Below are 55,074 nucleotides of genomic sequence, written 5' to 3' on the forward strand. Positions count from 1 at the left end.
TGATTGAATTGAATAGGAGGCACATCCTCATGAGCAAGGAAAAAATCCAGGCTGAGCTTGAAAAATATCAGGCCAAAGTTGAAAAAGCTGTAGCACGTTTCCCGGAGCGTCCACATCTGCCGGAACAGCGTCTTTATACGCCGCTGGACATTAAAGGCGATGATTATGCAGAAGAAATCAGCTTCCCAGGCGTTTATCCCTTCACCCGTGGTGTACAGCCCACCATGTACCGTGGCCGTTTTTGGACCATGCGTATGTATGCCGGCTTCTCCACGGCCGAAGAGTCCAACAAGCGCTATCGTATGCTGATTGAAAACGGCGCTACGGGCCTTTCCTGCGCCTTTGACCTGCCGACGCAGATCGGTTACGACTCCACCGATCCGATTTCCGAAGGTGAAGTTGGTAAGGTTGGCGTGGCCATCGACTCCCTGGCTGATATGGAAACGCTGTTTGACCAGATTGACCTGGGCAAGGTTTCCACGTCCATGACCATCAATGCACCGGCTTCGGTCCTGCTGGCTATGTACATCGCTGTGGCTGAAAAGCAGGGTGTTCCTGCTGACCAGCTCCGTGGTACGATTCAGAACGATATCCTGAAAGAATACGCAGCCCGCGGCACGTATATCTTCCCTCCGCGCCCGTCCATGCGTCTGATTACGAATATCTTTGAATATTGCTCCCAGAATGTACCGAAATGGAACACGATTTCCATCTCCGGTTACCATATCCGTGAAGCAGGTTCCACGGCCGCTCAGGAAATCGCTTTCACGATTGCTGATGGTATCGCATACTGCGAAGCAGCAATCAAAGCTGGCCTGAAGATTGATGATTTCGCCGGCCGTCTGTCCTTCTTCTGGAATGCTCATAACAACGTTCTCGAAGAAGTGGCGAAATTCCGTGCCTCCCGCCGCATCTGGGCTAAGGTTATGAAGGAACGCTTCCATGCAGAAAAGGATAAATCCATGATGCTGCGTTTCCACACCCAGACTGCCGGCTCCATGCTGACGGCTCAGCAGCCCAACAACAACATCGTCCGCGTTGCTCTGCAGACGGCCGCTGCTGTTATGGGCGGCACCCAGTCCCTGCACACCAACTCCCGCGATGAAGCCCTGGCTCTGCCGACGCAGGAATCCGTTACGATTGCTCTGCGTACCCAGCAGATCGTAGCTTACGAAAGCGGTCTGGCTGATGTCATCGATCCGCTGGCTGGTTCCTACTATGTAGAAGCCATGACGGACAAGATCGAAGCAGAAGCTTGGGACTACATCAAGAAGATTGATGACATGGGCGGTGCTGTTGCAGCTATCGAAAAAGGCTATATCCAGAAGGAAATCCAGGATTCCGCTTACAAATGGCAGATGGATGTTGAATCCGGTGCCCGCACCATCGTTGGTGTCAACAAATTCCAGATGGAAAACGAAGAACCTCCAAAAGATCTGCTGAAGGTTGACGAAGCTGTTGGCGAACGCCAGAAGGCCAAAGTCAACGCCATGAAGGAAAAACGCGACAACGAGGCCGTTAAGGCTGCGCTGGCTGACCTCAAGAAAGCCTGCCAGGATGAGAACGAAAACCTTATGCCGCATATCCTTGCCGCTGTCAAGACCTACGCAACGCTCGGTGAAATCTGCAATGTGATGCGTGAAGTCTTCGGCGAATACGAAGCTCATGTGAGCCTGTAATACAGGTGATTCAGCGATTTTAGCGTTTAGCTTGGAGGAATACAAAATGGAAAAGAAAATCAGAGTTCTTGTTGCCAAACCGGGCCTTGATGGCCATGACCGCGGTGCAAAAGTAGTTGCCCGTGCCCTGCGTGATGCTGGTTTTGAAGTTATCTATACGGGCCTGCGCCAGACTCCGGAACAGATTGCCGAAGCTGCCCTGCAGGAAGACGTCAATGTGGTTGCGATGAGCATCCTGTCCGGTGCTCACGGCCATCTCTTCCCGAAAGTGGTAGATCTGGTCCGCGGCAACGGCATGACCGATACTTTGATTATCGGTGGCGGCGTTATCCCCGATGGTGATATCCCGGCACTCAAGGAAGCTGGTGTAGCGGAGGTATTCACGCCGGGGACCCCGACCAGCGATGTGGTTAATTTCATCAAGGAACATGTAAAACTCTGAGAAGGATAAGTTAGTGTTAGGCGGAGGAAGCTAGGCACCTGCTTGGTTTTCTCCCCTGGCACTTTTATTTTGCTACCGAGAGGTGGTGACAGAATGGATATTGCCAAAGAATTACTCAAGGGTAACCGTCTGGCGCTTTCCAGAGCCATAACGGCCATTGAAAACGAATATCCTGAAGCCACGGAAATCATGAAGGAAATCTATCCGCATACCGGCCATGCTTATGTGCTGGGGATTACCGGGCCACCAGGAGCAGGCAAGAGTACCCTGACGGATAAGATCACCCGGGCCTATCGCGCCCAGGGCAAGACTGTGGGCATAGTGGCGGTGGACCCCACCAGCCCCTTTACCGGCGGTGCCATCTTAGGTGACCGTATCCGCATGAATGACCTGACACTGGACGAGGGAGTCTTTATCCGCAGCATGGGCACCCGCGGCAGTCTGGGCGGTTTATCCCATAAGACTGCTGATGCCGTAAAGGCTATGGATGCTTTTGGAAAGGACATCATCATCGTCGAGACCGTCGGGGTAGGGCAGTCGGAGGTGGACATTGTCAAAGCCGCCGATACTACGATGGTTGTACTCATCCCGGGTATGGGGGATGATATCCAGGCCATCAAGGCTGGTATCCTCGAAATCGGTGATCTCTACTGCATCAATAAATCCGACCTTGACGGGGCGGACAAACTGGTGCGGGAAATCAATATGATGCTGGATCTGGACAGCTTCATGACCGACTGGCGTCCGCCGATCACCAAAGTGATTGCCAGCCAGAATGAAGGCATAGAAGAACTCATCGGCACAGTGGAAAAGCACAGGGCGTATATCGAAGGCAATGGGGAACTAACCCGCCGCCGCACGAAGCGCACCCGTGACGAGATGCTGGATATTTTAGGCAGCGGCATCAACAAGTATGTGAAACAGCAGATTGTGGATAGCGGCCGTCTGGATGGATATGTGGAAAGCATCCGCAAGCACGAGACCGATCCTTATACGGTCGTAGGCGGCTTGTTGGATGAGATGCTCAAAAAGTAAGTGTTTTAGGAGGAATGCAAGATGTTTAAAGTATTAGGTGTAGACCATATCGGTATCGCTGTTGGTGACCTCAAAGAAGTCGGCTCCTTCTGGGGCGATATGCTCGGCCTGCCGAACAACGGTGAGGAAACCGTTGAAGAGCAGAAAGTGACCACGGGCTTCTTCCCGACGCCGAATGGCAGCGAGATTGAACTTCTGGCAGCTACGGCTGATGATTCCCCGATTGCCAAGTTCATCGAAAAGAACGGCGGCCGCGGCGGCATCCAGCATATCGCCCTGCGCGTGGATGACCTCGAAGCAGCTTTGGCTGACCTTAAGGAAAAAGGCGTGCGCCTGATTGATGAAAAGCCCCGCAAAGGTGCTGGCGGCGCTAAGATCGCTTTCGTTCATCCGAAAGCTTCCCATGGCGTCCTGCTCGAACTCTGCCAGCGTGACTAATCATTAAATAGGCAAACAGGCTTTGACATCTTGAAAATGTCAAGGCCTGTTTTTTTATTTAATATTAGTATGATTTAATATAAGATAAATATAAATAATCATTAAATAATTTTATAATAAATAGTATTTACTTATATATAGTCATTGTAGTATAATTAGCAAGGACTTAGCAGAATTAGGGTTTATTGAAACTATTTAGAAAAGTTATGAAATTTTTTTTATGGTTGCAGGAAATTGAATGGCTTTGACGAATAGGAACAACAAGGGGAGATATCTGCTAACAAAAATTTTATAAGGAAAGGGAGATTACAATTATGGAAATGTTAGTTGGTCTCATAGTACTGCTGGCCTGCTTGATCGTTGGCGTCCGTCATGGCGGCATTGGTCTCGCTGTTATCAGTGGTATTGGTCTCATTATCTTCACTTTTGTCTTCGGTTATAAACCGGGGAATCCGCCTATCGATGTTATGCTTACGATCTTGGCGGTAGTTACCTGCGCTGGTTTCCTGCAGACCTCCGGCGGCCTTACGGTTATGCTGAAATATGCAGAGATTTTCCTGCGCAGCAATCCGAAACATGTTACAATCTTTGCTCCGCTCACTACCTGGTTCCTGACGGTGCTCTGCGGTACGGGTCATGTGGTTTACACCATGTTCCCGATTATCTATGATATCGCTATCAAGCAGAATATCCGTCCGGAACGTCCGATGGCTGTAGCTTCGGTGGCATCTCAGATGGCTATCTGTGCTTCCCCTGTATCGGTAGCTGTTGTATCCATCGTCAGCTTCTTTGCTACGGCAGATTTCCATTATTCTGTTCTGCAGATCTTGGCAGTATCTATCCCTGCGACCGGTTTTGGTGTGTTCTGTGCTGCGCTGTGGTCTTACCGCCGCGGCAAGGAACTGGCTGATGATGAACGCTTCCAGGAATTCATCAAGGATCCGGAAAACCGTGACTATGTATACGGCGATACGGAATCCCTGATGGACAAGGAACTGCCCGCAACTTATTATCGGGCCATGTACATCTTCTTTGCCGGCATCATCGTGATTGCCGTTCTGGGCAACTTCCCGGATCTGCTGCCGCATTTCAAGAATGCCAAGGGCGTGATGAAGCCGATCTCCATGACGATTGTCATCCAGATGGTTATGCTCTTTGTGGCTGCTATGATCCTGCTGAGCTGCAAGATCAAGGCTAAGGACGTGGGCAACAGCCAGGTATTCCGCTCCGGTATCGTAGCGCTCGTATCCGTATACGGCGTTGCTTGGATGGCCAGCACTTACTTCGGCGCACATATGACTTTCCTCAAGGAAAGCCTGGGCGCAGCAGTGACGACATATCCCTGGGCATATGCCATCATCGCGTTTCTGACTTCCAAGCTGGTTAACTCGCAGGCAGCTGCTATTGCCATCGTAGTGCCGCTGGCTCTGTCTGTAGGCATGGATCCGGTGATGATCATGTCCTTTATCTCCGCTTGCTATGGTTACTTCTTCCTGCCGACTTATCCCTCCGACCTGGCCTGCATTGGTTTCGACCGTTCGGGTACGACTCGTATCGGTAAGTACATCCTGAATCACAGCTTTATGATTCCGGGCCTTATCGGTGTAGCAACTGGTTGCTGCATGGGCTTTGTCATGGCACATATCGTAATGTAAGGGAAATTTTTCCAAACAAAAATCGGCGGTTCATTTGAACCGTCGATTTTTAGTTTGCGATTTATTGCTCGTTGTTAGCTTTTCGTTCCTTCAGCAGGTCTTTGCAGAAATCGATAAAGGATTGGGCGGCTTTGGAGATATAGCGGTCTTTCTTCCAGGCCAGGCCAACATCCACGAAGAGGGGATCGGAGAGAGGGATAGCCTTGACACCAGGCGTATCTTCGACTACCATGTTAAGCAGGAAAGCGATGCCTACGCCACTGGCGACGAGGCCTTTCAGCGTGACTACCTGATTGGACTCCAATACGATATTGGGCGTGACATTTTCCTCTTTCATCTTGGAAAGGATGGTCTGACGCAGGAAAGAACCTTCCTTGAGCATGATGATATTCTCTTCAGCGATATCCTGCAGGGAAATGCTCTTCTTTTCCGCCAGCGGACTGTCTTCCGGCACGCAGCAGACAATCTGATCCGTAGTCATGGGCAGCAGCTGCAGGTGATTGGAAGCACCGGAGATGATGATGATGCCGAAATCCAATTCATCCCGTTCCAGCTGTTCACGGATGGACATGGAACCTTCCTCATGCATGAAGATTTCCAAGTGGGAATAACGGCGTTGGAAACTGGAGAAGATCTTGGGGAAGAGGTAGGCACCCATCATCGGTGGGATACCAATCTTGATGGTGCCCTTTTGCAGTTGTTTGTAATCGTTGACTTCCAGCACGGCGTCCTGGATATTGCGGAGCGCCAGTTCTACGCGATTGAGAAAGACGGCACCTTCCGGCGTCAGGGACAGCTGCTTCTGACTGCGGTCAAAGAGCTGGATGCCCAGTTCGGCCTCTAGTTTCTTAATCGCTACGGTGATGTTGGGCTGGGACACGCGCAGGCGTTCTGCGGCCCGGGTGATATTTCGCAGACGGCTGGCCATCTGGAAATATTCAAGTTGTCTAAGTTCCATCGTATCGCTTCTTTCTCTATAAACTAGTTTTATTCACATCTATTATACCATATTTTTGATGAATGTATGATATAATAATAAAAATTTATTATAAAAAATAGAAAAATTTTTCTGACGCTATAGTAGGATTTTCGTGCTGTGTATGGAATTATACAAATTAGATACATGTGTATTTCGACTTAGATGATGTTCCTTCAATAGCAAAGGAAGGTTAGGGGGGCTTTTATCTTGGAAATTTCAACAGTCATAGGCGCAGTCGGTGGTCTTATCTCAGTATTCGTGGGTATGATCATCAAAGGTGCACCTCTCAGCTCGCTGAATAACCCGGCTGCATTCCTGATCATTATCTGCGGTACCTTCTCCTGTTTGTTCACGGCTTTTAATATGAACCAGATGAAAAATCTGCCCAAGCTGGTCAAGATGGTTTTTTTCAAGCCGGCACTTCATGAAAAGGCAGAACTGTTGGGGCTTTTTATCGAGCTTTCCCAGATTGCCCGCCGCGAAGGTATCCTGGCATTGGAGGGAAAGGTACAGGAGATTGAAGATCCATTTTTCCGTACCGGCTTAGGCATGGTAATCGATGGTATGGATCCGGAATTCGTTGGCGATGTACTGGATGCAGAATTGGCGGTCATGCAGGAACGTCATGCCGAAGGGCGTGCCATGCTCGAGCAGGCTGGCCTTTACGCTCCTACCCTTGGTGTGTTGGGTGCCGTTATCGGTCTTATCGCAGCACTTGGTAACCTGAACGATATCAACAAATTAGGTCATGCCATCGCGGCTGCATTCGTTGCTACGATCCTCGGTATTTTCACCGCATACGTTGTATATCTGCCGATGGCCAACAAGCTGAAGCTCCTGTCCAAGGCAGAGGTCAGTGAGAAGCGCATGATCATTGAGGGAATCCTTTCCCTGCAGGCCGGTGATTCACCTACGGCCATTGAGGCAAAACTGATGGTATTCATTCCTCAGTCCGAACGTGAAGGGTTGAAGAAGGAGTGATTTGATGGCTAGAAAGAAACCGCATCCGCCTCATGAAGAACATGAAGGCGAGCCTTGGCTCCTGCCGTATTCTGACTTGATGACGCTTCTGCTGGCACTGTTCATTGCACTCTTTGCTATTTCCCAGACGGACCAGAAGAAGATGGCAGAACTGGCACAGGCTTTCACGGCAGCCTTCAATATGGGCGGTCCGTCCTTCTTTGACAAGGCTGGTCCGAATGTCGGACGCCGGGCAGAGACCCCTTCGGATGAAGATCTGGGTAATTCTGCTTACTTTGCTGAGAACCGGCAGCTGGAGGAAATCCAGAAGAAGATGCAGGAATATATCGAGGAAAACCATCTGGAAGACCAGCTCAGCACGCAGATGGCCGAGGAAGGGTTGATGATTCGCATCAAGGAACGGGCGCTGTTCCCGTCAGGTTCGGCTCAGCTGGTCGGACAGGCACAGTCCATTATCCCTGTGGTGGCTGGCATGTTGGCCTCACTGCCCGAACGGGTGGTCATTTCCGGTCATACGGATAATGTTCCCATCAATACGGCACAGTATCCGTCCAACTGGGAGCTCAGTTCGTCCCGTGCCATGAATCTGATGAAAGCTGTACTGGCTGCGGAGAAGTCTTTGAATCCTGCTAGGTTCAGTGCAATCGGTTATAGCGAATACCGCCCGATTGCCGATAATAAGACTGACGCCGGCAGGCAGCAGAACCGTCGTGTGGAGATCTTCATCGCGCGGAATTATCGATTTAATCCCAATGAGCCGGTAGGCGGCAAAACTGCCCAGTCCGATACGGGGGCTGATGGCATGCCGGCTAACAATAGCGGTCCGGCTACTCCGTCCACGGATGGAGCGGCCAGCAGCAAAATGGCAACAACATCAATGTAAACAAGGCAGGATAAAGCCGGCTGGAAAGCCGGCTTGTTCTTTGCTTAAAAGACAAATAAATGGTAAAATTATAGGGGGATATTTTGATTACTGGAATTGGTATGGATATAGTAGAGGTAAACCGGGTGGAAAAAGCGATTGCCAATGAACATTTCGTTACAAGGGTGTTCACTCCGGCGGAAGTGGATTATTGCCGCAGTCATGGCAAGCAGGCTGCACAGAGTTTTGCTGCGCGCTTTGCGGCCAAGGAGGCAATCATGAAAGCTTTCGGGACAGGACTTCGCGGCGGGAAACTCACGGATATGGAGATCCTGCCGGATGAATTGGGCTGTCCCCAGGCACGGTTGACGGGATACTTTGCAGATTTGGCCCGAACGAAGGGTGTAAAGAATATTTGGCTGTCGCTTACGCATACCAAGGAGTATGGGGCGGCACAATGTGTGATGGAGGCATAAGGATGAAGATAGCAGTAAGTGAAGAAATGCGTAATATCGATCGACTGGCTGCCGAGGAATATGGCTTGCCGGAACTCCTGCTGATGGAAAGCGCAGGTCATCGTGTGGCGCAGGCCATGGAACATTTACTGGGCGAAGTGGCAGGCAAGACAATCTGCGTGTTGGCAGGCAGCGGCAACAATGGCGGCGACGCTTTTGTGGCGGCCCGTTATCTGACGAATATGGGGGCAAAGATCAAGATCTTCCTGACCTGTGAACCTGCTCATCTGAAGACGGCTTCATCCCGCATGAAAAAAGCCAGCGACAAGATGGGGATTGAGGTCCATGGCCTGGAAGAAGACCGGGATTGGAACCGGCTGCATGTGGCATTGAAATTTGCGGATGGCATTGTGGATGGCATCCTGGGCACGGGCTTTAATGGTGAATTGAAGAAAAAAGTCCTGCGGCTGATCGAGGAGGTCAATGAGGCGGGGAAAAAGGTGCTGGCCATTGATATTCCCAGCGGTGTAGAGGCCGATACAGGCAAGGTCTCTACGGTAGCGATCATGGCGGATATGACGCTGACTTTGGGCCTGCCTAAAGTGGGCCACCTGCTGAGTCCCGGTGCTGATATGACCGGTCAGCTGATTGTTGATGATATCGGCATCCCCCAGAATCTGTTACAGAGCAAGCTGATCCAGCAGTCCTTGCTGGATGATAAGCTGGCGGTTACCTTGCTGCCGTTGCGCGGGAAAGCGGTACATAAGGGTGACTGTGGCCGAATCCTCGTGGTGGCAGGTTCACTGGGCATGACTGGGGCGGCGGCATTGGCGGCAACGGCAGCTTTGCGGGCCGGAGCAGGAATCGTTACACTGGCTGTGCCGGAATCCCTGCAGCCGGTGTTGGCCGGTCAACTGCAGGAAGTCATGGTACAGCCTGTGGACGAAAAGACCAAGGGGGCAATGGGCGGCGAAGAGGCCTTGAAACGCTTGTTGGAACTGGCACAGAGCCATGATGCCGTACTCATCGGTCCGGGAATGGGACGCAGTATGGAAACACAGGAATTGATCCGCATGTTTGTGCAGCGCGTCAACAAGCCGCTGATCATGGATGCAGATGCCCTGTTTGCCTTCAATAGCCAGCCGGATGATTTGAGCAAATTGCCACAGGTACCGGTTTTGACGCCGCATTTGGGCGAAATGGCCGCTCTTTTAGGTGTATCCGTGCCGGAATTGCGTGAATCGCTGCTGCCGATTGTCCGCGAGGCGGCGGCAGAATATCAGTGCATCCTGGTGGTCAAGAGCGAATGCACGCTGGTGGCTTACCCTGACGGGATGATCTTCTTATCCACGCAGGGGAATCCTGGGATGGCAACGGCTGGCAGCGGAGATGTGCTGGCCGGCACGATTGCAGGTCTGATGAAGCAGACGGAGAGCGGCCTGGCGCCATTGGCTGGTGTTTACCTCCATGGCCGGGCGGGGGATATTGCCTATGGAGAGAAGGGCGAATCCCTGCTGGCTGGCGATATCCGGGAAAATCTGGCGCAGGCGCTGAAGGAATTACGAAAAAAACAATTGACTGGTCAGTAATCATTGCGGGCCAGTTTTTAGAGGAGCTTTAAATTTAATGGAACAAGATTCATTTAAGGTTTTAGAATACAGTAAGATAACCGCCAAACTGGCAGAATATGCTGGTTCGGCATTGGGCAAGGAAAAGGCCCAGGAGTTGCTGCCCAGCTCGGATTTTGCCGAGGTGATGGAATGGCAGGAGCAGACAACGGAAGCTGTCAAGGTGCTTTCTCTGTCGGCACCGCCTTTAGGCGGTATCCGGGATATCCGTCTGCTCTTGAAGAAGGCGGGCAAGGGTGCTATTTTGGAACTGGAAGAACTGCAGAACATCATGAGTACCATGTATGCCATGCGCACCATCAAGTATTTCTTCCGGGATTTGGAAATAGAGTCACCCATCCTGCAGGAATGGGCGCGTTCTTTGGAAATCCTAGGGCAGCTGGAGCGCAATCTTAACAATGTCATTGATGAACATGGCAATATGCGGGAAGATGCCAGCGTGGAACTGCGGCGTATCCGCCGGGAGTTAAAATCCTCCCAAACCCGTATCAAGGACAAGATCAACAACATCCTGCACGATGGCGCGTATCAGAAGATGTTCCAGGATGCCATTGTCACGGTTCGTGATGAGCGTTATGTTATCCCCATCAAGGCTGAGTACCGCGCGCATTTTCCCGGTCTTATCCATGACCAGTCGGCCAGTGGTTCCACGCTCTTTATCGAGCCGATGGCCGTCGTAGAACTCAATAATGATGTCAAGCAGCTGACCTTGGCGGAACAACAGGAAATCCAGCGAATCTTGAGGCAGCTGTCTGGGGAGATCCAGCGGGAAAAAGAAACCTTGGCGGCTAACTGCGAGATCTTAGGCGATATCGACTTCACCTTTGCCAAGGCAAGACTCGCAAATGCCATGAAGGCGGTAAGACCGCTTTTGAATGATGAGGGACGCACCGTGCTGAGTAATGCCCGCCATCCGCTGATTGCCAGGGATAAAGTAGTGCCAACCAATATCAGCATTGGCGAGGATTACAGGATGCTCTTGATCACCGGCCCGAACACCGGTGGTAAGACTGTCACCATGAAGACGTTGGGGCTTATGGTCCTGATGGCCCAGGCGGGCCTTTATCTGCCCGTAGACCAGGGCTCGGAAATCGCTCTTTATGCCAATATCTACGCTGATATCGGCGATGAGCAGAGCATTGAGCAGAGTCTCTCGACCTTCTCGGCGCATATGACGCATATCGTCAGCATCCTCGACAAGGTCGAGAGCGATGACTTGCTGCTGCTCGACGAACTGGGGGCTGGCACCGATCCGGAAGAGGGCGCGGCTTTGGCCATGTCCATTCTTGAGAAGCTGCTCGAAGTGCAGGCTACGACGGTAGCGACCACGCATTATTCGGAGCTGAAGACCTTTGCCTATACGCGGGAGGGAATTGAGAATGCCTGCGTAGAATTTGATATCGAAACCCTGCGGCCGACTTACCGCCTGCTGATCGGTATTCCGGGCGCCAGCAATGCTTTTGCCATCAGCAAGCGCTTAGGTTTGGCTGACTCTTTGATCCTGCGTGCCCAGCAACTCGTCAAGGCGGACCATGCTCAGTTTGAACATGTTATCAATGAACTCGAAAATGAAAAGATGATGTACGAGCAACGCAATGCCGATATCGCCGAGCGTCAGGCCCGCGTCAAGAAACTCGAGGAAAAACTCCTGAAGGCCAAGGAAGAGCTCAGCCAGAAGAAGGGCGATATCATCCGCAAGGCCAAGGACAAGAGCGCGGCCCTTATCCGTCAGACGCGGCGGGAGTCCGAAGAGGTCATCAATCAGCTCAAAGAGCAGTTTGACGACCAGGGTATCAAGGCCCGTCAGCAGGCCATCCAGAATGCCCGGGCGAAAATCAATGAAGCCTCGGCCAAGGCCAGCCCTGGCATCATGGCGCAGAAGGGGGTAGGCCAGCGCATTGACCTCAAGAAGATCCGCGTGGGCGATACGGTCTATGTCAAGAAACTGGACCAGAAGGGCACAGTGCTCGAAATCCAGGGCAAGGACCTGACGGTACAGGTTGGCGCTCTGCGCACGAAACTCAAGGCCAATGCCTGCACGTTCATTGCCCATAAGGTGGAAGAAAAGCCGGCCGCCAGCAATAACAGCCGCAAGAACTCACAGTCATCCAGCTTCCTGCAGAAAACCCAGAACATCGGCCGTGATATCGACATCCGCGGCATGATGGTGGACGAAGCGGAAATGACGCTGGGCAAGTTTATCGACGATGCCGTGATTGCAGGTCTTTCTCAGGTATTGATCATCCACGGTAAAGGCACTGGGGCCCTGCGTAAAGGTGTCCATGCATATTTGAAGGGACATCGCAATGTACTTAGTTTCCAATTTGCGGATATTAACGAAGGTGGCACAGGTGCCACGGTAGTGGAGTTGAAGTGATATGAATAATCTGGAGCTATTGACCATTGATTCCGGCCAGCGAATGGCAGAGTTATTTTCGAAGATCGAATTATATGAGATTTATCTGGAATGTTTTGCTCAGCCTCCTTACGAGGAATATTTCACTGCTGATGAAGTGGCCGGTCTCTTTCGCAGTTGTGCAGACAAGGGACTGATCGTCCTCTGTATGGATAGCGAGCTTCAGCGCTGTGCAGGCTTCCTGGCCGCCATACCGCTGAAGAATGATGAGGAAATAGCCCAGATTGCCAAGGATAATGGCCTTGATCCGGAGGATTATTGGTTCTTGGAAGAGGGGGGCGTGGGGAAGGCCTATCGCCATCGGCAGGTCTTTTCGAGCATGGAGCAGGAGGTGCGCCGGAAAATCCCGGTAAAGGGGATCCTGAGCCGGACGAAAGCCACGAATACCGCTTCCCTGAAAGCACATAAGAAGTTGGGTTATCGCATCGTGCAGGGCATGACGCAGACGGTGACCTACAAGCATCTTTCCGGGGAGATTCGGCAGGATGACCGGGTGTTCATGAAATATTGGCCGAAGGCCTGATAATTTTCTTTACAAGGCTATTGGCCTATGCTATACTAACAAAGGTGTTTGACACCAATCCACAGCCCGGACGGCGAAGAACTCCGACGCCATCTTAGCTGTAGGACATATTTTAGATTTATAGGAGGAGTTTTCACATGTTGACTCAGGAAGCAAAACAGGAAATCATGCAGAAGTATGCCGTTCACGAAGGTGACACGGGTTCTCCGGAAGTACAGATCGCTGTACTGACCGCTCGCATTCAGTACCTCACGGATCATCTGAAGGAGCACAAGAAGGACCATCATTCCCGTCGTGGCCTGCTGAAGATGGTTGGTCATCGCCGCCGTCTCCTCAGCTACCTCTACAAGAAGGACATCGAGCGTTATCGTTCCATCATCGCTAAGCTCGGCATCCGCGCTACGATCGGCTAATAGCGAGATTACCTTAAGCAAAGAAAGCGGGAGATTTTCCCGCTTTTTTCTTGTATATTTCCTTTATGACAGGATTAAATCAATAGATGTCGAACTATATCAAAGTATGAGTTTGACGTAGGAGGAGAATTATGCAAAGTTTTGAAATGGAACTGGGCGGCCGCAAGCTGACGATTGAAACCGGCAAACTGGCAAAACAGGCCAACGGCGCTGCCTTTGTTCGTTATGGTGATACGGTGGTGCTCGTTACGGCAACCGCATCTGCTGAACCCCGCGAAGGCGTGGATTTCTTCCCGCTGACCGTGGATTATGAAGAAAAGATGTATGCTGCCGGCAAGATTCCCGGCGGCTTTATCAAGCGTGAGGGCCGTCCATCGAGTGACGCCATCCTTTGCGCCCGCCTGATTGACCGTCCGATCCGCCCGCTGTTCCCGAAAGGTTACCGCAACGATGTGCAGATCGTGGCTACGGTCATGTCCGTTGAGCAGGACAATGCACCGGAACTGGCTGCCATGATTGGTGCTTCTGCCGCCCTCTGCATCTCCGACATTCCCTTCATGGGTCCGATTGCTGGTGTGCGTGTCGGCCGCGTGAATGATGAATTCGTCATCAACCCCACGGAAGAACAGCGCAAGGTTTCCACGCTGAACCTCACCGTTGCCGGCTCCAAGGATGCCGTGATGATGGTGGAAGCTGGTGCTAACGAGCTGCCGGAAGATGTGATCCTCGATGCCATCCTCTATGGTCATCAGGAAATCAAGCGCATCGTGGCGTTCCAGGAAGAGATCCAGCAGGCCTGCGGCAAGGAAAAGCGTATCACCAAGCTCTTCACTGTGCCTGAAGAACTCGAAGCTGCCATTCGTGAATACGCCAAGGACAGACTTGACGAAGCAACCCGCAATCCGGACAAGCTCGATCGCGATGCCCATATTGCGGAAGTCAATGCCGATACCATGGAACATTTCCTCGTGGAATATCCGGAAATGGACAAGGAAATCGCCATGGCCCTGCATGATCTGGAAAAAGAGATCGTGCGCCATATGATCACCCATGAAAAGATCCGTCCGGATGGCCGTGGCCTCGAAGAAGTGCGCCCGGTCAGCTGCGAAGTAGGTCTGCTGCCCCGTGCACATGGTTCCGGCCTGTTCACGCGCGGCCAGACGCAGATCATGACGGTGACCACCTTAGGGCCGATGAGCGACGAACAGATCATCGATGGCCTTGGCCCCGAAACCACGAAACACTATATCCATCACTATAACTTCCCTGGCTACTCCGTCGGTGAAGCAAAGCCCATCCGCAGCCCAGGCCGCCGCGAAATCGGTCATGGTGCGCTGGCTGAGCGTGCGCTGGTGCCGGTTATCCCGTCCATCGAGGAATTCCCGTACACCATCCGCCTCGTTTCGGAAGTCCTGGAATCCAACGGTTCCAGCTCCATGGGTTCTGTCTGCGGCAGCACCCTGTCCCTAATGCAGGCCGGCGTGCCCATCAAACGCCCGGTTTCCGGCGTGGCTATGGGGCTGGTCAAAGAAGGGGATGCCTATACGATCCTGACCGATATCCAGGGCATGGAAGATGCGCTGGGCGATATGGACTTCAAGGTGGCCGGTACGGAAAATGGTGTCACCGCTATCCAGATGGATATCAAGGTGGCCGGTATCGACCGCAACATCCTGTCCTCTGCTCTGCAGCAGGCTAAGCGCGGCCGTGCGTTCATCCTGGGCAAGATGCTCGAATGCATCGCTAAGCCCAACGATGACCTGTCTCCGTATGCTCCGCGTGTGGAAACCATGCAGATCAAGGTGGACAAGATCCGTGACGTTATCGGCACCGGCGGCAAGGTGGTCAAAGGCATCATCGATGCGACCGGCGTACAGATCGACATCCATGAAGACGGCAATATCTTCATCTTCTCGAATGATGCCGAGGGCATGCAGAAGGCCCGCAAGATGATTGAAGACATCGTCAAGGAAGTCGAGGTCGGCGAAGTTTACACGGGTACCGTAACCCGCCTGATGAAGTTCGGCGCTTTCGTAGAACTCCTGCCGGGCAAGGAAGGCCTCTGCCATATCTCCCAGCTGGCTAAACGCCGCGTGGAAAACGTGGAAGATGTGGTACAGGTTGGTGACCAGCTCGAAGTCAAGGTCGTAGAGATCGATGACAAGGGCCGCGTAAACCTCAGCCATAAAGTATTGCTGTAAATAAATCAAGCCTTCCCCTGGAGGGGGAGGCTTTTTTATCGTTTTTTGAAGGAATAGGATTTAAATGCAAAAAGGTATTCTTACGAAAGAAATAAATGATGTATTAACCCAAGCCGTGGAGCTGGCACAAAATAAAAAAGCTGCCGAAGCAGAGGCAGCTTTAAAAGCAGAGATTGATAAGGTTGAACAGCTCAACCTCTATAATGATGGTCACGCAGATTATTATGATTTCAATACGCTGATGGAAATGGTCATGTTCCAGAGCCAGCATCCGGAAATCCAGCCTGTGGCCGATATTGAAGAACCGCTGAATCGCCTTTATGCCATGTATGGCTCCATCCTGCTCGAGCAGGGCAAATTAGACGAGGCCGAGGAGGCGCTGGCCATCGCCATGGACTGGAATCCCATGAGTGCCGCGATTGCCTTTGAATATGCAGAGGTCTTCAAGCAAAAGAAGGACTGGGAAAAGTTCAAGGAACTGACCACAGCGGTATTCCCCATAGCCTATAAGCGCAAGGAAATCGCCCATTGCTATCGCAACTTGGGCTATTACTTCGTCGAGAAGCAGATGTGGGACGAGGCAGTGGGCTGTTATCTGCTGAGCATGAGCTTTGCCGATGCCGAAGGCCGCTATCAGGCCGAGTTGGAACTCAAGTACATCCATGAGGAAACCGAAGGCCAGGCCCAAAGGCCGTCCATTGGTGCCCTGCGCTCCTATGGCGAGAAATACGGCTTCCCTGTAGGTCCCGATGCCAAGATTATCGAGACTGCCATGCAGTACGGCAAATCCATGCTGGCCAACAAGAAATACGAACATGCCAACTACTTCCTTGACATTGCCTATAAACTGACCGAAAGCAAGGAACTGAAGGAACTGCTCGACGGTATCAATAAAGCCATGAAATAAAAAAGCCTTCCCCTTGAGGGGAAGGCGGATAGCTTACTTATTCTTATACGCAAAATACGTCTGGCGCATTTCGGCGCGGGTTTTGGCTGCTGGCCAAAGCTCCCCGAGTGCGCCTTTTCGCATGGCAGCACCCAGATGATCATAGACATCGGGAATGGTCTGCCCGAGTTTGGCAATCAGTTCCTTGACCTCCTGACGGCAGGTATTGCCATCATGGGGGCAGGGACTTTTGACCGGATCAAAGCCATGGATCTTGATGGCATCGATCATCTCCGACTCCCGGAAATAGACCAGCGGGCGGATGACGGTCAGTTTCGTGCGGTCCAGGTAGGTGACCGGGGTGAAGGTATGGAGCTGGCCGGAATAGAGCAGGCTCATCAGGAAAGTTTCCACGGCATCATCGTTATGATGGGCATAGGCAATCTTATTTACACCATGTTCCAGCGCATAACGGTTCATGGCGCCGCGGCGGAAGAAGGCGCAGGTGAAGCAGGGATTCTTGTCCGGGCAGGTTTCAATGGTGCCGGCAATATCCACATCGATGATATCGTAAGGGATGGCAAGCTCGGCCATAAATTCCCGCGCCCGCTCGATATCAAACAGGGCAGGGCGGCCATTTTCGTCCTTGAACTGAGGATTGATGGTCAAGGCCGACAGCTTGAAATCCTTGTGCAGGCGTTTTTTGAGGATGGCCATGGCATAGGCTAGGAAGATGCTGTCCTTGCCGCCGGAAATGCCCAACAGGATATGGTCGCCATCGGCAATCATGTCGAATTCGACAATGGCCCGCATCAGTTTGCTGTAATATAATTGGGGGATGTTGAGGTTCATGAAGTTCTCCTTGCTTTATCGTTGAAATCAAAAAACCGGCTGTCAGCCGGTTTTCTTACGCTTGCTGTAATTCACGGAGGTACGTCTGTTTGTAATATCCATCCTTGAAAATAGTGGAATTAAGCAGTTAAATTAACATTGCTGCCGGTATCTTTTCCTGCACCATAGGCAGAAACATGTGCACGTTTATCATACCGGAAAATAATCATAGCTCCGTCAGACATTCTCTTGGTAATCGTAGCACTCTCCACAGTATTACGATTAGCAGAGGCATCATGTGAGTTGGAACCATGCTGGAATGAATCCGATGATTTGGCTACGGCATCGACGGAAGCAATCCCTGATGCCATCAGATTCCAACGGTAGTTGAAACTGCCAATGCTGCTTGCACCGCTCATAACTATCCCTCCCTTGCTTTTTGCAAACAGGACAGTACCTCTACTTAAATTATAGCATATAAATAACTTGTGGACAATTGTTTTTTTACAATTTTTGCAAAATAATCATTTTTGATTGAGATGATACATCGCTGCCACAGCCTGGCCCAAACAGATGCCGCCATCATTGGGCGGGATAAGGCTATGCCGCAGGACGTGGAATCCCTGTTGCTTTAACTTGGCTGTAGTCAGTTCGGTCAGCAGATGATTCTGGAAAACGCCCCCGGACAGGGCTGCGGTGGATATATTGGTCTTAGTACGTGCCTGGACGCAGGCAGCGACAATGAACTGAGCAAGCTGGACATGGAACAGATAGGCCAGTTTGCCGCAGTCTTTACCTGCCAGCCGCTGTTCTAATATAGAGCGGAATATCTGTTCCGTGTTGAGCGTGACGCCTGGAAGGGGCAGGTCAGCGGGATGTTCATCCTGCCATTCCTGGGCAGCGAATTCCAGGTACATGCTGGCTTCTCCTTCGAAGGTGGAGCTTTTGCGGATGCCCAGAACGGCACTGATGGCATCGAAAAGGCGCCCAGCGCTGGTGCTTTTGATGACATTGACGTTGTTATCCAGCATGAAGAACATGGCGTTTAGATCGCTATCGCTGCAAAGCTGCAGTTTTTGCACGAGTTCCCGTGTCTTGTCCTGGCTGGCGGTCATATCGTGGAGCAGGGACACAGCAATGCGCCAGCCTTCGCGGCTCGCCTTGTCGCCGCCCGCCTGCCGGAAGGGGGTGATGGAATCCAGCCGCTCGAAGCCGGCAAGATCTGCCAGCAGGATCTCACCGCCCCAGATGGTACCATCGGTGCCATAGCCTGTGCCGTCGAAGGCTGCGCCGATGACCGGTTCGTCGTAGTCATTTTCAGCCATGCAGGAAAGGATATGGGCATAATGATGCTGAACCGGGAACAGGGGCAGACCCAGCTCTTTGGCAATGGTCACAGTATTATAGCGTGGATGCATATCACAGGCCACAAGCTGAGGCTTACATTCGAGCAGCTCCGTTAGCCGCCCAATGGTTTCCCGCAAGGCCTGCATGGTGCGCAGGTCGCTCATATCGCCCACATAGGGGGAAGGATAGAAGATATTGTCACTGCCCACGCAGAATGTGTTCTTGAGCTCCCCGCCAATACCGAGCAAAGCTCCCTGCCAGTCATCTTTTAGCATGAAGGGCAGGGGCGCAAAGCCACGGCTGCGGCGGATCATGTAAGGCTGACCGTCAAGCCAGTCCATAACCGTATCATCGGCGCGGATGCGGATCTTGCGGTTATGGGACAGCATCAGGTCGCAGAAATCAGCAAGCGCTGCGAGTGCGCCCTGATCATCCCGGCAGATGGGAGCGCCAGCCGGATTGCCGCTGGTCATGATCAGGGTGTCGGGCATGGTCAGGCCATCGGGATAGGTGAACAATAGCATATGCAGGGGAGCATAGGGGAGCATCACGCCAATCTTTGGATTGCCCGGGGCAACGCTGTCCACGATCTGACCGGTCGATTTTCGCTTCAACAGCAGGATGGGTTTTTGATGACCGGTCAACATTTCCTGCTGGCCGTCTTCTATTATGCATTCACGCTCGATAGTTGTCATATTTTTGGCCATAATGGCAAAGGGTTTAACCGGACGGTGCTTTAACTGCCGCAGACGGCGGACAGCCTTATCATTGGCAGCATCACAACAGAGATGGAAGCCGCCAATGCCCTTGATGGCCACGATGCCGCCTGCGATGATTGTCCTGCGGGTAAGGGTGATCGCCTCTGCGCCGCGTATCGTCTCGTCACCGATGATATAGACCTCAGGCCCGCAGTTATTGCAGCAGACCGGCTGGGCATCGTAGCGGCGGGTGGCTGGAGAATCGTATTCAGCCTGACAATCCGGGCACATGGGGAATTCGCCCATGCTCGTGCGTTCCCGGTCATAGGGCATGGAGTCCAATATGGTCAGCCGCGGGCCGCAGGCCGTGCAGTTGATGAAGGGATGCAGATAGCGTTTATCCTGTGGATTGAAGAGTTCTGTCTGACACTTATCACAGGTAGCAATATCCGGTGACACGAAGATAGAACCTTTTTCCTTAGCGCTTTCAATGATCTGGAAATCCTGATAGCTTTCGGGCTGAGACAAAGACTCACGCGTCAATTTCAGGATAGAAGCCCGCTCCGGCGGCTCCTGCTCGATGGCGGTCAAGAAGTCATGCACGTCCTGTTCGTCGCCCTGAGCAAAAACTTCCACATAGGGCCCCTTGTTGCAAACGCTGCCATAGATATGAAAACGGGCGGCCAGCCTTGCCACAAAGGGACGGAAGCCCACGCCCTGAACAATTCCGAAGACTCTTGCTTGATAAAGTGCCATATCTGTCACTCGCTTTCGTAAAATCTACATCCATTATACTATAAGGTCAATCGGATTAAAAATGATTGAGTTAAATTTGCAATAGACAGAAAACTTTATAAAAAGAAAAATTTTTTGCGTAAAGGGGTATATTTTTCCTTTATAGTATGATACAATATAATTGTCGATAGGGGAGAGGTTGGATATCCCACCAGCCCCTGCATAAAAACCTATCGGTCTCTTCTCTGGAAACATATCCCAGTTTCCAGTATCCCATTTCCTTACATCTTTTTAGAAAGAACCGGAGTCAGTGGAGTGATACCGGTTCTTTTGTTTTGCATAATTTGCCGGTGTTTCTTAAATCCTTGCCTGGAGAATGGCCTGCTGGTGATGTATAATAAGCGTAGCAAAATTTTTAGAACGAATAGAGGCGTGACATTGAAAGTAATCAATTTTTATGGCGGTGCCGGCATTGGCAAGAGCACGATTGCCGCAGATATTTTTTCCAAGCTGAAACGCAAAGGGCACAAGACGGAGCTGGTGGGGGAATATGCCAAGTGGCTCTGGTACCAGAACGCTACGGATATCGTGCAGGATCAGTTGTATCTCTTTGCCGAGCAGGTGCATCGGCTGAAGACGCTGGAACGCTACGGCGTGGAGTATGCGATCTGCGATTCCCCGCTGCCGCTGAATATCATCTACAACAATACGCCGGATGAACTCTTTGACCAGCTGGTGATGCACGAGCATACCAAATTCGACAATGTGGAATACCTCCTGCGGCGCAATGATGAGTTCATCCGCATAGACGGGCGCAAGGAGACCAATCTGGAACGGGCCAAGGTGAAGGACGAGGAAATCAAGGCGGTTTTGGATGGGGCTGGCATAGGCTATACGGTCATATCCCCATGGGAAACCGATAAGGTATTGCTGGATCTGAAAATGAATGGATAATAGGCTGACATGGCACGGGTTAAAGGCTCGTGTCAATTTTCTTGTCTTCTTATCTTGTTTTATGGTAAAATGAACGTTATGTGAGCTTCACGACACTCGCAAACGGTATGCAACCCCTTGAGGGAAATGACTCTCTCAAACGGTAAAAATGTGTTTGTATCAATTCTATAGGACAATTGGAGGCAGGATTTATTTTGTCAGCTTTAAGCGCAGAACTTGATAAAGAGATTGAAAAACGCCGTACCTTTGCCATCATCTCTCACCCGGATGCTGGTAAGACGACTTTGACGGAAAAACTTTTGCTCTACGGTGGTGCCATCCATCTGGCCGGTTCCATCAAATCCCGCAAGACCCAGCGCCATGCGGTGTCTGACTGGATGGAAATCGAAAAGCAGCGTGGTATCTCCGTAACTTCCTCGGTATTGCAGTTTGACTACGACGGCTGCCGTATCAATATCCTCGATACGCCGGGGCATCAGGACTTCAGTGAAGATACCTATCGTACGCTGATGGCCGTGGACAGTGCGGTCATGGTCATCGACGTGGCCAAGGGCGTTGAGGCCCAGACCAAGAAACTCTTCAAGGTCTGCAAGCAGCGTGGTATCCCCATCTTTACGTTTGTCAACAAGCTGGACCATTTCGGCAAGGCGCCGATCGACCTCATGGATGAAATCGAAAACGTGCTGGGCATCCGTTCCTATCCGATGAACTGGCCGATTGGTCAGGATGGCCAGTATATGGGCGTCTATGACCGCCGCAATGACAAAGTGCTGCTTTTTGCCGCCGATACCACGCATGGTCAGGAAGCCCGTGTGGCGGATGTCTTTGAACCCAATGATCCGCAGGTTATCGAACGCGTCGGTGAAGATGTATGGGAAGCCCTGCAGGAGGATTTGGAACTTTTGAATGAAGCCGGCGAAGAATTTGACATGGAAAAGGTCAATGCCGGTGAACTCACGCCGATGTTCTTCGGCTCGGCCATGACCAACTTCGGTGTGCAGGATTTTCTCGAAGGTTACATTTCCATGGCACCCACGCCGCAGCCCCGCAAATCATCGGATGGACTGATCCCGGCCAATGACGAGCAGTTCTCGGGCTTTGTGTTCAAGATTCAGGCCAATATGAACCCGGCCCATCGCGATCGTCTGGCCTTTATCCGCATCTGCTCTGGCAAATTTGAGCGCAATATGGAAGTATGGCATGAGCGTACAGGTAAGATGTTGAAGTTGGCTCAGCCCCAGCAGTTCCTGGCGCAGGACCGTCAGATCATCGACACGGCGTATCCCGGTGATATCGTCGGCCTTTTCGATCCGGGGGTGTTTGGCATCGGCGATACAGTCTGCGATGCTTCCCACAAGTTCAAATATGCCGATTTCCCGGTATTTCCGCCCGAAAAATTCGCCCGCGTGCAGGCTAAGGATACCATGAAGCGCAAGCAGTTCGTCAAAGGCATTGAGCAGCTGACGCAGGAAGGCGCCATCCAGCTCTTCCAGCAGGCTGGTGCTGGTACGGAATCCTACATCGTCGGCACGGTTGGTACCCTGCAGTTTGAAGTGCTGGAATACCGCCTTAAGAATGAATATAATGTAGATATTGAAATGAATATGCAGCCGTATGAGGTTGCGCGCTGGATGGCCTTTGAAGATGGTCATGAAGTGACGCCGGCAGAACTCAAAGGTGCTGACCGTGGCATGTTCGTCTATGACCGTCATAATAACCCGGTGCTGTTGGTTAATAATGAATGGGCGCTGGGCTGGATCATGGACAACAATCCGAATCTGATCCTGAATCACGTGCCTTTTGACAAAAAAGAAGCATGATCATATAGCAAACTGCGAAAAAGCAATTGCGATTTTCGCAGTTTGTTTTTTATTATACGCGCGTATTTGCAGGGGTATCGCCAGATAATCCTTGTAAAACCGCATTTTCTATGATATTATATAACAAGTATGGCATATTTGCGGTTAAATGCGCAAAATCGTGTCCATACCTTGATTTAGACAATACAGGAGGTCGTTTCAGACAATGAAAGTTACGGTTGAAAATGGTGAAAACCAGCAGGTTACTCTGACGGTGGAGGTTGAAGCTGCGGAAGTTTCCAAGGCAGTGGAAAAGGCTGTAAAGCGTCTCAGCAACCGTGTAAATATTCCGGGTTTCCGCAAGGGCAAGGCTCCGCGCAAGATCATCGAGCGCAACGTGGGCATGGATGCTATCATGCAGGAAGCTTTCGACATCGTTGGCCCGAAGGCTTTCGCTGATGCTCTCGAAGAGCAGAAGATCGAGCCGGTCAGCCGTCCGCAGATTGATATCGAAACGCTCGAAGATGGCAAGGATCTCGTATTCAAGGCTACGGTTACGCCGCGTCCGGAAGTTACACTGGGCGAATACAAAGGCCTGAAAGTAGAAAAGAACGTAGAAGCTGTAACGGATGAAGACGTAGAAAAGCAGCTCAAGACGTTCCAGGATCGTCAGGGCAAGATGGTTGATGCTCCGGAAGGCGCAGAAGTCAAAGATGGCGACTTCACGACGCTTGATTTCGAAGGTTTCGTAGATGGCGAAGCATTCGAAGGCGGCAAGGGCCAGGATTACCCGCTGCAGATTGGTTCCGGCAGCTTCATCCCGGGCTTCGAAGATCAGCTCATCGGCGCTAAGATCGGCGAAGAGAAGGAAGTAAACGTGACGTTCCCGGAAGAATATCATGCTAAGGAACTGGCTGGCAAGGCTGCTATGTTCAAGTGCACGATCCGCAGCATCAAGCAGAAAGAACTGCCGGCTATGGACGACGAACTGGCTAAGAAGGTCAGCAAGTTCGAGACGCTCGACGAGCTCAAGGCTGATATCCGCAAGAACCTCGAAGAAAACGCTGCACGCAAGGCTGAAAACGATCAGAAGAGCGCTGCTATCGAGATGGCAACCAACAACATCACGGTTGACATTCCGGCTGTCATGATTGACAACCGCGTGGAAGGCATGATCCGTGAGATGGCTATGCGCCTCGAACAGCAGGGCATGAGCTTCGATGCTTACCTGCAGTATGCTGGCACGGACATCAACAAGATCCGCGAAGATTACCGTGAAACGGCTGAAAAGAATGTTCGCACGGACCTCATGCTCGAGGAAGTCGCAAAGGCTGAAGACATCAAGGTTGAGGCCAAAGACCTCGACGCTGAAGTTGCTGGCATGGCTGCCGCTTACGGTGCTACGCCGCAGCAGGTTCAGAAAATCATCAAGGAACAGGGACGCGTTGGCGATCTGGCTGCAACGGTACTGCGCAAGAAGACGGCTCAGTTCATCATCGACAGCATTGCCTAATCATTCCCTGTATATGGGGGTATTCCAATGAATTATGTACCTATGGTAGTAGAGCAGTCTAACCGTGGCGAGCGGGCGTATGATATCTATTCCCGCCTGCTCAAGGACAGGATTATCTTCCTGGGCGGTCAGATTGACGATAGTGTAGCCAATGTAGTAGTAGCGCAGATGCTTTTCTTGGAATCGGAAGATCCGGACAAGGACATCTACCTCTACATCAACAGTCCCGGCGGTGTGGTTACCGCTGGCCTGGCTATCTATGATACCATGCAGTATATCAAGCCGGACGTGTCCACGATCTGCATCGGACAGGCAGCCAGCATGGGAGCAGTGCTCCTGACGGCTGGCGCCAAGGGCAAGCGTTTTGCTCTGCCCAACGCCCGGGTGATGATTCATCAGCCGCTGGGTGGTGCCCAGGGGCAGTCCACGGACATTCAGATTCAGGCCCGTGAGATTCAGCGCATCCGTGAAACCATCAATGACATCTTTGTTTCCTCCACGGGCAAGACCGCGGAAGAAATCAATAATGACACGGAACGCGATAACTTCATGACCGCAGCCGAGGCCAAGGCCTATGGCATTGTGGATGAAGTGATTACCCGTCCCAAGAAGACGAAGAAAAACGACGCTAAAGACTGAGGGGTGGTGTCATGTTGAAGTTTGGGGATGAAAAAGGTCAGCTCAAATGCTCTTTTTGTGGCAAGACGCAGGAGCAGGTAAGGAAGCTGGTTGCAGGTCCCGGCGTCTATATCTGTGATGAATGCATTGAGCTCTGCAATGAGATCATTGAAGAAGAGTTCAGTGAGGAAGCAGAAGTAGAACTGAAGGACGTCCCAAAACCGAAGGACATCCGCGCGATCTTAGACCAGTATGTAATCGGGCAGGACGATGCCAAGAAGAGCCTTGCCGTGGCTGTTTACAACCACTACAAGCGCATCAATATGGGCCTTTCCAAAGGTGATGATGTGGAACTGCAAAAGTCCAACATCCTGATGATTGGCCCCACGGGCAGCGGCAAGACGCTGCTGGCACAGACCTTGGCCAAGATACTCAACGTACCGTTTGCCATAGCCGATGCCACGGCATTGACCGAGGCAGGCTATGTGGGTGAGGACGTGGAGAATATTCTTCTGAAGCTCATCCAGGCCGCCGATTACGAAGTGGAGAAAGCCGAACGGGGCATTGTCTATATCGATGAAATTGATAAGATTGCCCGCAAATCGGAAAATCCTTCCATCACCCGTGATGTATCTGGTGAAGGCGTGCAGCAGGCCCTGCTGAAGATCCTGGAAGGTACTGTGGCTTCCGTTCCGCCGCAGGGCGGGCGCAAGCACCCCCATCAGGAGCTGATCCAGATTGATACCACGAATATTCTCTTCATCTGTGGCGGTGCCTTTGACGGTATCGAGAAGGTTATCGAAAGCCGTATCGGCCAGAAACAGATGGGTTTTGGTGCCAATATCAAATCCAAGAAGCAACAGCGCAGTGTGGGGGAAACCCTCAAGAAGCTCCTGCCCGAGGATTTGCTCAAGCATGGCCTGATTCCGGAGTTTATCGGCCGTGTGCCAGTGGTAGTGACTTTGGATTCGTTGGACGAAGATGCTTTGGTCAGCATCCTGACGCAGCCGAAGAACGCTTTGGTCAAGCAGTATGCCAAGCTGCTGGAGCTGGACGGCGTGAAGCTTTCCTTTGAAGATGATGCCCTGCGGCTGATTGCCAAGGAAGCTCTGAAGCGCAAGACTGGCGCCCGTGGCTTGCGGTCGATCATTGAAAGCATCATGTGCAATGTGATGTATGATATTCCTTCGATTGAAGGCGTCACGGCCTGTCATGTGACCAAAGAGACGGTAAACAATAAAAAAGATCCTGTTCTGACCATCGACAAGAAGGCACAGAACAGTGAAGCATCTGCCTGACTTATGGCAGGCGTAAGGCGAGGCGTTGCTGAGGCAGCGCCTTGTTTATATATTACTATTTTAGGAAAAAGGAGGGAGTCAAATGGCTGAACTGCGTACATTGCCATTGCTGCCCTTGCGGGGCATGGTCGTATTCCCTTATATGATGATTCATATCGATGTGGGCCGTGACCGTTCCATGGCGGCTATCGAAGAGGCCATGGTGGAAAACCGCGAGGTCATGCTCACGACGCAGACGGATGCGGAAGCCGAGGAATTCACCTTTGAGGAGCTCTATCCCGTAGGTGTGGTGGCAGAGATTCGTCAGGTCATCAAACTGCCCGGTGATACGGTGCGGGTACTCGTGGAAGGTAAACGCCGGGCCTTGATTCATGAATTCCATGAGCAGGAGAATTTTGATGCTGTTGAAGTGGAGGAATTCACCGATAAGATCGATACGTCCATGAATATGGAGGCGCTCAACCGGGCTGTTGTCCATCAGTTTGAGGAATGGGTGCGCCTGTCCAAGAAGATTCCACCTGAGACGTTGGTTTCTGTGGCCATCATCGATGATGCCGGCAGACTGGCAGATCTTATCGCGAGCCACTTGAATCTCAAGGTGGAAACTCGTCAGGAGCTTCTGGCCGCCATTGATGTGAAGGAGCGTCTGGAAAAACTCTATGCCGTGCTCACCCGCGAAATGGAAATCCTGCAAATGGAGCATAAGATTGGCAAGCAGGTGCGCAAGCAGATGGACAAGATCCAGAAGGATTACTATCTGCGTGAACAGATCAAGGCCATCCGTCAGGAACTCGGCGACAGCAACAAGAGTGAGATTGACGAAGCCCGCAAGAAGCTGCAGGAGGGGAATTACCCGGAATTTGTACAGAAAGCCGTGGAAAAGGAACTGAACCGACTCGATACCTTCAGCAATATGCACGCGGAAGCCGGGGTGATCCGTAACTATATCGACTGCCTGCTGGAACTGCCCTGGAATGAGGAATCCGAAGATACGGTGGACATTGCCGCTGCCAAGAAGATCCTCGATGAAGACCATTATGGCCTGGAAAAGGTCAAGGATCGGATTCTCGACTATCTGGCCGTGCATAAGCTGGCCAAGGATAAGAGCGCGCCGATTCTTTGTCTGGTAGGTCCTCCCGGCGTGGGCAAGACATCACTGGCAACCTCTGTGGCCCGGGCTACAGGACGGGAATTTGTCCGAGCTTCCTTAGGCGGCGTCCGCGATGAAGCCGAAATCCGCGGCCATCGTCGTACCTATGTCGGGGCTATGCCTGGCCGCATCATTGACGGTCTGCGCAAGGTGGGCAAGAAGAATCCCGTGTTCCTGCTCGACGAGATCGACAAGCTTTCGGGCGATTACCATGGCGATCCGTCTGCGGCTCTGCTGGAAGTTTTAGATCCTGCGCAGAATTCCACCTTCAGTGACCACTTTGTGGATCTACCCTTTGACCTGTCAAAGGTATTCTGGATCGTTACGGCCAACAATCTGGGCAATATTCCCCGTCCTTTGCGCGACAGAATGGAAATCATCCAACTGTCGAGTTATACGGAAGTGGAGAAGCTTGAGATTGCCAAGCGCTATCTGGTCGCCCGCCAGCGTACCCAGAATGGCTTGAAAGCCAAGGATATCAGTTTCGGTACCGGCGTGTTGCAAAAAATCATCAGTGATTATACAAGGGAATCCGGTGTCCGCGAACTGGAACGGGAAATCGGCAGCGTCTGCCGCAAGGCCGCCCGCAAGATCGTGGAAGGCGAAGAAGCGCCCATCAAGGTCACGAAGAAAAATCTCACGGACTTCTTGGGCAAGGTGAAGTTCCAGGATACCAAGGCCAACAAGAAGCCACAAGTGGGCGTGGTCACGGGCATGGCCTGGACCGAAGTCGGCGGTACCATCCTGCCCACGGAAGTCACCGTGCTCAAAGGCAAGGGCAAGCTGATCCTGACCGGTCAGATTGGCGACGTGATGCAGGAATCAGCGCAGGCTGGCCTGACCTATGTGCGCAGCCGTTCGGATAAGCTCAAGCTGGCTGATGACTTCTACGAGAAGGAAGATATCCATATCCATCTGCCGGAGGGTGCTATTCCCAAGGATGGCCCATCGGCAGGCATCACCATGGCAACCGGCATGATTTCGGCCCTGACAGGCCGGAAGGTCAGAAGTGATGTGGCCATGACCGGTGAGATTACCCTGCGCGGTCATGTCCTGCCCATTGGCGGTCTCAAGGAGAAAGTACTGGCTGCCTACCGTGAAGGCATGAAGACCATCGTTCTGCCCAAGGACAACGAGAAGGATATCGACGATATCCCTGAGGTTGTGCGGGAGAAACTGGAATTCAAGCCTGTGGAATCCATGGATGAAGTGCTGAAAATTGCATTGTTGAAGTAAAAAAAGCCTTCCCTGAGGGGAAGGCTTTTACAAAGGAGATGAAATAATTGAAAGATAGAGTAATCATCACCCAGGGACAGTATGTGGCTTCTGCCGTCAAAAAGGACCAGTACCCTGAGGCAGATCTGCCGGAAATCGTCTTTATCGGCCGTTCCAATGTGGGAAAATCCTCGCTGATCAACTCCCTGACGCGCGTCAATAACCTGGCCCGCGTATCGTCACAGCCCGGCAAGACGCAGACCATCAACTTCTTTGAAGTAGGCGTCAAGATTGCGGAGGTAGAGGAACGCAAGGCCTTCTACCTCGTTGATCTGCCCGGTTATGGCTATGCCAAGACTGGCAAGGAGAAGCGTAAGATCTGGTCGAAGTTTATCGAAGAATATCTGCTGAACTCCCCGCGGCTCTCGTTTGTCTGCCAGCTGATTGACAGCCGCCATGAGCCCATGGCTTCGGATGTGGAGATGTTCAACTGGCTCGTGGACAACGGCATTCCTGTGCTGATCATCGCCACTAAGGTGGATAAGATCGGCAAGAACGAGCGGGCCAAGAATATTGCGGCCATCAAGCGCAAACTGGGCATCAAGGAGATTTCCGTGCTGCCGTATTCCTCGTTAAAAAATGAAGGCCGTTCAGATTTACTTGACGTTATCGGTGATTCTTTGTTAGAATAAAGACAGAGAAATATGAATCGGATTCATATTACGCAGAAATCATGTGTATTGCGGACGAATCACGATGACGACAGGGAGAGGGATTATGATGATGGCTTTGACGGATTTCGATAAATCCTTATTGAATCTGCTGCAGGGAAGCCTGCCCGTATGCAGCCGGCCTTTTGCTAAGCTGGCAGAGGAACTGGGCACTGATGAGCAGACCGTGCTGACAAGGGTGCAGGAACTGAAGAAAGAAGGCTACCTGCGGCGTATCGGTACGTTCTTTGATTCCAATAACTTGGGTTATAAGGGAACCTTGGTCGCACTCAAGGTCAACCCTGCGAAGATGCAGACGGTAGCCGAGGCCATCAATCACTATCCCGGCGCTACCCATAATTACGAGCGGGAAGGCCGCTATAATCTGTGGTTCACCCTGCTGACGCCGAATCTCGAAACAGAGGCAAAGATTCTCAGCGAAGTCCAGTCCTTGAATGGAGTGGAGGATATGCTGAATCTCAAGGCCAATAAGAAATACAAGATCAATGTGCAGTTCAAACTGCATTAAGGGGGCGGGAATATGGCAGCAGAAGTTTTGGAAGAAATCAGTGAATTAGATAAACGTATTGTCCGTGCCCTGCAGGGCGATTTTCCGCTGGTAGCTGAACCTTACAAGACACTGGCCGAACAGGTCGGTGTCAGCGAAGAGACATTCCTGGAGCGCGTGCAGGCTATGCGGGACAGCAGGAAAATCCGCAAGATGGGCGCTGTCCTGCGCCATCGGGAAGTCGGTTTTACGGCCAATGTGCTGGTAGCTTGGGAAGTTCCCGCAGACAGGCTGGATACGATAGCGCAGCAGATGGCCGCCAGTCCGTCCGTGTCCCATTGTTATGACCGCAATACGGCGCCAGATTGGCCTTATAATCTTTACACGATGGTGCATGGCCATAGCCGTGAGGAATGTGAGCATGTCGTGGCAGAACTTGGCGAGGCCTGTCAGGTCAGCAAGCATGTGATGCTGTATTCCCGCCGCGAATGGAAGAAAACGGCCATGAAGTATTTTATGGAATAAGAAAAAGGTTCAAGGGTAGATCTTATCCTTGAACCTTTTTACTTTATTTTACCCGCTGAATGTGTTAATATGTAAACAGTGTTTCGTCAACAAAAACAAATTTCACTTATAAGCGAGGTAATCCATATGGTCAACAACAAAATGTATGAACTTGGCACGAAGAAATCCACGATTCGGACAATCTTTGAATTTGGCCGCAAGCGGGCTGCTGAAGTCGGGGAGGAGAATGTCTATGACTTCAGCCTGGGCAATCCCAACGTGCCCACGCCGGATTTTATCAAGGAAGCCGCTGTGGATATACTGACAAATATGGAGCCAGCAGCCATTCATGGCTATACGGTAGCACCGGGCAATCCGCAGGTGCGGGAGAAACTGGCGGAGAGCATCAACAGCCGCTTTGGTGTGAACATCGCTGGCAAGAACCTGTTTCTGACCGCTGGGGCAGCTGCCTCCATCACGATTTGCTTCAAGGCCTTGTCCCAGCCGGAGGATGAATATATTACCTTTGCGCCGTTCTTCCCCGAATACCGTGCTTTCGTGGAATCTGTCGGTGGCAAATTAGTCGTGGTTCCAGCGCAGCCGGAGGACTGGCAGATTGATTTTGAGGCCTTTGAAAAACTGGTGACCAATCATACGAAGGCCGTTATTGTCAATTCCCCGAACAATCCCAGCGGCGCTGTCTATTCCGAGGATACCATAAAGAAACTGGCTGAGATCCTGCGGGTTAAGGAACAGGAATACCGTCACCCCATTTTCATCATTTCGGATGAGCCTTACCGGGAAATTGCGTTTGAAGGTTATACGGTGCCTTATATCCCGAAATACTATGACAATACGCTGGTCTGCTATTCTTACAGTAAATCCTTCTCCCTGCCTGGTGAACGCATTGGCTATATCATGGTGCCGGACAGTGTGGCTGACTTTGGCAAGGTATATGGTGCCATTGCCGGTGCTGCCCGCGTGCTCACACATGTGAATGCACCGTCTTTGTGGCAGTTGGTGATTGGTCGTTGTGCAGATAAGCCTTCGGATATCAGCACTTATGTGAAGAATGGCCAGCTTCTGTATCAGGGGCTCATCGATGCTGGTTTTGAATGCGTCAAACCGCAGGGGGCGTTCTATCTGTTCCCTAAGTGTCTCGAGGAAGACGATTATGCGTTCTGTGAACGGGCAAAGAAATACGATCTGCTGCTGGTTCCGGGTACGGATTTTGGCTGCCCTGGTTATTTCCGTGCCGCATACTGCATCAAGACTGAGACCATTAAAAAATCCCTGCCTTTGTTCAAGAAATTGGCAGCAGAATATAAATAAGCGATTCGGCTCCAACCTGTTGATAGGTTGGAGCCAAACTGTTCTTTTCGCTAAAATCAGTAGGAATTATCGGTGAAATATGGTATCATATATCTTAGCTTAAATTATCAGGGGGGATTCTCATGGTAAGTGAAGAAACTATGATGTTTAAAATGGGCAGCGAGGAAAACAAGGCGGAAACGATTATCCGTCAGGCGACTGCTGCCATGGAAGAGAAGGGCTACAACCCCGTCAATCAGCTGGTCGGGTATCTTCTGTCCGGCGATCCGGCCTATGTGACCAGCTACAAGGAAGCCCGAAGTCTTATCCGCAAGCTGGAACGTGATGAATTGTTGGAGGAACTGGTACGTTCCTATTTGGAGAAACTGAAAAAATGAAGCGATACATGTCCCTGGATATTGGGGATCGGACGGTGGGTATTGCCGTCAGTGATTTATTAGGATTGACCGCGCAGGGTGTTGAAACCATCCGCCGGGGAGAGCTCGAAGCAGATCTTAATCGTCTGGACGAACTGATTGCCCAGTATGAAGTGGATGAACTGGTTTCGGGCTATCCGAAGAATATGAATGGCACGGAAGGCGAGCGCTGTCAGATTGTCAAGGATTTTATGGCCGAGGTCAGCAAGCGCCATCCGGATCTGCCGGTGCATTTCTGGGATGAGCGGCTGTCGACGGTAGCGGCCACCCGCTCCCTGATTGAAGCCGATGTGTCCCGCAAGAAGCGGCGCAAGGTCATCGACAAGATGGCGGCTGTATTTATCCTGCAAGGCTGGCTTGACAGTCTTCATTGAGATAGGATAAAATAAATTATTGATAAAATTCAAGAGGTGAAGAAAATGGCACATAAAGAAGATATGCAGGATGAAGAGGGCGTAGTTGTTGTCATGACTGATGAGGAAGGCAACGAATACTATTACGAGGAAGAGATGATCATTCCCGTAGGCGACGATAAGTATGCACTGCTGATTGGCATCCATAACGATGAAGATGGTCATGACCACTGCGGTTGCGGCTGTGGCTGCGAAGATGAGGAAGAAGATGTCATCATCGCAAAAATCGTCAAAGGCGAAGATGGCGAAGACGAGTATGTTGAGCCTACCGATGAGGAATTCGAGGCGGTACAGAAAGCCTACGATGCTCTGGTTGAGGAATCCGAACAGGAGTAAATAGGTTGAAGCTGCCATTCAGTTTACGGATGGCAGTTTTTTAATTGGCAAAAAGATATGACGGGGAGATGTTGGTGTGGGGGATTTGCTTTCCAAGATAGGAGAGTTCAAGGACAAACTGGGTAAATGGCTGAGTGGTGAGGATGTGTCACTGGGAAACATCCATGATGGGCTCAAAGGCAGCAAGTCATGGATCAAATCCCTGACCTGGAAACATTGGGCGGCGGCTGCCATTTCGTTTATGCTGGTGATTGCCCTGATGACGGCGGCTTTTTTAGGCATGGATGATAAAGCTGCCCCAAAGGATCTGGATCCCAATCAGACGATTTTCGTATCGGTGAAACAGGGCATGAGCGCCAGCGATATTGGCGATGAATTGGTCAAGCATGGTGTCATTACCAATAAGAAGACCTTTTGGCTGAAGGTCAAGAAAAGTGATGCGGCCGACAAGTTCAAGTCCGGGACCTATGCATTCAAGCCTAATACGCCGCCGGAGGAAATCATCGCCAAACTGGTAGCCGGGGAAACAACCCAGGTGAAGTTCACCATTCCGGAAGGTTTTGGCGTCAAGGAAATCGCCAAGCGGCTCAGCGATGAAGGTCTGGTCGATGAGGATGAGTTCCTGCGCAAGGCCAAGGATTTTGCACCCTATAGCTATATCAAGCGGGATAAGGACATCCGTTATGCTTGCGAGGGATTCCTGTTTCCCGATACTTATTTGCTCCATGAAGATCCGTCTGTCGATGGCATCCTGAAGATGATGGCTGAGGATATGGATAACCGCTTGACGCCGAAAATGCGGCAGCGGGCGGCAGAGCTCAATCTGTCCATCCATGAACTGATCACGATGGCTTCGTTGGTGGAAAAAGAAGCCATGTATGCTGAGGACCGGCCCATTATCGCGCAGGTATTCTTCAAACGTCTGCAGATTGGTATGCCCCTGCAGACGGACACAACGATTCAGTATCTCCTTGATGCACCCAAAGAAGATGTGAGCATCAAGGACACGAAGATTGAATCCCCTTATAATACCTATCAGATAAAGGGACTGCCCCCAGGGCCAGTGGCCAGCCCGGGCATGGCGGCTATCGAAGCCGTGCTTTACCCGGCTGATACGGACTATCTCTATTTCGTAGCAGACCGTCAGGGACATAATCATTATTCAAAGACGTACGCAGAACACCAAAAAATAGTAGATGAAGTAAGATAAGCCTTCCCCTTGAGGGGAAGGTGTCAGTCCTTGGACTGACAGATGAGGTGGAAGGATTTTTGGAAACTTTATTACGGGAGATGGAGGACTTCGCCGCCCTTCATCATGTTCCCATCATCAATGAGCGCGGGCGGCAGGCCTTCCTGCAGGTGGTGCAGAAAGCACAGCCGCACCGTGTACTCGAAATCGGCACGGCCATTGGCTATTCCAGTCTCTTGCTGGCCATGAATGGTGCCGAGGATATTGCTATCACGACATTGGAGCTGAGTGACGAACGAATCAGGACGGCACAAGGCTATATTGACCGGTCAGCTTATGCTGACCGGATTCGCATTATCGGCGGTGATGCGGCAGAAAATCTGACCAAACTCCAGTTGACCGGTCAAAAATTTGACTTTGTCTTCATTGACGCGGCCAAAGGTCAGTATGTGGACTATTTCCACAAGATACAGCCCATGCTGACGGATAACGCCACGATACTGGCGGACAATGTCCTGTTTCGGGGCTATGTCAAGGGCGATGTGCCCACGCCGCGGCGCTTCAAGACGATTGTCAAACGGCTGCGGGAATATATCGGGTTGGTCAGCCAGCCGCCCTATGTAACGGAAATATTGGAAAACGGCGATGGTCTCGCCGTAACGAGGAGAGTTTGAATGTTGAAGAAACCTGAACTCCTTGCGCCGGCAGGGAATCTGGAAAAGATGAAGATGGCGGTGCTCTATGGTGCCGATGCGGTTTATCTGGGCGGCAAGGCCTTTGGCTTGCGGGCCTTTGGCGGCAATTTCACCTATGAGGAACTGAAGGAAGCCGTGGATTTTGCCCATGTCCGCGGCAAGAAAGTCTATGTGACGGTCAATATCTTCCCGCATAACGGCGATATTGGGAAACTGCCGGATTATCTGCGTTATCTGCAGGAAATCCAGGTGGATGCCCTGCTCGTAGCGGATTTGGGCGTGTTTACCATGTGCCGCAAGCTGATTCCGGATATGGAACTCCATATCAGCACGCAGGCCAATAACACCAACTGGGCGACAGTCAATGCCTGGAAGGACCTCGGTGCCAAGCGCGTGGTGCTGGCGCGGGAAATGAGTCTCAATGAGATTCGCGAGATTCGCGAAAAATGCGATGTAGACCTGGAAATGTTCATGCATGGGGCCATGTGCATATCTTATTCGGGGCGCTGCCTGCTGTCCAATTACTTCACAGGCCGTGACTCCAACCGGGGCAGTTGTGCCCAGTCCTGCCGCTGGAAGTATGCGCTCGTGGAAGAAACGAGACCGGGCAAGTATTTCCCGATTGAGGAGGACGAGCGGGGCACCTATATCATGAACTCCAAAGATATGTGCCTGATGCCGCATATCCAGGACGTGATTGAAAGCGGCGTGGACAGTCTCAAGATTGAAGGCCGCATGAAGAGCGTGCACTATGCCGCCAGCGTGACCAAGGCTTACCGTCTGGCCATCGACAGCTACTTTGCCGATCCGGAGCATTTCACGGTCCAGCAGGAATGGATGGACGAACTCGAAAAGGTTTCCCATCGGGCGTACACAACAGGTTTCTACTACCATCAGCCGGATGCGGATGATCAGATCTACGGCAAGACTTCTTATGACCAGACCTCAGATTTCGTGGGGCTCGTGCGTTCCTATGATCCGGCAACGGGGTATGCGGTGGTCGAACAGCGCAACAATATGAAAGTGGGCCAGGAAATCGAAGTATTCCAGCCCACGGGGCCGCTCTACCGGCAGAAGATTACCTCGATGATTGACAACGAGACCAATGAGGAAATCTCTGTGGCCCCGCACCCCCAGCAGATTATCCGCATGAAGATGGAACAGCCGGTGGAAGAATACACGATTTTGCGGCGGGATATTGTAAATAAATAGGCTTTTGTTTACAAATGTTGATGGAAATAGTACAATATAAGCTGTAATTTGTAATATCGCATTTTGAGGAGGGTAATTATCATGGCAGATTTGGTTCGTTATTTTGGCACGGCAACAGGCAGAGTGCAGGGCGTGGGTTTCCGCATGTTTGTGCAGCAGAATGCTTTGGAACTGGGCATCACGGGCTGGGTGAAGAATATGGACGATGGCACGGTGACCATGGAAGTGCAGGGCACCCAGGAGGCCATTGACCGGCTCGAAGCCATTATCCGCGAGGGCAATTACTTTATCAAGGTGCAGAGCTTCGGGCTGGAAGTCCGGGATGTGATTGCCATGGAACGGCGTTTTGACATTCGTTACTGAGGAGGCTGTGCATGCGCAAGGTTTTGGTTTTAAATGGTCCGAATCTCAATCTGCTGGGCACCCGTGAGCCGGAGATTTACGGCAGCACTACGCTAAAGGACATTGAGGAAATGCTGCAGAAACGGGGCAAAGAAGCTGGCATTGAGGTGGATTGCTTCCAGTCCAATCATGAGGGTGTGCTCGTGGATAAGATCCAGGCGGCCCGGGGTGTGTATGATTACATCATCTTCAATGCGGCGGCGTTTACGCATTACAGCATAGCCCTGCGGGATGCGATTGCGGCGGTGGAAGTGCCTCTGATTGAGGTGCATATCTCCAATATCCATAAGCGGGAGGAGTTCCGGCATAATTCAGTGTTGGCGCCTGTGGCGATGGGGCAGATATGCGGACTTGGGGTTGAGAGCTACCTGGCAGCTCTCGAGGCCATTATTTACAAGTTAAAAAGCTAAATGTACTTTTCTTTGGTGCAAAGAAAAGTACCAAAAGAAACTGCGACCTGAAATCCCATCCGGGGATTTACGGTCGCGAGCGCCCGTCCTTGGGCGCTAGGATTTGCAGTATTTTTATAGGAGTTGACCCAGTTATGAAAGACAGTCGGTTACAGGCATTGCGTGCTTTGCTAAATGAAAAAGGTTTGGATGCAGTTATCATTACGAAATATGTGAATTTGCATTATTTCAGCGGGTTCCGTGGTGATGATACTACATTGGTAATTGGCAAGAATGATGCGATGCTGATTACGGACAGCCGGTATACGGAGCAGGCTGGGCAGCAGGCGCCGTTGTTTGAGATTGTGGAGCAGAAGGATGGTCTGCTCTCTAAGACGGCGGAGTGCGTGAAGAAGATTGGCGCGAAGAAGGTCGGGTTTGAGGGCAATGCCCTGATCTATGACTATTATGAAAAGCTCGGTGAGCTTTTGGATGGCTGTGAGTTCAAGACGCCGCTCAAGCTGGATACCCTGCGCCAGATTAAGGATGCGGAGGAGATTGCCAATATCCGTAAGGCCTGTGAGATTGTGGATATTGCCTTTGCCGATATGCTGACCTATATCCGTCCGGGCATGACGGAGGTGCAGGCAGCGGCGCATCTGGAAAACTGCATGCGGGAGAATGGTTCGGAAGGGCCGTCCTTCACGACCATCATGGCTTCCGGCGTGCGTGGCAGTCTGCCGCATGGTATCGCTACGGACAAGGTCATCAATGAGGGCGAATTCCTGACCATGGACTTCGGTGCGTTCTTTGGCGGCTATGCTTCGGATATCACGCGTACCATCTGCATCGGCAAGGCCGATGAGAAACAGCGCAAGATCTACAAGGCCGTACTGGAATCCCAGCTGCTGGGCCTCAATAAGATCAAGCCGGGCGTGTCCGGCAAGTCCGTCCATGAAGCGGTGCGGGCTAATCTGGAAAAATACGACCTTGCGCAGTATTTCGGTCATGGCCTGGGCCATAGCTTAGGTCTGGAAATCCATGAGGAACCGCGCCTGTCACCGAAGAGCACCTGTGAGGCTCTGCAGCCAGGCATGCTTGTGACGGATGAACCGGGTGTATATCTGCCGGGCTGGGGCGGTCTGCGTATCGAAGATACGGTTTTGGTGACGGAAACAGGCTGCGAGCCTTTGACCAAAGCACCGAAGGAACTGATTGAGGTAGGTGTGCGCTGATGAAGATTTTTCGTTTGCTGACCGCAGCTATGTTGGTCGTGGCGCTTTGCTCTGCTACCGCTTTGGCTGCCGAGGAATTGCCGGTCCTGTCGGTGGATGGCCGGGGAAGCGCGTCGATTGCGCCGGATCAGGCGGTCCTGGTTGTGGGCGTTACATCCCATGCTCATAGTGCCAATCAGGCGCAGGCAGAAAATGCCCAAAAGTCAGCCGCTATCGTGCAGGCGTTGAAGCAGTTGGGCGTTGCCGGTAATGATATTAAAAGCCAGAATTTTTCCTTCCGCCCGGACTATCGGACCGATGAAAAGCACCGCAATGAGATAACGGGCTATACGGCGAATCATGCGTTGCAGATCAAGGTCCGGGATATTGCCAAGGCAGGGAAAATCGTGGATGCTGCCCTGCAGGCAGGTGCTAATGAGGTGAACTCCCTGCGCTTTTCCGTCAGCAACCAGGAACAGGTGCGGCGGGAGGCTTTGAATAAGGCCATTGCCGATGCCCGCAGCAAGGCGAATATCATCGCCAGCGGCTTAGGGCGGCAGATTGTCGGCATCAAGACCGTGGCGGAAAGCACCGGTTATATCGAGGCTCGTTCTTATAACGGGGATATGTTGATGGCTTCCAAAGCCGCGGCAACGAACATCGAACCGGGCATGATTTCCCTAGATGCAAATGTGCATATTGAGTATCTTTTAAGCAAGTGATTTTTTATCAGCCTCTTTCGTGACCAATATCAATGGCCAGAGAAGGGGCTGTTTTCTGTTTATCACGAATAATTTTATGCCGGCGGCAGGAAAAATGCGGGCGAGGAGAGAAATTTCGCAGGTATGGGAGGTGGCTTTATGTGGAATTTTAAATGGTGCAAACGTGTGGGCCTGGTGCTGGCAATCGGCGGTGCGTTCTTCTTCGGTGGCAGTCGGGCGGGGGCTGAGCCGTCCATGGACGGCATGACGGCTTTCCGGGAAGCTTATATGGCCGTGTCGGCCAAGGAAGATAACCGGATATTTCTCGAAAATATCAACTTCCTTGGACCGACTTTTCATGCCGATATGGATTTCCAGGGACAAGTATTAGATAACGGATTTCTGCGCATGGCAGGGAAAATCAATTGGGGCTTTACCGCTAAAGACATGAATAAGGATAATACGGTACAGATGGAGATTCCCTTTTATGTTGAGCACGAGAAAGACAGTCTGGTTCTCTATGGACAGTATGAGCAGAAATGGTACAGGCTGGCAGTACCGGGGATTCCTGCAGAACTGACGAAATCTTTGAAGTCCACCAATGTGCAGGATTTGACGGAAGCCATGACGGTGGTGAAAGCGGTGACCATCCTCAAAGAAGATGAGAAACAACGGAGTATGAACATCCTGCTGGATGGAGCGAAAGTCGCAGATTTGCTGGTGAAATACAGCAAAGATGACAGGCTCAAGACCACCCCACAGGAAGAGAAAGAGCAGCAGGAAATCATGCAGCGTCTGTCTGCGGTATTGAAGCAGAAAGATGTGCCGATAAGCTGGACCGTAGACAAGGAAAACTGGCGTACGGTGACCGTCGGGATGGATTTCACCGATATCATGCGGAGCTATGCCCAGAGCATGCTGAAGGATGCGGCGGAAGGCAGGACTTCGGTGAAGGACGATGACCGGGAATTCCTGGAGGCGTTAGGCTATTACAGCGAATTGCATGCTTATACGACCTATATGGGCGTAGAGAAAAAGAGCCTGACCGTTCCGGAGGAAGTGCGCAAAACTGCCACGGATGTGAATTTCTTTGCCGGTCTGCAACCGGAAGTAGCTTCGTCTGTAACGAAATAAAGAATTCAGGGCTTGCGAAAAAATTAGCGCAAGCCCTTTTAATTATGGGCGGTTTTGTGCTAAAATAGGAACCCATTGCCGCAAGCCTTGAAAATAAAGGGCTGACGGGAATGGTGGACACGTTTTGACAACGCTTTGACAACATAGCCCAAATGCCCGCTGTTTTTGTCTATTGGTAGCGAACTATACTTTTCTCGATGATGTTCACGGTAGCCTGTTTCATGGCTTCGGTATCGTGGGCGTAAAGCTTATTGACCATCGTTGCATCGTGATGACCAAGGCGGGCGGCTATATCGGTCGGCAGTGCTCCATAGGCTGCCAATTCCGTGGTGTGGGTATGACGGAAACTGTGAGCATTCAGGCCGTATCTCCGCAGCACCCGTGATAAAGCCGGATACTTGATGAAAAGCCCTGTCTGGTCGGTGCATACCAGGTCTTTATATACGGCACCTGCAGGGCAATCCTCGGAAACAGGCAAGGAGAATGCCTGCCGATCCTTATCTTCATAGATGAGCTGATAGGCTTCACCACGTTTCATGCGGGCGGCTCCTTGTGCCATTTTCCACTTCTTCAATTCGCTGACCAGTTTACTGTCGATGTAAAAATCGCGATAGCTGGATTCAGTCTTTGGTGATTCAAAGAAGTATACTTGTACCTCACGACAGTTTTGGAGTTGCTGGCGGATGCGGATGGATTTTTTATCCAGGTCAATATCCTGCCATTCAAGACCGAGTATTTCGCCGATCCTCGCGCCGGTATGGTAAGCCAGTAGCACCGGTATGCGGTATTTGTGCCCTACAGGAAAATCATTCAGTAGAGATGCAAGCTGATCCGGCGTGATAATGGTGCGCTTGGTTACTCTGCGCGGGGCTGTTCGTGGCAGTTTGATAGCCAGGGAAGGATTAGAACTGATAAGCTCTGCAGGATAGATAGCGTAGTTCAGTGCTGCAGACAGTATCCCTTTTGTGATGGAAAGCGTTCCTCTGGAAAGCCCTCTTTTGGCCAGCTTGGTAATCCATTGGTCAATGTACAAGGGACGCAGCTCCTGAATAGCTATACTGCCAATATGGGGAATGATGCGAGCGTCGATAGCAATCTTGTAATTGATGTAGGTGTTGCGTTTGACGTTTGGCCGGATGGCGTTTTCCAGCCAGCTATGAAGGAAGTCGGCAAGTGTAATCTTTTCGGACACAATGCCGATATTGCCATGCTTCCATGCGACATATGCTTCCATGCCTGCTTCCTCGGCATCGGCTTCGGTAAGGAAACCGCCCTTGGATACCTGCTTGCGCTTGCCATCAACGATACCAGCTTCAAAAGAGTAGTACCATTTTTCTCCGCGTTTGCGGGTTCGGATTGTTGGTGATTTTTTCATGATGTGCCTCCTCGTTTTCAGAAGGCAAAACCGTGTTGTTGACAAGTGGATATATGATGAACGTCTGAGGGTGCAGCCCCAGACGGAACATCCAAAAATTTTTTGATTGTGGGACAAGGCTCGCGGAAAGCTATATTATGATTATAGGCTGTTCTCCACAAGCCGTCCGGTTTGTTGGTGTTACATGAGGAAGTCACTCGCTCTGGTGGGCGGGTGGCTTTTGCTATACGGAGAAAGTGAGGTTAACCATGAACGAGATTAAAATCTGGAATTTTGAAGACAGTGCTGTGCGCACATTGACCATCGGCAAAGAGGTATTCTTTGTGGGCAAGGATGTGGCTGAAATTCTCGGCTACACCAATCCGCGCAAAGCTATTGCTGACCATGTGGATGTTGAAGATAAGGGGGTAACGAAATGTGACACCCTTGGAGGTATGCAGGATTTGACCGTAATCAATGAAAGCGGTCTGTACAGTCTTATCCTTGGCAGTAAACTTCCTGCCGCCAAGCGTTTCAAACGCTGGGTGACTTCGGATGTATTGCCGTCCATCCACAAGCACGGCTTATATGCCATGGACGAAATACTGGAAAATCCCGATATTGCCATCAATGCCCTCATGGCACTTAAAGCCGAGAGGGAGAAGGCGAAAGCGCTGGAAAACACGGTGGCCGTTCAGAACCAGCAGATTGCGGAGCTTCGCCCCAAGGCAAGCTATTATGATGTTGTCTTGAACTGCAAAGACCTCGTTCCCATCAGCACCATTGCCAAGGATTATGGATGGAGCGCCAAGCATATGAACGCATATCTCCATGATCGTGGCATCCAGTACCGGCAGGGAGATATTTGGCTGCTGTATCAGAAATATGCCGAGCGTGGCTACACCAGCACCAAAACCCACACATATCCGGGCAACGATGGCGAAATCCATTCCAGGGTGCATACTTATTGGACACAACAAGGAAGACTATTTCTCTATGGCACATTGAAGGCAGATAATATCTTGCCAGTCATAGAGCGGGAAATCGCATGATACTAATCTCATTCAGATATTTTTGGTTGGAGTCACTCGCTGGCGGGCGGGTGACTTTTTTCGTTTACATAAGGTAATACCGCTCTCCACGATGTGAGGGCGGTATTTTTGGCGAAGCTATTTCAGATGATGAAAAGGCAATATAGTGGCTGGGCCGTTTGCGACTGCAGACGGCTCTTTTTTTATGCCTCGTTTTCGGAGTCGGAAAAGGAAGAGGCTTCGGCATCCTCCTCTTCGGCTGCCAGTCCTTCATCCACGAGATGATGATACTTGGCGGCTTTGGCTTCGGCCTGCCTGCCACGTTCCATGGCAGCGGCGATGTTTCGCAGGTAGCCCATGATATTGCCTCGTTCTGCTTCGGACAGGCTCAGCAGGTATTTTGCTACTTCCTGTTCCTGGGCAGTCAACTTGTATTCACGGGCGAACTCTGCAAATATGCCCGGCTCGCCAGATATAAACATTTCGCCTTCGCCATCCACCAGCCATTCACGCCGAACACGAAATTTTTGGCAGATAAGAGAGACGTTTTGTTCGGTGACTGTATTGCCTTCCTGCTCGATGTAACTAACACCACCTTGCTTTAGGCTGATGGCCTTTCCAAATTCGGCCTGGCTCAAACCTTTGGCTTTGCGAATAGCCTTGACTCTGGCGTTAATTGAAATTTTTTCCATAAAATTTTTCACCTCCTTATGGCTATTATATACTAGCGACTTGTAAAAAACAAGCAGAAAAGTATTGACATATACAAGTGACTAGTATAGAATAAAGAAAAATAACAAGTGACTTGTAAAAATACTAGTCACTTTTGCGTACTTGCCTTAACAGGCAAGTATAGCACTATTCTTAGAATAGTGGCGAAGCCGAGAGAGGGGGCGGGGGAGTGAAGCCGATTGAGGAACTGGATGAATACGAAGAACAGGTCATTGCATTTTTAGAAGCACAGGCTTTGACTTTGGGCGAAGCCTTGACTGTGCTGGGGCGTGCCAGGGAACATCTGAAAAATAAAGGACTTAACGCAATGCAAGAATTAAAACTTGAAAGCGTTAAGCCCTACGGGAAACTTAGATGAATCAGGGAGCGCCGTGACTGCTGTCGTAAATCTCATGAAGCTCTCCAATAATTAGATAGAGCTCATGCATTCGTTGCTTGTTGGATAAGGTCTTAAAGTCATCACGAGCAACAAGAATCTGCAAAGCCAAAGCACTTAAACTGTCACGCAAGGCAAGGCTTACAGATGGCAAAGAATGAGATTCGTCATCGTAGTCAATCATGGTAATCACCTCCTTCCAGTAAGGAGGTTCGACGGCGGGCGAATGAATCCTGCCGAATAGTGGCGATGCGGAAAGGAGGTGGCAAGTATGTATAAGAGTACGGAAGATGCTTTGATGGAAGCTTTGAAAAATGAGCGGGCTCGCAATCAGACGATGGAAATCATCAATCAGATCAGAGCGATGGGCGGAGTTCCTGTCATCCTGAGACTGGCAGGAGCAATCCTTTCCGTTCCACCGGCCAAGACGGAAACCGCATAAGGAGGTGAATCGGATGGATGAAGTTTTGCAAAAGCTCATTGCCGATGCCGTCAAGCAGGCCATCACGCCCCTCGTGCAGGAGGTGCATGAATTAAAAGCCCAGCTGGCGGCGGCAGACAAAGAAGAGCAGGCAGTAGACGACAGCATCCTCACAGTAGGGGAAGCAGCAGAGATACTGAAGTGCTCTAAAGCATCGATTGGCAAGTGGATGAACGAAGGGGATTTGAAATTCTTCACTCCCCCAGGACAATCAAAGAGAAAAACCAGGCGCAACTGGGTGGAGGAATTCATCCAGAAGCGCATGGCAATCTAAGCAAAAACAGGCAAAACCGTGGAAATATTCTGTTAATAGGTCGTGTGGCGACATGGAAAATGGCAATAAAAAAGCGCCCGTGGGTGCGGGCGCTAGGCTTGGGGCTAACGGAGAATTAACCTTAGCTATATTATACCACAGGCCATGCTGATAATCCATCAAGCAAATAAATATTGCCCAAAAAATGTGAAGCGGTGAAACACCGTTTGACACACTTGATTAAGGAATTAATAAACCGACAAAAAGAGTGCATGGATATGCATAAAATAAGGATTTCAAGGATAAGCAAGAGACGGAGAATTAGCTATGGCTTACATGGAGAAAAAGTGGGTATCTCACGACAAAAGATTCATCATAGTGGACAAGTACCACTCGCTGAGAGCTATGCCTAAGAAAGGAAAGCTGGTAAGAGAGAGAAGAAGCCCCAGAGTGGGACATACCACAGAGCAGCAGGAGAAGATAAACCTGAGACATAGGACAGATAAGCTGTGTAGGTTAATCATGGATAACTTCCAAGCTGGAGATTGGTGGGTGTCCTTCACACTGGCAGAGAAGGTGGAGCTGAAGAAGTTCAAGGCGGAATATGAGAAGATGATCCGCAGCCTGAGAACGTTCTACCAAAAACATGGGATGGATTTGAAGTATATAGCCGTCCATGAGAATTTGGCCGGGAGGGGGCGACTGCATGGACACATTCTTCTGCCGGCACTTCCAGGCGTACAGTTTGCGAAAATGAAGCAGGCGATGAATGCGGCATGGAAGTTAGGCAATACCTACTTCAAGCCATACGAGGGAACCACAATGGATGCTAGGCGTGTGGCGGCGTATATGACCAAGGAAGACGTCATAACCACCACGCTCAATGAGAAAATGCGCATCAAAAAAGAAGGTGGTGATGCCAAAGGGCTGGATGCAGATATCGAGGCTCAGCGTAGCCGCATCTGCACGAGCAAGAACCTCATCCGCACGAAACCGGAAAAGAAGCTGGTGCCCAGAGGAACGTTCCGAAAGGAAATCAAGGCACCCAAAGGCTACCATGTAGTGCTTCCATTGTCTTTCAAGGGAAAGACGGAAGATGATTTTGACTACCAACACGCCGTTTTTGAGCGTGATGGATAGAGAATAATCCACAAGGTTATCCACAAAAAAGGGGGCTGAATTGTGACTAAGTATTATTGCCGGGGAAACGTATGCAAGACTAAGAAAAATAAGCGGCAGATATGCTGCTATGACTGTCTCAATGCTTCATGGTGCAGTGATATGGGAGAATGGTCGCGGTGTATGCCGTGGACGTGTGGCAAGTCAGTCAAGGTAACAGATTATTATTTCCGGCGCTATGCAAAGTATGGAGCAGGAGAGCGGACTTTCCTCATCCGGAAATGCATCGGCAGAAAGCTGGAAGGAGAGAAGTGATTAGATGCAGTTCGGTATGAGCCGAAGCAATATAAGCAGGGTAAACAATAGCCAGGGGCGCATCATGGAAGACATGATCATGGGCGCGGCAAGGATGTATGAGCGGGATGGCAGATTGGTGCTCCACAAGGAGAGCGAGCCGTTCCGTGTAGTGAAGAATATCAACCGGGCAAGGGGAAGGGCAGAAGTCCAATTTACCGCCAAGGCACAGCCTGATTTCATTGGCTGCCTGAAAGGCGGGCGGATGATAGCCATTGAAGCCAAATACACCCAGAAAGAGCGAATCAAGCAGGATGCAGTGACCGAAACACAGGCCGCAATGCTCGAAAAATATCACAAGGCAGGGGCGGCATCATTCGTATGCTGTGGAATAGGCACAGGCTTTGATTTGCGCTATTTCCTTGTGCCTTGGGCCGTGTGGCGGGGCATGAAGGAAGCCTATGGCCATAAATACGCCACGGCGGATGAACTGGCCAGCTATGAAGTGAAGGCTGACATGGTTATCCACTTCATGGATTACCTGAGTCCGGAGACCAGCAGGAAGGAAAACAGCCCATTTAACCTGCTGACTATATAAACATGAACACCAACAACCTAAGGAGGAATAAGACGATGAAAGTTTTAACCATTGCAAATCTCAAAGGCGGCGTAGGCAAGACCATTACCACCATCAACACCAGCTATATCCTGACGACGGATTGCGGGAAACGGGTGCTGCTGGTAGACAATGACCAGCAGGGCAACTGCTCCCAGTTCTTCGGCGTGTACGGCTATGACAAGCCAAGTATGACCGATGTCATGAAACGCAGAGTGACGGCGGAAGAAGTCATTCTGCACACCGAATATGAGGGGCTGGATATCATCCCTGCCAATCTCTCCCTTGCGGAAGCAGAAAAGGCCGTGCTCATGGATAGCGTGACACCTCAGCAGGTACGGCTCAGAGAAGTCCTGAGACAGGTCAAGGATGATTATGATTATGTGCTGATAGATAATGCTCCAAGCCTGGGCATGTGCGTAATCAATTCACTTGCCACCAGCGATTATCTGATTATCCCGGCAAAGGTCGATAAGTTCACGTTTGATGGCATCGATTGCCTGCTGGATCAGATGAATACCGTCAAGGAATACTTCAATCCGCAGTTGCAGGTACTGGGTACGCTCATCACGAGTTATCGCCGCAATGATACCAATCAGCAGGGCGCTGAATGGCTGAAACAGGCCGAAAAGTACAAAGCCTTTGATACCTTCATCCGCTGGACGGATAAGGTAGATGAGTCCACCTTCACGGCTGAGCCGATTATGGTTCATTCTCCACGCTGTGGGGCGGCCAAGGACTACAAAGCATTTGTGGCAGAACTGCTGAAAATGGTGGAGGGATAAGCAATGGCAGGATTTAACCTGATGGGCCTGATGAACCAGGCAAGCAAAACGGCAGATGGAGCACCAAAATATGAGCTCAGAAAGCTAAATATCAATGAGCTCTATCCTGATCCGGAAAATCAGAAGGTGTACAGTGTCGAGAACATTGAAGAACTGGCTGACGCTATCGAGATTGCGGGCGGTGTGCTCCACAATCTCGTGGTGCGGGCGGCTGACGAGACAGGCAAGTACATGATCATCAGCGGGGAACGCCGCTGGACGGCCTGCAAACTGCTAGTGAACGAAAAACGCATGCAGCAGTTCGCTGAGGTCAACTGCCTTATCGAGAATGAGCACGATGAAGATATGCTGGACTTGCTCCTGATGCTGACCAATAGCACGGCACGCCAGCTATCCGATGCTGAGAAGATGCGGCAGGCGGAACGCATGACAGACATCCTCAATCGTATGAAAGAGCAGAACGGACTGGAAGGCCGTGTGCGGGACATCGTAGGAAAGATGCTCCAGATGTCTTCAGGCAAGCTGGCAAGATATCACGCCATAGCCAAGAACCTGCAGAATGAGGATTTAAAGCAGGCGTTCCAGGATGGCCGTCTCAAAGTTACAGTGGCCTATGAAGCCAGCCAGCTATCCGAGGAAGGCCAACAGAAAGTGGCTGACCAGCTCAATGCTGAGGGCGGCATATCCCTGAACCATGTGACCATCGTCAAACATGAAGAAAGGGAAGACGAACCGGGATGGGCGGAACGCATGGAAAAGATTGAAGCCCATCGCCAGCAGGACGCACTGAATAAGATTTGGCAGAAAGCTGAAAAATACGGCTATGATGCGCTGACGCCATGCGAAAACTGCCATCTGGCCACGGCCTGCATGAAATGCTGTGAGTCCTGCCGGGAAGTCAATGAGGAATGTGGCGTGGCTCAAGGGTGCCATCGTAAGCTGGCAGCTAATTATGGAAAATGGGAACTGGTAGAGACCGAAGAGAACGGAGACGAAACATACAAGACTGGCAGGGGCGGTTACAAAAGCTATCTGAATTTCGTTGTGACGGCCACTGTGAGCAAAGATATGGCTGGAAGGTATTGTGGTACCTATTGTGTGGAACAACAGGGCAGAGAGAGGAAATGGGAATATCTCAGCGGTACTTACGATACCAAAGACGATGTCTTGCGGGCGGCGGCCATGGAAGTGGCCAAGACGGGCACGTCTAAAGCTATCCCGCTAAAGGATAACGGCTATATCGATGAAATCCCGGTGGCGGCAGTCGCTGCAGATGAGGAAATGCGGGAACGCCAGCGGGAAGAAGCTGCCAGGCAGAAGGAAGCGGATCAGGCAGAAAATGACCTGCAGCTGGAAGCCGCCGAAGAAATGCGCAGCATGTATGAAGCCTGGCTAGAAAAGCTGGAAACCATGGAAGGACCAAAGCGGGCTATCCTGCAGGCAAGAACCAAGAGAGAAATCAAGCGCCTGAGCGATGAAATCACATGGCGCAAGAGCAGAACCTTTAACTAATCCAAAAATCCAAAATTCAGAGTGAGCCGCTCTTAAGCGGGCGGCTATAGGGGGAATCAAATTGAATAGCTATCTTTCCAAGGCTGAGAAGGCCAACATGACAAGACTCATGCTGCTGGTGGAGCTGATGGGGCGCGTCGTGGAAGACTATGAAAAGGTCGGCAATGCAGATGCAGAATTCATGCGTAGCTTGCGCACTTGCAAGACGTGGGGCTATAAAGCCATCAAGCGCCGTTATGATTTTCTGGAAGAAGATGCTGCCAAGGACTTCACTCGCCACTTATCCCACATGGATATCATATTCATCCCGAATGATAAGGCCGCAAAATACTATGAGCGCGTCAAGACGATGAGCAGCAGCCTTTGCCTCACTGGCGAAGACTTCGAAAAGCTTTATTCCGGTTTTATCCCGAAGACCTGCGGGAAGTGCCATAAGAAAGCATGGAAGAAATGCCTGATCCGTGAAGTGTTTCGCAAATACGGAGTGGAAACCGTCAACAACAACGCCAAGAATTGCCCATACAGCTATCTGGAAGCGGGCATCAATTTGGAAGCCTGGGCAAAGGCGTGGGCTGAAGAAAATGGCCTGAAATATGACAAGGAAAACATGTGGGAGTCAGATGGGGAGGTACATGAAGATGTCGAAGAGCAGGAAACGCAAAACGCTGGCTGATCTATTCGCCAGGGAAGCTGAGTTGCTGGCTATGATGAACGGAACCGGACAACGGCCACGATATCTGAAACGCCAGCTGAAGTCCATCCGTATCAAAATCAGAAGGAGCATACAAGAAGATGAAAAAAATCGTGGAATTAGGAGACATGTCAACGTTTATGAATATCAAGCCTGTGGTTCCGTATAAAACCACGTGATGAAGTCAATCATCCGGCACATTACCAGACGCCGGGCGGCATCAATTCGCTGAAAAAGGCCGCATGGTATCTGACAGAGCTCATCAAAACGGAAAAGGCAAGGGGGCAGCAGAATGGAGAATGAAACCTACACGAGAACGAAAATCTGCGAATTGTGCGGAGAGGAATTCACGATAACGCAGAAGTTCAGCCGGGCAAAGCGTTGCCCGAAATGTGCCATCGTCATCCGCAATGGCAGAATAGAAGCCTACAAGGAGAAAAAAAGAATTCATAAGAAACATGTCGGCGTGTCCAAGTTGGACACGTTGGCCAGAGAAGCCAAAAGTTATGGCATGAGTTATGGCCAGTACGTCGCGCTGAAGCGGGCGGGCTACAAAATCAGACCGGTGGTAAAGGATAACGGCGTAAACCTTGCCTGGAAAGCATGGAAAGATGAGATATATGGCATCGTGGAAGCCTGCAAAGCGAGGGCGGAACGTCATGCGTAATAAACCGTGGACAAAGGAAGAGGAAGAATTGCTGGAAGACCTGTATGGGCGGGTGTCAATCCCTGGGATTGCCAAAAGGTTGGGCAGGTCGGTAGGCGCGATAAATGTAAGGAAAGCCAGATTAGGGCTGGGCGCGTTCCTCGATAATGGCGATTACATCACACTGGCGCAGCTCCTGCGGGCCGTGAAGGGCAGGGAGTCAGTGGACGGCTATGCAAATATCAGCTGGATAAAGAACCGTGGCCTGCCGGTGCATTACAAACGAGTCGGCCAGTGTTCCTTCAAAGTTGTGAAGCTGGCAGATTTTTGGAAGTGGGCGGAAGCCAACAAAGCATTTCTAGATTTTTCCAAAATGCCAGAGCGGATATTAGGGAAAGAACCTGCCTGGGTAAAGGCGAAGCGGCGGGCGGATGTGCAGAACAACAGCATCCGCAAGCTGACGCCATGGACAAAGGAAGAAGATGCCAGACTGAAAAGCTACATCGAGGAAGGCCAAAAGACAGGCGCTCAGATAGCTAACCTGCTGAACCGCACCTATGGAGCGGTAATCAGAAGGTGCAGGGATTTAGGTATAGCTAATCCGAAGCGCATCAAGCCGCATGATCATAGCTGGACAGCCGAAGAGATGCAAAAGGTGTTCGATGGGGTGCTGAAGGCAATACCATACCCGGTATTGGCCAAAGAAACAGGGTTATCCGAGAAAGCAATCCGCGGATTGATGTATCGGACATATAAGACTGAGAACCAGGACAAGATTAGAGCTATCGCCAAGAAGGAGGCTGGAAAAAGTGAGTAAGATACCGGAAATTGCAGAGATGTTTGGGAAAGAGGTCGGGGAGGTCTTCAAGATCCGTCTCAAGACCGGGGCAATCTGCGAAGCGAAATTCTCCACGAGCAAGGGCCTGTTATATCAGGACAGATTAGGCAGCTGGTCATGGGCAAGACTGGTACTGAATGATTTACTAACGGGCGAGGCAGAGATTATTGAAAAGGTGGCGTAAACATGAGTGGTGTATGTGAAGCAATAACAGCAGGTATCTATGTTATGGGAGACTATGGCGGGATTGCAATCCACTTCAAGCCTGGCGAAAAGTGGGACTTCCAGCAGGACGAAGAACATGAAGACAGACTGGTAGCCTATAAGAACGATGAAATGTCCATCAGCCTGACCGTGCAGAAATTCTATGAGGTTTTCAAGGTAAAGGAGCGCAAAATTGATTAAAGGCAGCAGAAATACCCATAAGCACACGAGAATTTCCCTGACGTGGGGCGAAGAGTACAGCTATTATGAGCGGTACATGCAGCTGAAAAAAGCCCATGATCTCATGGTCAAGCACCATCCGCATAGAAGCAGGAGGCAGGCAGATGTTTGAATTTGATATAAAAGCGTTGCTATGGCTGGCCATCGGGGCGGGCGGCACGCTGATGGCACTGCTGATGTTGAGTCTTTGTTCTGTGGCCGGGAAATGCTCCCGGCTGGAAGAACAGGCAGAAAATCAGCTGAGAGTAAAGAACTGGAACAAAACGCCGGAACGGCTGGCAATGACGGAAAGGAAACGGATGCGCTAGCACCGGCAACGGCAGGCACGGCGGCGGGCGGATTTGGTCAGCCAGTGCCGGATGAAGAAATCCCATTCTAGGGGGCAAGATTATGAATGAGACAGAAAAAGAGTTGCGGAAGCTACTGGATAATATGACCGAAATCCAATGGCGGGTATTACGCCGGGCTAAACGGGGCGATGCTCAAATCATGGCACTGCTGATGCTGGTCGGCAGGCAGAGAGGGTGGGTGCATGATGGCGTATAAGCAGGCAAGGTACATGCACATACCAGAGTCCATGGCCAAGGGTATCCGCAAGTGTCACATGGAAAGCTGTGAGCGGATAGAACGGGGCGAAGAAAAGCCGTCCAAGCTGGCCAACATAACCATGAAGACCAAACATCCTACACGCTATCATCGTGGCATATGCTCCATCTGTGGAGAGTGGTGTGAGATGATAACCAAGGAACATGCACATCGGCATGGCTTTGAAAGTGCAGATGCCATGGCCAGAGCAGGGGTTGTGAAGTAATCGTTAAAATTGAGAGGTCAATCGTTCGAGAATCGTTCGAAATCGTTAGAAAAACGCCGCGAAGCCAGTATTTATGCGGGTGAAATCGTTTGAGAGGTATTCGAACGATTCTGCGAGGTTGGCGGGGATGGAGGAATAGAGATGATTAAAAAGAGTTGCAGAAGGTGCTATGCAGCAATCACAAACGCGGGGCATCCGATGTATGGAGACCCTCATGATTGCACTTTGGGATGTAAAACCGATGGGCATGGACATCCCAAAGAGGAATGCCCCAAACCGAAATCATGGAAACAACTGGAGCGAGCAAAGAGAATAGAAAAGGAGAGGGCTTAAATAATGGACGAGAAGAAAAATCAGGAATTTCCACAGGACAGCGAAAACAATGAATACCGCTATATATCTGCAGCATGGCTGGATGAAATAGCCGTAGGGCTGACGGCTGGGGCTGTGAAGCACCCAGGGGAGACATGGCGGACAATACCCACGGACGAACATCTGGCCAGAGCAATGCGCCACATCAATCTTTATCGCAAGGGTGATAGAAGTGAGCCGCATCTGATTAACGCCAGCATGCGGATGATGATGGCGTTCTGTACAAGCAGGAACGAATATGGAGAAGGAGATTAAGAATACAACGCCGGAAATTGAGCGTTGCGATTTTTGTGGTCAGTTAGTATTTACCGCTGTTGCCTGTCCTTGGACGGGCAGCGCGGTTCACATGTCGCATTGTCCGGAATGCAAATATTTTGAGCCGATGTTTTGGCATTGTCTGTACAGGAAAAATGATGAAAGGAGATAAACCGATGGAAGGTTGTATTTTTGTTCTGATTGGCGTGCTGTTGGGCTATTTATTATACAGAAGCTAGTATTGATATGGCGAGGAATAAAGTCGGGGAAATCAGGTGACATTAATCTCTACGAAGCCAGTAAATATGCGGGCTCAATCGTTTGAGAGGTATTCGAACGATTTGCGAGGTTAGGGAGGAGGGCTGACGATGGAAATGTTTGAACATCCGGTGCTGACAGGGATATTGTCCTGCCTGCCGGCGTGCCTGATACTGTTTATATGGGCAAGATGGAGTAAATAAGGCATTGGAGGGAATATGATTATGCTTACAACCAGGGGAAAATATGATAATAAAAAAGAACGTTTATTATACATGATTTATTGCAACGTTGGCATGACGCCGGGGCCTTTAGAGCTGAAAGCATGCTTAGGAGCATTTTCTGATAAGTTAATTGATAAACTGAATAAGTCTGAAGAAGGCATGGATGATAGTAAGCGGGCGGAGATGCAAAAACTTAATTCGAAAATAAAATCGATGCAAGATATTATTAGATGGATTGATAGCCGTGACAATCGTGAACTTAATGAGGGTATCATGTTAAATGAAACCGAAGCCAAATTTGTCGCGGATATGTTGAGGGAATATCTTAAATTATTAAATGACCATTATTGGCAGGAAATTTTAGATGCATTTGGACGTCTAGAAGCCAAAGAACGTCTTAGAAAGCAGGTTCGTGCTGATGTCATGGGAAGCTTTCGTATAATGGAGTAAATAAGGCATTGGAGGGAATACCACGATGACCATAGATGAAGCTATTGCCTATTGCCATAATATTGGCATCATGGGTAAAACGCCAGCCGCAAGAAAGCACCGGCAACTGGAACAGATGCTCAAAGAGTATAAGGAAATCAGGCGTTTCAGTAATTGGCTGGTGGAGCGATGTTCTGAGCTGGAGAAGAAATGCCATGAAAAAGCTGGAACCGTGTGATATATGTGGCGGGCGGATGCGTATCATCCATAAAGTGTTTTGGTGGATCGAGTGCCAGGAATGCGGGCGGAAAACAATCTGTGCGCCGCCGAATACAGATGCCCGTATGGCCTGCATCGAGCGATGGAACAACTTGGAGCGTGATGAAAAGTGAAGAAAAGTGCAGCAACGAAAATACGGATAATGATGCGGCCACAAGCAAGGGAGCTTTGTAATAGAAGTACCAGCGCGGGGCGGGATGCATTCAGAAATATGCTGAGAGGTATCGTGATGCCGGAAAACCTGACGCATATCGTGACTGAGAAGAGGGCAGGGGGCAAAAGTAATGTATAAGCTGTGTAAACATCTGCTTTATGCCATAGTGTTGATACTGTGCATCATATCTGAGGATATCTGGAATAAGTTGAACTGTATTGCGATATTTTTGTATCTGAAAGTATCGCTTACGGATGGGGATGACTGGAATTGAGCATAGACAAAGCGATTGAACACGGCAAAGAGCATCGAAAGCCGTATCACGGGGCAAAAGCCATAGACAAGACATGCAGGAACCATGGCGGGTGCCCTCGTTGCGAATGCGGGCGGCTGCATAAGTTCCTGCGCCAGATGCCGGCTGAAGATGTTGGGGCAGTACAGGATTTGGAGTCGTTCAAAGAGAGGTACAAAGATGGGCGATAAGGAAGATAAGAGAGCTGCTTTTCAAATTGCTCATATGGTTAATACTAAATACTGTGAGTTATGCCCTGTGTCAGATGGCTGCAAGTTGAGTTTTTACAAGGATGGAGAGCTGTGTTGGCATAGGTTTCATGAGTGGTACAGGAGTGTAAGCCATGATAAACAGAAACTGGAAACCGGATCATAAAATAACAGAGATTGAGTACATCGAATTATAGGTAAGTTGGGAGGTTTGACATTGACTAAATTACAGATGAAGATTTATAAGGCAAAACAGTATCGCCTGAAGATGATGTGCATTCGGCATTTCGAGAAACCGCAGTATGCAAGAGAGTAACAGATGCGGCGGGCGGTCATAATGATGATGGGAGGGCTCAGGAAGTCACTGGACTGGGAACCTGAGAGAAACTACAATAAATTGAACGGCGACAAAAGGATGAGAAGGTAAATAATGATTAGAAGGTACCATAATAAAGCCGCTATTCGAATTCAGCGCCAGCTATTCGATGAATGGCGTAGATATAGAGGTGATAGCCGCCATAGACACAGACGGCAGTTTGCGAGGGCTTATCTGATTACATATGATTTCATGATTGGTGGAGGCTGTTAATGGAAAAAGAAGAAATGCAGAAAATCGTTGATGATTTGGTGCAGTTGTCGGAAAGGAAAAATCTGAACAGGCAGCTTAAAGAGTCGGCAGGCAAGGCGGCTGAATACCTAAGTGACATTATCAA

67 protein-coding genes (1 of these 67 cut by a window edge) are annotated in these 55,074 nt (G+C 50.7%); 60 read left to right on the forward strand and 7 right to left on the reverse strand.

The genetic code is table 11. From position 1 onward, the window contains the following. The first annotated feature begins 29 nt into the window (after positions 1 to 29). The 5 genes from BLQ59_RS02810 (at position 30) to BLQ59_RS02830 (ending at position 5,249) form a co-directional block, all read left to right on the forward strand. Positions 30 to 1,679: an acyl-CoA mutase large subunit family protein gene (locus BLQ59_RS02810; protein WP_074571412.1), complete on the forward strand. Its 1,650-nt coding sequence runs from the start codon at positions 30 to 32 to the stop codon at positions 1,677 to 1,679. A 46-nt stretch (positions 1,680 to 1,725) separates the two neighbouring features. Next, on the forward strand, positions 1,726 to 2,121 hold the full coding sequence (locus BLQ59_RS02815) for a cobalamin B12-binding domain-containing protein (RefSeq protein WP_074571413.1): 396 nt from the start codon (positions 1,726 to 1,728) through the stop codon (positions 2,119 to 2,121). A 93-nt stretch (positions 2,122 to 2,214) separates the two neighbouring features. Further along, positions 2,215 to 3,156, forward strand: a complete 942-nt coding sequence (gene meaB / locus BLQ59_RS02820; RefSeq protein WP_074571414.1) for a methylmalonyl Co-A mutase-associated GTPase MeaB — start codon at positions 2,215 to 2,217, stop codon at positions 3,154 to 3,156. Positions 3,157 to 3,177: 21 nt separating this feature from the next. Continuing rightward, positions 3,178 to 3,594 (forward strand): methylmalonyl-CoA epimerase, encoded by a 417-nt coding sequence (gene mce, locus BLQ59_RS02825; protein ID WP_074571415.1) that lies wholly within the window; start codon positions 3,178 to 3,180, stop codon positions 3,592 to 3,594. Positions 3,595 to 3,908: 314 nt separating this feature from the next. Further along, complete coding sequence (locus BLQ59_RS02830) at positions 3,909 to 5,249, forward strand: anaerobic C4-dicarboxylate transporter (RefSeq protein ID WP_074571416.1); 1,341 nt, start codon at positions 3,909 to 3,911, stop codon at positions 5,247 to 5,249. Between the two features lie 61 nt (positions 5,250 to 5,310). Here the strand turns inward: BLQ59_RS02830 and BLQ59_RS02835 are convergent, their stop codons facing one another. Continuing rightward, on the reverse strand, positions 5,311 to 6,207 hold the full coding sequence (locus tag BLQ59_RS02835) for a LysR family transcriptional regulator (protein ID WP_074571417.1): 897 nt from the start codon (positions 6,205 to 6,207) through the stop codon (positions 5,311 to 5,313). 228 nt (positions 6,208 to 6,435) lie between these two features. On the opposite strand from BLQ59_RS02835, the gene motA reads away from it, so the two are divergent. The 9 genes from motA to BLQ59_RS02880 all read left to right on the forward strand — a co-directional run bounded on the left by motA (position 6,436) and on the right by BLQ59_RS02880 (position 16,614). Then, complete coding sequence (gene motA / locus BLQ59_RS02840; protein WP_074571418.1) at positions 6,436 to 7,209, forward strand: flagellar motor stator protein MotA; 774 nt, start codon at positions 6,436 to 6,438, stop codon at positions 7,207 to 7,209. 4 nt (positions 7,210 to 7,213) lie between these two features. Then, the gene (locus BLQ59_RS02845; RefSeq protein WP_074571511.1) at positions 7,214 to 8,092 is read left to right on the forward strand and encodes a flagellar motor protein MotB; all 879 of its coding nucleotides are present in this window, start codon (positions 7,214 to 7,216) and stop codon (positions 8,090 to 8,092) included. Positions 8,093 to 8,175: 83 nt separating this feature from the next. Continuing rightward, positions 8,176 to 8,547, forward strand: a complete 372-nt coding sequence (gene acpS / locus BLQ59_RS02850) for a holo-ACP synthase (RefSeq protein ID WP_074571419.1) — start codon at positions 8,176 to 8,178, stop codon at positions 8,545 to 8,547. A 2-nt stretch (positions 8,548 to 8,549) separates the two neighbouring features. Next, a complete protein-coding gene (locus tag BLQ59_RS02855; RefSeq protein ID WP_074571420.1) occupies positions 8,550 to 10,115 on the forward strand; it encodes a bifunctional ADP-dependent NAD(P)H-hydrate dehydratase/NAD(P)H-hydrate epimerase in 1,566 nt (521 codons plus the stop codon). A gap of 37 nt (positions 10,116 to 10,152) precedes the next feature. Further along, positions 10,153 to 12,531: an endonuclease MutS2 gene (locus BLQ59_RS02860; RefSeq protein ID WP_074571421.1), complete on the forward strand. Its 2,379-nt coding sequence runs from the start codon at positions 10,153 to 10,155 to the stop codon at positions 12,529 to 12,531. Position 12,532: 1 nt separating this feature from the next. Continuing rightward, on the forward strand, positions 12,533 to 13,093 hold the full coding sequence (locus tag BLQ59_RS02865) for a GNAT family N-acetyltransferase (RefSeq protein ID WP_074571422.1): 561 nt from the start codon (positions 12,533 to 12,535) through the stop codon (positions 13,091 to 13,093). A gap of 137 nt (positions 13,094 to 13,230) precedes the next feature. Continuing rightward, on the forward strand, positions 13,231 to 13,506 hold the full coding sequence (gene rpsO / locus BLQ59_RS02870) for a 30S ribosomal protein S15 (protein ID WP_014424698.1): 276 nt from the start codon (positions 13,231 to 13,233) through the stop codon (positions 13,504 to 13,506). 131 nt (positions 13,507 to 13,637) lie between these two features. Beyond that, positions 13,638 to 15,707, forward strand: a complete 2,070-nt coding sequence (locus tag BLQ59_RS02875) for a polyribonucleotide nucleotidyltransferase (protein ID WP_074571423.1) — start codon at positions 13,638 to 13,640, stop codon at positions 15,705 to 15,707. 64 nt (positions 15,708 to 15,771) lie between these two features. Then, positions 15,772 to 16,614, forward strand: a complete 843-nt coding sequence (locus BLQ59_RS02880) for a tetratricopeptide repeat protein (RefSeq protein WP_074571424.1) — start codon at positions 15,772 to 15,774, stop codon at positions 16,612 to 16,614. 33 nt (positions 16,615 to 16,647) lie between these two features. On the opposite strand, the gene BLQ59_RS02885 is transcribed toward BLQ59_RS02880, so the two are convergent. The 3 genes from BLQ59_RS02885 to hypF all read right to left on the reverse strand — a co-directional run bounded on the left by BLQ59_RS02885 (position 16,648) and on the right by hypF (position 20,225). Beyond that, on the reverse strand, positions 16,648 to 17,445 hold the full coding sequence (locus BLQ59_RS02885) for a tRNA 2-thiocytidine biosynthesis TtcA family protein (protein WP_074571425.1): 798 nt from the start codon (positions 17,443 to 17,445) through the stop codon (positions 16,648 to 16,650). A 119-nt stretch (positions 17,446 to 17,564) separates the two neighbouring features. Continuing rightward, positions 17,565 to 17,843 (reverse strand): hypothetical protein, encoded by a 279-nt coding sequence (locus BLQ59_RS02890; RefSeq protein WP_074571426.1) that lies wholly within the window; start codon positions 17,841 to 17,843, stop codon positions 17,565 to 17,567. A gap of 105 nt (positions 17,844 to 17,948) precedes the next feature. Then, positions 17,949 to 20,225: a carbamoyltransferase HypF gene (gene hypF, locus BLQ59_RS02895; RefSeq protein WP_074571427.1), complete on the reverse strand. Its 2,277-nt coding sequence runs from the start codon at positions 20,223 to 20,225 to the stop codon at positions 17,949 to 17,951. Positions 20,226 to 20,642: 417 nt separating this feature from the next. On the opposite strand from hypF, the gene BLQ59_RS02905 reads away from it, so the two are divergent. The 21 genes from BLQ59_RS02905 (at position 20,643) to BLQ59_RS03005 (ending at position 39,906) form a co-directional block, all read left to right on the forward strand. After that, positions 20,643 to 21,158, forward strand: coding sequence for an AAA family ATPase (locus tag BLQ59_RS02905; protein ID WP_074571429.1), 516 nt, complete (start codon positions 20,643 to 20,645; stop codon positions 21,156 to 21,158). Positions 21,159 to 21,352: 194 nt separating this feature from the next. Beyond that, a complete protein-coding gene (locus tag BLQ59_RS02910) occupies positions 21,353 to 22,978 on the forward strand; it encodes a peptide chain release factor 3 (RefSeq protein ID WP_074571430.1) in 1,626 nt (541 codons plus the stop codon). A 205-nt stretch (positions 22,979 to 23,183) separates the two neighbouring features. Further along, positions 23,184 to 24,470, forward strand: a complete 1,287-nt coding sequence (gene tig, locus BLQ59_RS02915) for a trigger factor (RefSeq protein ID WP_074571431.1) — start codon at positions 23,184 to 23,186, stop codon at positions 24,468 to 24,470. Between the two features lie 27 nt (positions 24,471 to 24,497). Further along, complete coding sequence (gene clpP, locus BLQ59_RS02920; protein WP_014424688.1) at positions 24,498 to 25,109, forward strand: ATP-dependent Clp endopeptidase proteolytic subunit ClpP; 612 nt, start codon at positions 24,498 to 24,500, stop codon at positions 25,107 to 25,109. Positions 25,110 to 25,120: 11 nt separating this feature from the next. Then, positions 25,121 to 26,386 carry an ATP-dependent Clp protease ATP-binding subunit ClpX gene (gene clpX / locus BLQ59_RS02925; protein ID WP_074571432.1) on the forward strand — a complete coding sequence of 422 codons (1,266 nt, stop codon included), beginning with the start codon at positions 25,121 to 25,123 and terminating at the stop codon, positions 26,384 to 26,386. An 82-nt stretch (positions 26,387 to 26,468) separates the two neighbouring features. Continuing rightward, a complete protein-coding gene (gene lon, locus BLQ59_RS02930) occupies positions 26,469 to 28,772 on the forward strand; it encodes an endopeptidase La (protein WP_074571433.1) in 2,304 nt (767 codons plus the stop codon). Between the two features lie 47 nt (positions 28,773 to 28,819). After that, positions 28,820 to 29,443, forward strand: a complete 624-nt coding sequence (gene yihA / locus BLQ59_RS02935; protein WP_074571434.1) for a ribosome biogenesis GTP-binding protein YihA/YsxC — start codon at positions 28,820 to 28,822, stop codon at positions 29,441 to 29,443. 64 nt (positions 29,444 to 29,507) lie between these two features. Next, on the forward strand, positions 29,508 to 29,990 hold the full coding sequence (gene ahbA, locus BLQ59_RS02940; RefSeq protein WP_081342421.1) for a siroheme decarboxylase subunit alpha: 483 nt from the start codon (positions 29,508 to 29,510) through the stop codon (positions 29,988 to 29,990). A gap of 12 nt (positions 29,991 to 30,002) precedes the next feature. Next, the gene (gene ahbB / locus BLQ59_RS02945) at positions 30,003 to 30,494 is read left to right on the forward strand and encodes a siroheme decarboxylase subunit beta (RefSeq protein WP_074571435.1); all 492 of its coding nucleotides are present in this window, start codon (positions 30,003 to 30,005) and stop codon (positions 30,492 to 30,494) included. A 126-nt stretch (positions 30,495 to 30,620) separates the two neighbouring features. Then, the gene (locus tag BLQ59_RS02950; protein WP_074571436.1) at positions 30,621 to 31,805 is read left to right on the forward strand and encodes a pyridoxal phosphate-dependent aminotransferase; all 1,185 of its coding nucleotides are present in this window, start codon (positions 30,621 to 30,623) and stop codon (positions 31,803 to 31,805) included. A 122-nt stretch (positions 31,806 to 31,927) separates the two neighbouring features. After that, positions 31,928 to 32,182 carry an IreB family regulatory phosphoprotein gene (locus BLQ59_RS02955; protein WP_074571437.1) on the forward strand — a complete coding sequence of 85 codons (255 nt, stop codon included), beginning with the start codon at positions 31,928 to 31,930 and terminating at the stop codon, positions 32,180 to 32,182. Further along, a complete protein-coding gene (ruvX, locus tag BLQ59_RS02960; RefSeq protein WP_014424680.1) occupies positions 32,179 to 32,595 on the forward strand; it encodes a Holliday junction resolvase RuvX in 417 nt (138 codons plus the stop codon). Before BLQ59_RS02955 ends, ruvX begins: the two co-directional genes overlap by 4 nt. A 45-nt stretch (positions 32,596 to 32,640) precedes the next feature. After that, positions 32,641 to 32,970 carry a DUF1292 domain-containing protein gene (locus BLQ59_RS02965; protein ID WP_074571438.1) on the forward strand — a complete coding sequence of 110 codons (330 nt, stop codon included), beginning with the start codon at positions 32,641 to 32,643 and terminating at the stop codon, positions 32,968 to 32,970. 76 nt (positions 32,971 to 33,046) lie between these two features. Next, complete coding sequence (mltG, locus tag BLQ59_RS02970; protein ID WP_074571439.1) at positions 33,047 to 34,180, forward strand: endolytic transglycosylase MltG; 1,134 nt, start codon at positions 33,047 to 33,049, stop codon at positions 34,178 to 34,180. A 59-nt stretch (positions 34,181 to 34,239) separates the two neighbouring features. Continuing rightward, entirely contained in the window at positions 34,240 to 34,833 is a 594-nt protein-coding gene (locus BLQ59_RS02975; protein WP_081342422.1) for an O-methyltransferase, read from the forward strand. Beyond that, on the forward strand, positions 34,834 to 36,066 hold the full coding sequence (locus BLQ59_RS02980) for a peptidase U32 family protein (RefSeq protein ID WP_081342423.1): 1,233 nt from the start codon (positions 34,834 to 34,836) through the stop codon (positions 36,064 to 36,066). 81 nt (positions 36,067 to 36,147) lie between these two features. After that, the gene (locus tag BLQ59_RS02985; RefSeq protein ID WP_074571441.1) at positions 36,148 to 36,429 is read left to right on the forward strand and encodes an acylphosphatase; all 282 of its coding nucleotides are present in this window, start codon (positions 36,148 to 36,150) and stop codon (positions 36,427 to 36,429) included. Positions 36,430 to 36,440: 11 nt separating this feature from the next. After that, positions 36,441 to 36,878 carry a type II 3-dehydroquinate dehydratase gene (gene aroQ, locus BLQ59_RS02990; RefSeq protein WP_074571442.1) on the forward strand — a complete coding sequence of 146 codons (438 nt, stop codon included), beginning with the start codon at positions 36,441 to 36,443 and terminating at the stop codon, positions 36,876 to 36,878. Positions 36,879 to 37,012: 134 nt separating this feature from the next. After that, entirely contained in the window at positions 37,013 to 38,092 is a 1,080-nt protein-coding gene (locus tag BLQ59_RS02995) for a M24 family metallopeptidase (RefSeq protein WP_074571443.1), read from the forward strand. Further along, complete coding sequence (locus BLQ59_RS03000; protein WP_074571444.1) at positions 38,092 to 38,793, forward strand: SIMPL domain-containing protein; 702 nt, start codon at positions 38,092 to 38,094, stop codon at positions 38,791 to 38,793. The genes BLQ59_RS02995 and BLQ59_RS03000 overlap by 1 nt, the downstream gene beginning before the upstream one ends. A gap of 138 nt (positions 38,794 to 38,931) precedes the next feature. After that, positions 38,932 to 39,906 carry a hypothetical protein gene (locus BLQ59_RS03005; protein ID WP_074571445.1) on the forward strand — a complete coding sequence of 325 codons (975 nt, stop codon included), beginning with the start codon at positions 38,932 to 38,934 and terminating at the stop codon, positions 39,904 to 39,906. Between the two features lie 169 nt (positions 39,907 to 40,075). Here the strand turns inward: BLQ59_RS03005 and BLQ59_RS03010 are convergent, their stop codons facing one another. Beyond that, entirely contained in the window at positions 40,076 to 41,281 is a 1,206-nt protein-coding gene (locus tag BLQ59_RS03010) for a site-specific integrase (RefSeq protein WP_074571446.1), read from the reverse strand. 248 nt (positions 41,282 to 41,529) lie between these two features. Here BLQ59_RS03010 and BLQ59_RS03015 point away from each other — a divergent pair, with 248 nt between their 5' ends. Then, positions 41,530 to 42,312: a phage antirepressor gene (locus BLQ59_RS03015; protein ID WP_074571447.1), complete on the forward strand. Its 783-nt coding sequence runs from the start codon at positions 41,530 to 41,532 to the stop codon at positions 42,310 to 42,312. Between the two features lie 182 nt (positions 42,313 to 42,494). On the opposite strand, the gene BLQ59_RS03020 is transcribed toward BLQ59_RS03015, so the two are convergent. Next, entirely contained in the window at positions 42,495 to 42,983 is a 489-nt protein-coding gene (locus tag BLQ59_RS03020; protein WP_074571448.1) for a helix-turn-helix domain-containing protein, read from the reverse strand. Between the two features lie 209 nt (positions 42,984 to 43,192). Here BLQ59_RS03020 and BLQ59_RS03025 point away from each other — a divergent pair, with 209 nt between their 5' ends. Further along, positions 43,193 to 43,381 carry a hypothetical protein gene (locus BLQ59_RS03025; RefSeq protein ID WP_074571449.1) on the forward strand — a complete coding sequence of 63 codons (189 nt, stop codon included), beginning with the start codon at positions 43,193 to 43,195 and terminating at the stop codon, positions 43,379 to 43,381. 1 nt (position 43,382) lies between these two features. On the opposite strand, the gene BLQ59_RS03030 is transcribed toward BLQ59_RS03025, so the two are convergent. Further along, positions 43,383 to 43,583 carry a hypothetical protein gene (locus tag BLQ59_RS03030; RefSeq protein ID WP_074571450.1) on the reverse strand — a complete coding sequence of 67 codons (201 nt, stop codon included), beginning with the start codon at positions 43,581 to 43,583 and terminating at the stop codon, positions 43,383 to 43,385. An 87-nt stretch (positions 43,584 to 43,670) separates the two neighbouring features. Between BLQ59_RS03030 and BLQ59_RS15895 the strand changes: the two genes are divergently transcribed. The 23 genes from BLQ59_RS15895 to BLQ59_RS03135 all read left to right on the forward strand — a co-directional run. After that, a complete protein-coding gene (locus BLQ59_RS15895) occupies positions 43,671 to 43,841 on the forward strand; it encodes a hypothetical protein (protein WP_176756701.1) in 171 nt (56 codons plus the stop codon). 13 nt (positions 43,842 to 43,854) lie between these two features. Beyond that, positions 43,855 to 44,154, forward strand: coding sequence for a helix-turn-helix domain-containing protein (locus BLQ59_RS03035; protein WP_074571451.1), 300 nt, complete (start codon positions 43,855 to 43,857; stop codon positions 44,152 to 44,154). A gap of 501 nt (positions 44,155 to 44,655) precedes the next feature. Continuing rightward, positions 44,656 to 45,273, forward strand: a complete 618-nt coding sequence (locus tag BLQ59_RS03040) for a rolling circle replication-associated protein (protein ID WP_143005263.1) — start codon at positions 44,656 to 44,658, stop codon at positions 45,271 to 45,273. Between the two features lie 42 nt (positions 45,274 to 45,315). Beyond that, positions 45,316 to 45,567 (forward strand): hypothetical protein, encoded by a 252-nt coding sequence (locus BLQ59_RS15690; RefSeq protein WP_143005264.1) that lies wholly within the window; start codon positions 45,316 to 45,318, stop codon positions 45,565 to 45,567. Positions 45,568 to 45,583: 16 nt separating this feature from the next. Next, positions 45,584 to 46,144 carry a Holliday junction resolvase RecU gene (locus BLQ59_RS03045; protein ID WP_074571514.1) on the forward strand — a complete coding sequence of 187 codons (561 nt, stop codon included), beginning with the start codon at positions 45,584 to 45,586 and terminating at the stop codon, positions 46,142 to 46,144. Positions 46,145 to 46,179: 35 nt separating this feature from the next. Next, positions 46,180 to 46,947 (forward strand): ParA family protein, encoded by a 768-nt coding sequence (locus BLQ59_RS03050; protein WP_074571453.1) that lies wholly within the window; start codon positions 46,180 to 46,182, stop codon positions 46,945 to 46,947. Between the two features lie 3 nt (positions 46,948 to 46,950). Beyond that, complete coding sequence (locus tag BLQ59_RS03055; protein ID WP_074571454.1) at positions 46,951 to 48,459, forward strand: ParB/RepB/Spo0J family partition protein; 1,509 nt, start codon at positions 46,951 to 46,953, stop codon at positions 48,457 to 48,459. A gap of 61 nt (positions 48,460 to 48,520) precedes the next feature. Further along, entirely contained in the window at positions 48,521 to 49,132 is a 612-nt protein-coding gene (locus BLQ59_RS03060) for a DUF5651 domain-containing protein (RefSeq protein ID WP_074571455.1), read from the forward strand. 310 nt (positions 49,133 to 49,442) lie between these two features. After that, complete coding sequence (locus BLQ59_RS03070; protein ID WP_074571457.1) at positions 49,443 to 49,817, forward strand: FmdB family zinc ribbon protein; 375 nt, start codon at positions 49,443 to 49,445, stop codon at positions 49,815 to 49,817. After that, positions 49,810 to 50,613, forward strand: coding sequence for a hypothetical protein (locus BLQ59_RS03075; RefSeq protein WP_074571458.1), 804 nt, complete (start codon positions 49,810 to 49,812; stop codon positions 50,611 to 50,613). The genes BLQ59_RS03070 and BLQ59_RS03075 overlap by 8 nt, the downstream gene beginning before the upstream one ends. Further along, complete coding sequence (locus BLQ59_RS03080; protein WP_074571459.1) at positions 50,606 to 50,818, forward strand: hypothetical protein; 213 nt, start codon at positions 50,606 to 50,608, stop codon at positions 50,816 to 50,818. The genes BLQ59_RS03075 and BLQ59_RS03080 overlap by 8 nt, the downstream gene beginning before the upstream one ends. A gap of 2 nt (positions 50,819 to 50,820) precedes the next feature. Then, positions 50,821 to 51,039, forward strand: coding sequence for a hypothetical protein (locus BLQ59_RS03085; RefSeq protein ID WP_074571460.1), 219 nt, complete (start codon positions 50,821 to 50,823; stop codon positions 51,037 to 51,039). Next, on the forward strand, positions 51,032 to 51,190 hold the full coding sequence (locus BLQ59_RS15900; protein ID WP_176756702.1) for a hypothetical protein: 159 nt from the start codon (positions 51,032 to 51,034) through the stop codon (positions 51,188 to 51,190). The genes BLQ59_RS03085 and BLQ59_RS15900 overlap by 8 nt, the downstream gene beginning before the upstream one ends. Then, a complete protein-coding gene (locus tag BLQ59_RS03090; protein ID WP_074571461.1) occupies positions 51,183 to 51,386 on the forward strand; it encodes a hypothetical protein in 204 nt (67 codons plus the stop codon). Before BLQ59_RS15900 ends, BLQ59_RS03090 begins: the two co-directional genes overlap by 8 nt. Positions 51,387 to 51,468: 82 nt before the next feature. Beyond that, positions 51,469 to 51,624 (forward strand): hypothetical protein, encoded by a 156-nt coding sequence (locus BLQ59_RS15905; protein ID WP_176756703.1) that lies wholly within the window; start codon positions 51,469 to 51,471, stop codon positions 51,622 to 51,624. Continuing rightward, the gene (locus BLQ59_RS03095) at positions 51,611 to 51,889 is read left to right on the forward strand and encodes a hypothetical protein (protein ID WP_143005265.1); all 279 of its coding nucleotides are present in this window, start codon (positions 51,611 to 51,613) and stop codon (positions 51,887 to 51,889) included. Before BLQ59_RS15905 ends, BLQ59_RS03095 begins: the two co-directional genes overlap by 14 nt. A 336-nt stretch (positions 51,890 to 52,225) precedes the next feature. Continuing rightward, on the forward strand, positions 52,226 to 52,516 hold the full coding sequence (locus BLQ59_RS03105; RefSeq protein ID WP_074571464.1) for a dATP/dGTP diphosphohydrolase domain-containing protein: 291 nt from the start codon (positions 52,226 to 52,228) through the stop codon (positions 52,514 to 52,516). After that, complete coding sequence (locus BLQ59_RS15695) at positions 52,500 to 52,688, forward strand: hypothetical protein (RefSeq protein ID WP_143005266.1); 189 nt, start codon at positions 52,500 to 52,502, stop codon at positions 52,686 to 52,688. Before BLQ59_RS03105 ends, BLQ59_RS15695 begins: the two co-directional genes overlap by 17 nt. Before the next feature lie 304 nt (positions 52,689 to 52,992). Then, positions 52,993 to 53,448 (forward strand): hypothetical protein, encoded by a 456-nt coding sequence (locus BLQ59_RS03110; RefSeq protein ID WP_143005267.1) that lies wholly within the window; start codon positions 52,993 to 52,995, stop codon positions 53,446 to 53,448. Between the two features lie 25 nt (positions 53,449 to 53,473). Next, positions 53,474 to 53,665 carry a hypothetical protein gene (locus BLQ59_RS03115; RefSeq protein WP_074571466.1) on the forward strand — a complete coding sequence of 64 codons (192 nt, stop codon included), beginning with the start codon at positions 53,474 to 53,476 and terminating at the stop codon, positions 53,663 to 53,665. Positions 53,666 to 53,681: 16 nt separating this feature from the next. After that, positions 53,682 to 53,819: a hypothetical protein gene (locus BLQ59_RS15910; RefSeq protein ID WP_176756704.1), complete on the forward strand. Its 138-nt coding sequence runs from the start codon at positions 53,682 to 53,684 to the stop codon at positions 53,817 to 53,819. Between the two features lie 311 nt (positions 53,820 to 54,130). Beyond that, positions 54,131 to 54,343, forward strand: coding sequence for a hypothetical protein (locus BLQ59_RS03125; protein WP_074571468.1), 213 nt, complete (start codon positions 54,131 to 54,133; stop codon positions 54,341 to 54,343). Positions 54,344 to 54,949: 606 nt separating this feature from the next. Beyond that, on the forward strand, positions 54,950 to 55,074 hold the 5' portion of the coding sequence (locus tag BLQ59_RS03135) for a class I SAM-dependent methyltransferase (protein WP_074571470.1). 490 nt of this gene lie beyond the right edge of the window; the window shows 125 of its 615 coding nt (coding positions 1–125); it begins with the start codon at positions 54,950 to 54,952; the stop codon falls past the right edge of the window.

Source organism: Pseudoselenomonas ruminantium (assembly GCF_900104055.1).
GTDB lineage: Bacteria > Bacillota > Negativicutes > Selenomonadales > Selenomonadaceae > Selenomonas_A > Selenomonas_A ruminantium_C.

What these genes read in the sequence shown, in the direction of transcription:
- BLQ59_RS03055 (WP_074571454.1), top strand. Translation starts at nt 46,951, where the DNA reads ATGGCAGGATTTAACCTGATGGGCCTGATGAACCAGGCAAGCAAAACG.
- BLQ59_RS02860 (WP_074571421.1), top strand. Translation starts at nt 10,153, where the DNA reads ATGGAACAAGATTCATTTAAGGTTTTAGAATACAGTAAGATAACCGCC.
- clpP (WP_014424688.1), top strand. Translation starts at nt 24,498, where the DNA reads ATGAATTATGTACCTATGGTAGTAGAGCAGTCTAACCGTGGCGAGCGG.
- BLQ59_RS15910 (WP_176756704.1), top strand. Translation starts at nt 53,682, where the DNA reads ATGCGTATCATCCATAAAGTGTTTTGGTGGATCGAGTGCCAGGAATGC.
- BLQ59_RS02880 (WP_074571424.1), top strand. Translation starts at nt 15,772, where the DNA reads ATGCAAAAAGGTATTCTTACGAAAGAAATAAATGATGTATTAACCCAA.
- BLQ59_RS02980 (WP_081342423.1), top strand. Translation starts at nt 34,834, where the DNA reads ATGTTGAAGAAACCTGAACTCCTTGCGCCGGCAGGGAATCTGGAAAAG.
- BLQ59_RS02810 (WP_074571412.1), top strand. Translation starts at nt 30, where the DNA reads ATGAGCAAGGAAAAAATCCAGGCTGAGCTTGAAAAATATCAGGCCAAA.
- BLQ59_RS02865 (WP_074571422.1), top strand. Translation starts at nt 12,533, where the DNA reads ATGAATAATCTGGAGCTATTGACCATTGATTCCGGCCAGCGAATGGCA.
- BLQ59_RS03090 (WP_074571461.1), top strand. Translation starts at nt 51,183, where the DNA reads ATGTTTGAATTTGATATAAAAGCGTTGCTATGGCTGGCCATCGGGGCG.
- BLQ59_RS02965 (WP_074571438.1), top strand. Translation starts at nt 32,641, where the DNA reads ATGGCACATAAAGAAGATATGCAGGATGAAGAGGGCGTAGTTGTTGTC.
- BLQ59_RS02890 (WP_074571426.1), bottom strand. Translation starts at nt 17,843, where the DNA reads ATGAGCGGTGCAAGCAGCATTGGCAGTTTCAACTACCGTTGGAATCTG.
- BLQ59_RS15695 (WP_143005266.1), top strand. Translation starts at nt 52,500, where the DNA reads ATGGAGAAGGAGATTAAGAATACAACGCCGGAAATTGAGCGTTGCGAT.
- BLQ59_RS03115 (WP_074571466.1), top strand. Translation starts at nt 53,474, where the DNA reads ATGACCATAGATGAAGCTATTGCCTATTGCCATAATATTGGCATCATG.
- BLQ59_RS03085 (WP_074571460.1), top strand. Translation starts at nt 50,821, where the DNA reads ATGAGTGGTGTATGTGAAGCAATAACAGCAGGTATCTATGTTATGGGA.
- BLQ59_RS02995 (WP_074571443.1), top strand. Translation starts at nt 37,013, where the DNA reads ATGAAAGACAGTCGGTTACAGGCATTGCGTGCTTTGCTAAATGAAAAA.
- lon (WP_074571433.1), top strand. Translation starts at nt 26,469, where the DNA reads ATGGCTGAACTGCGTACATTGCCATTGCTGCCCTTGCGGGGCATGGTC.
- BLQ59_RS03005 (WP_074571445.1), top strand. Translation starts at nt 38,932, where the DNA reads ATGTGGAATTTTAAATGGTGCAAACGTGTGGGCCTGGTGCTGGCAATC.
- clpX (WP_074571432.1), top strand. Translation starts at nt 25,121, where the DNA reads ATGTTGAAGTTTGGGGATGAAAAAGGTCAGCTCAAATGCTCTTTTTGT.
- BLQ59_RS15895 (WP_176756701.1), top strand. Translation starts at nt 43,671, where the DNA reads ATGTATAAGAGTACGGAAGATGCTTTGATGGAAGCTTTGAAAAATGAG.
- BLQ59_RS02855 (WP_074571420.1), top strand. Translation starts at nt 8,550, where the DNA reads ATGAAGATAGCAGTAAGTGAAGAAATGCGTAATATCGATCGACTGGCT.
- BLQ59_RS03015 (WP_074571447.1), top strand. Translation starts at nt 41,530, where the DNA reads ATGAACGAGATTAAAATCTGGAATTTTGAAGACAGTGCTGTGCGCACA.
- BLQ59_RS02950 (WP_074571436.1), top strand. Translation starts at nt 30,621, where the DNA reads ATGGTCAACAACAAAATGTATGAACTTGGCACGAAGAAATCCACGATT.
- BLQ59_RS02830 (WP_074571416.1), top strand. Translation starts at nt 3,909, where the DNA reads ATGGAAATGTTAGTTGGTCTCATAGTACTGCTGGCCTGCTTGATCGTT.
- ahbA (WP_081342421.1), top strand. Translation starts at nt 29,508, where the DNA reads ATGACGACAGGGAGAGGGATTATGATGATGGCTTTGACGGATTTCGAT.
- meaB (WP_074571414.1), top strand. Translation starts at nt 2,215, where the DNA reads ATGGATATTGCCAAAGAATTACTCAAGGGTAACCGTCTGGCGCTTTCC.
- BLQ59_RS03030 (WP_074571450.1), bottom strand. Translation starts at nt 43,583, where the DNA reads ATGATTGACTACGATGACGAATCTCATTCTTTGCCATCTGTAAGCCTT.
- tig (WP_074571431.1), top strand. Translation starts at nt 23,184, where the DNA reads ATGAAAGTTACGGTTGAAAATGGTGAAAACCAGCAGGTTACTCTGACG.
- BLQ59_RS03110 (WP_143005267.1), top strand. Translation starts at nt 52,993, where the DNA reads ATGATTATGCTTACAACCAGGGGAAAATATGATAATAAAAAAGAACGT.
- mce (WP_074571415.1), top strand. Translation starts at nt 3,178, where the DNA reads ATGTTTAAAGTATTAGGTGTAGACCATATCGGTATCGCTGTTGGTGAC.
- BLQ59_RS03095 (WP_143005265.1), top strand. Translation starts at nt 51,611, where the DNA reads ATGATGGCGTATAAGCAGGCAAGGTACATGCACATACCAGAGTCCATG.
- BLQ59_RS03040 (WP_143005263.1), top strand. Translation starts at nt 44,656, where the DNA reads ATGGATAACTTCCAAGCTGGAGATTGGTGGGTGTCCTTCACACTGGCA.
- BLQ59_RS03070 (WP_074571457.1), top strand. Translation starts at nt 49,443, where the DNA reads ATGGAGAATGAAACCTACACGAGAACGAAAATCTGCGAATTGTGCGGA.
- ruvX (WP_014424680.1), top strand. Translation starts at nt 32,179, where the DNA reads ATGAAGCGATACATGTCCCTGGATATTGGGGATCGGACGGTGGGTATT.
- BLQ59_RS03035 (WP_074571451.1), top strand. Translation starts at nt 43,855, where the DNA reads ATGGATGAAGTTTTGCAAAAGCTCATTGCCGATGCCGTCAAGCAGGCC.
- BLQ59_RS02955 (WP_074571437.1), top strand. Translation starts at nt 31,928, where the DNA reads ATGGTAAGTGAAGAAACTATGATGTTTAAAATGGGCAGCGAGGAAAAC.
- aroQ (WP_074571442.1), top strand. Translation starts at nt 36,441, where the DNA reads ATGCGCAAGGTTTTGGTTTTAAATGGTCCGAATCTCAATCTGCTGGGC.
- BLQ59_RS03010 (WP_074571446.1), bottom strand. Translation starts at nt 41,281, where the DNA reads ATGAAAAAATCACCAACAATCCGAACCCGCAAACGCGGAGAAAAATGG.
- ahbB (WP_074571435.1), top strand. Translation starts at nt 30,003, where the DNA reads ATGGCAGCAGAAGTTTTGGAAGAAATCAGTGAATTAGATAAACGTATT.
- rpsO (WP_014424698.1), top strand. Translation starts at nt 13,231, where the DNA reads ATGTTGACTCAGGAAGCAAAACAGGAAATCATGCAGAAGTATGCCGTT.
- BLQ59_RS02815 (WP_074571413.1), top strand. Translation starts at nt 1,726, where the DNA reads ATGGAAAAGAAAATCAGAGTTCTTGTTGCCAAACCGGGCCTTGATGGC.
- BLQ59_RS02985 (WP_074571441.1), top strand. Translation starts at nt 36,148, where the DNA reads ATGGCAGATTTGGTTCGTTATTTTGGCACGGCAACAGGCAGAGTGCAG.
- BLQ59_RS02885 (WP_074571425.1), bottom strand. Translation starts at nt 17,445, where the DNA reads ATGAACCTCAACATCCCCCAATTATATTACAGCAAACTGATGCGGGCC.
- BLQ59_RS15905 (WP_176756703.1), top strand. Translation starts at nt 51,469, where the DNA reads ATGAATGAGACAGAAAAAGAGTTGCGGAAGCTACTGGATAATATGACC.
- hypF (WP_074571427.1), bottom strand. Translation starts at nt 20,225, where the DNA reads ATGGCACTTTATCAAGCAAGAGTCTTCGGAATTGTTCAGGGCGTGGGC.
- BLQ59_RS02845 (WP_074571511.1), top strand. Translation starts at nt 7,214, where the DNA reads ATGGCTAGAAAGAAACCGCATCCGCCTCATGAAGAACATGAAGGCGAG.
- BLQ59_RS03045 (WP_074571514.1), top strand. Translation starts at nt 45,584, where the DNA reads ATGAGCCGAAGCAATATAAGCAGGGTAAACAATAGCCAGGGGCGCATC.
- BLQ59_RS02835 (WP_074571417.1), bottom strand. Translation starts at nt 6,207, where the DNA reads ATGGAACTTAGACAACTTGAATATTTCCAGATGGCCAGCCGTCTGCGA.
- BLQ59_RS03075 (WP_074571458.1), top strand. Translation starts at nt 49,810, where the DNA reads ATGCGTAATAAACCGTGGACAAAGGAAGAGGAAGAATTGCTGGAAGAC.
- BLQ59_RS03105 (WP_074571464.1), top strand. Translation starts at nt 52,226, where the DNA reads ATGGACGAGAAGAAAAATCAGGAATTTCCACAGGACAGCGAAAACAAT.
- BLQ59_RS02875 (WP_074571423.1), top strand. Translation starts at nt 13,638, where the DNA reads ATGCAAAGTTTTGAAATGGAACTGGGCGGCCGCAAGCTGACGATTGAA.
- BLQ59_RS03000 (WP_074571444.1), top strand. Translation starts at nt 38,092, where the DNA reads ATGAAGATTTTTCGTTTGCTGACCGCAGCTATGTTGGTCGTGGCGCTT.
- BLQ59_RS03020 (WP_074571448.1), bottom strand. Translation starts at nt 42,983, where the DNA reads ATGGAAAAAATTTCAATTAACGCCAGAGTCAAGGCTATTCGCAAAGCC.
- BLQ59_RS03050 (WP_074571453.1), top strand. Translation starts at nt 46,180, where the DNA reads ATGAAAGTTTTAACCATTGCAAATCTCAAAGGCGGCGTAGGCAAGACC.